Source organism: Pseudomonas sp. ICMP 3272, assembly GCF_001466905.1.
GTDB lineage: Bacteria > Pseudomonadota > Gammaproteobacteria > Pseudomonadales > Pseudomonadaceae > Aquipseudomonas > Aquipseudomonas amygdali.
This window is the reverse complement of the sequence record NZ_LKEK01000086.1, coordinates 57,672-115,342: the sequence shown is the minus strand read 5'-3', so window position 1 is coordinate 115,342 and position 57,671 is coordinate 57,672. Positions and strand designations below refer to the sequence as shown.

The 57,671-nt window shown below is 57.9% G+C and carries 53 protein-coding genes (1 of these 53 only partly in view); 19 read left to right on the top strand and 34 right to left on the bottom strand.

The window, feature by feature from the left end:
• Window positions 1-264 precede the first annotated feature (264 nt).
• Window positions 265-2,196 (top strand): LTA synthase family protein, encoded by a 1,932-nt coding sequence (locus AO068_RS22755; protein ID WP_058409523.1) that lies wholly within the window; start codon window positions 265-267, stop codon window positions 2,194-2,196.
• Window positions 2,197-2,313: 117 nt separating this feature from the next.
• Here the strand turns inward: AO068_RS22755 and AO068_RS22750 are convergent, their stop codons facing one another.
• Window positions 2,314-2,988 carry a histidine phosphatase family protein gene (locus AO068_RS22750; RefSeq protein ID WP_221034603.1) on the bottom strand — a complete coding sequence of 225 codons (675 nt, stop codon included), beginning with the start codon at window positions 2,986-2,988 and terminating at the stop codon, window positions 2,314-2,316.
• 259 nt (window positions 2,989-3,247) lie between these two features.
• Here AO068_RS22750 and AO068_RS22745 point away from each other — a divergent pair, with 259 nt between their 5' ends.
• Window positions 3,248-4,039, top strand: coding sequence for a phosphatase PAP2 family protein (locus tag AO068_RS22745; protein ID WP_058409522.1), 792 nt, complete (start codon window positions 3,248-3,250; stop codon window positions 4,037-4,039).
• A gap of 4 nt (window positions 4,040-4,043) precedes the next feature.
• On the opposite strand, the gene AO068_RS22740 is transcribed toward AO068_RS22745, so the two are convergent.
• A complete protein-coding gene (locus AO068_RS22740) occupies window positions 4,044-5,345 on the bottom strand; it encodes a sensor histidine kinase (RefSeq protein ID WP_058402903.1) in 1,302 nt (433 codons plus the stop codon).
• A gap of 292 nt (window positions 5,346-5,637) precedes the next feature.
• Here AO068_RS22740 and AO068_RS22735 point away from each other — a divergent pair, with 292 nt between their 5' ends.
• From AO068_RS22735 to AO068_RS22720, 4 genes are all read left to right on the top strand, one after another.
• Entirely contained in the window at window positions 5,638-6,177 is a 540-nt protein-coding gene (locus AO068_RS22735) for a sigma-70 family RNA polymerase sigma factor (protein ID WP_058409521.1), read from the top strand.
• Between the two features lie 2 nt (window positions 6,178-6,179).
• Window positions 6,180-7,160: a FecR domain-containing protein gene (locus AO068_RS22730; protein ID WP_058402902.1), complete on the top strand. Its 981-nt coding sequence runs from the start codon at window positions 6,180-6,182 to the stop codon at window positions 7,158-7,160.
• Between the two features lie 157 nt (window positions 7,161-7,317).
• On the top strand, window positions 7,318-9,690 hold the full coding sequence (locus tag AO068_RS22725; RefSeq protein ID WP_404944465.1) for a TonB-dependent siderophore receptor: 2,373 nt from the start codon (window positions 7,318-7,320) through the stop codon (window positions 9,688-9,690).
• A gap of 6 nt (window positions 9,691-9,696) precedes the next feature.
• Complete coding sequence (locus AO068_RS22720; protein WP_058409519.1) at window positions 9,697-10,773, top strand: YncE family protein; 1,077 nt, start codon at window positions 9,697-9,699, stop codon at window positions 10,771-10,773.
• Between the two features lie 273 nt (window positions 10,774-11,046).
• Here AO068_RS22720 and AO068_RS22715 read toward each other — a convergent pair whose 3' ends face one another.
• From AO068_RS22715 to AO068_RS22695, 5 genes are all read right to left on the bottom strand, one after another.
• Window positions 11,047-12,066, bottom strand: coding sequence for a hypothetical protein (locus AO068_RS22715; protein ID WP_058402899.1), 1,020 nt, complete (start codon window positions 12,064-12,066; stop codon window positions 11,047-11,049).
• A gap of 373 nt (window positions 12,067-12,439) precedes the next feature.
• On the bottom strand, window positions 12,440-14,044 hold the full coding sequence (locus tag AO068_RS22710; RefSeq protein WP_058409518.1) for a hybrid sensor histidine kinase/response regulator: 1,605 nt from the start codon (window positions 14,042-14,044) through the stop codon (window positions 12,440-12,442).
• A gap of 126 nt (window positions 14,045-14,170) precedes the next feature.
• Entirely contained in the window at window positions 14,171-15,328 is a 1,158-nt protein-coding gene (locus AO068_RS22705; protein WP_058409517.1) for a hypothetical protein, read from the bottom strand.
• Window positions 15,329-15,330: 2 nt separating this feature from the next.
• Complete coding sequence (gene glf, locus AO068_RS22700) at window positions 15,331-16,512, bottom strand: UDP-galactopyranose mutase (protein ID WP_058409516.1); 1,182 nt, start codon at window positions 16,510-16,512, stop codon at window positions 15,331-15,333.
• Complete coding sequence (locus AO068_RS22695) at window positions 16,500-17,684, bottom strand: glycosyltransferase family 1 protein (protein WP_058409560.1); 1,185 nt, start codon at window positions 17,682-17,684, stop codon at window positions 16,500-16,502. The genes glf and AO068_RS22695 overlap by 13 nt, the downstream gene beginning before the upstream one ends.
• 419 nt (window positions 17,685-18,103) lie before the next feature.
• Between AO068_RS22695 and galE the strand changes: the two genes are divergently transcribed.
• Window positions 18,104-19,132: a UDP-glucose 4-epimerase GalE gene (gene galE / locus AO068_RS22690; protein ID WP_058409515.1), complete on the top strand. Its 1,029-nt coding sequence runs from the start codon at window positions 18,104-18,106 to the stop codon at window positions 19,130-19,132.
• Between the two features lie 56 nt (window positions 19,133-19,188).
• Here galE and AO068_RS22685 read toward each other — a convergent pair whose 3' ends face one another.
• Complete coding sequence (locus AO068_RS22685; RefSeq protein ID WP_002553494.1) at window positions 19,189-19,737, bottom strand: cupin domain-containing protein; 549 nt, start codon at window positions 19,735-19,737, stop codon at window positions 19,189-19,191.
• Window positions 19,738-19,864: 127 nt separating this feature from the next.
• Window positions 19,865-20,620, bottom strand: coding sequence for a gamma-glutamyl-gamma-aminobutyrate hydrolase family protein (locus AO068_RS22680; protein WP_058409514.1), 756 nt, complete (start codon window positions 20,618-20,620; stop codon window positions 19,865-19,867).
• Between the two features lie 127 nt (window positions 20,621-20,747).
• On the opposite strand from AO068_RS22680, the gene AO068_RS22675 reads away from it, so the two are divergent.
• The 3 genes from AO068_RS22675 to AO068_RS22665 all read left to right on the top strand — a co-directional run bounded on the left by AO068_RS22675 (window position 20,748) and on the right by AO068_RS22665 (window position 23,871).
• On the top strand, window positions 20,748-21,635 hold the full coding sequence (locus AO068_RS22675; RefSeq protein ID WP_058409513.1) for a LysR family transcriptional regulator: 888 nt from the start codon (window positions 20,748-20,750) through the stop codon (window positions 21,633-21,635).
• A gap of 147 nt (window positions 21,636-21,782) precedes the next feature.
• On the top strand, window positions 21,783-22,847 hold the full coding sequence (locus tag AO068_RS22670) for an aromatic ring-hydroxylating dioxygenase subunit alpha (protein ID WP_058402893.1): 1,065 nt from the start codon (window positions 21,783-21,785) through the stop codon (window positions 22,845-22,847).
• Window positions 22,848-22,920: 73 nt separating this feature from the next.
• Window positions 22,921-23,871, top strand: coding sequence for a PDR/VanB family oxidoreductase (locus AO068_RS22665; RefSeq protein ID WP_058402892.1), 951 nt, complete (start codon window positions 22,921-22,923; stop codon window positions 23,869-23,871).
• Here AO068_RS22665 and AO068_RS22660 read toward each other — a convergent pair whose 3' ends face one another.
• Both AO068_RS22660 and AO068_RS22655 read right to left on the bottom strand, forming a co-directional pair.
• Window positions 23,872-24,582: a GntR family transcriptional regulator gene (locus tag AO068_RS22660; protein ID WP_058402891.1), complete on the bottom strand. Its 711-nt coding sequence runs from the start codon at window positions 24,580-24,582 to the stop codon at window positions 23,872-23,874.
• 73 nt (window positions 24,583-24,655) lie between these two features.
• Window positions 24,656-26,626 carry a putative bifunctional diguanylate cyclase/phosphodiesterase gene (locus AO068_RS22655; RefSeq protein WP_058409512.1) on the bottom strand — a complete coding sequence of 657 codons (1,971 nt, stop codon included), beginning with the start codon at window positions 26,624-26,626 and terminating at the stop codon, window positions 24,656-24,658.
• Between the two features lie 248 nt (window positions 26,627-26,874).
• Between AO068_RS22655 and AO068_RS22650 the strand changes: the two genes are divergently transcribed.
• Window positions 26,875-27,873 (top strand): nucleoside hydrolase, encoded by a 999-nt coding sequence (locus AO068_RS22650; protein WP_058409511.1) that lies wholly within the window; start codon window positions 26,875-26,877, stop codon window positions 27,871-27,873.
• Between the two features lie 18 nt (window positions 27,874-27,891).
• On the opposite strand, the gene AO068_RS22645 is transcribed toward AO068_RS22650, so the two are convergent.
• On the bottom strand, window positions 27,892-28,584 hold the full coding sequence (locus AO068_RS22645; RefSeq protein ID WP_002553487.1) for a hypothetical protein: 693 nt from the start codon (window positions 28,582-28,584) through the stop codon (window positions 27,892-27,894).
• A gap of 138 nt (window positions 28,585-28,722) precedes the next feature.
• Window positions 28,723-29,622, bottom strand: a complete 900-nt coding sequence (locus tag AO068_RS22640; protein WP_057402386.1) for a LysR substrate-binding domain-containing protein — start codon at window positions 29,620-29,622, stop codon at window positions 28,723-28,725.
• A gap of 139 nt (window positions 29,623-29,761) precedes the next feature.
• On the opposite strand from AO068_RS22640, the gene AO068_RS22635 reads away from it, so the two are divergent.
• Window positions 29,762-31,105 (top strand): MFS transporter, encoded by a 1,344-nt coding sequence (locus AO068_RS22635; RefSeq protein ID WP_177342398.1) that lies wholly within the window; start codon window positions 29,762-29,764, stop codon window positions 31,103-31,105.
• Between the two features lie 18 nt (window positions 31,106-31,123).
• The gene (locus AO068_RS22630; RefSeq protein WP_058409509.1) at window positions 31,124-32,398 is read left to right on the top strand and encodes a glucarate dehydratase family protein; all 1,275 of its coding nucleotides are present in this window, start codon (window positions 31,124-31,126) and stop codon (window positions 32,396-32,398) included.
• A gap of 16 nt (window positions 32,399-32,414) precedes the next feature.
• Here the strand turns inward: AO068_RS22630 and AO068_RS22625 are convergent, their stop codons facing one another.
• The 13 genes from AO068_RS22625 to nac form a co-directional block, all read right to left on the bottom strand.
• Window positions 32,415-34,079 (bottom strand): PqiB family protein, encoded by a 1,665-nt coding sequence (locus AO068_RS22625; protein WP_058409508.1) that lies wholly within the window; start codon window positions 34,077-34,079, stop codon window positions 32,415-32,417.
• Window positions 34,080-34,185: 106 nt separating this feature from the next.
• A complete protein-coding gene (locus AO068_RS22620; RefSeq protein WP_057420497.1) occupies window positions 34,186-35,019 on the bottom strand; it encodes an ABC transporter substrate-binding protein in 834 nt (277 codons plus the stop codon).
• 52 nt (window positions 35,020-35,071) lie between these two features.
• Window positions 35,072-35,800 carry an amino acid ABC transporter ATP-binding protein gene (locus AO068_RS22615; RefSeq protein WP_177342396.1) on the bottom strand — a complete coding sequence of 243 codons (729 nt, stop codon included), beginning with the start codon at window positions 35,798-35,800 and terminating at the stop codon, window positions 35,072-35,074.
• Between the two features lie 19 nt (window positions 35,801-35,819).
• Window positions 35,820-36,560: an amino acid ABC transporter permease gene (locus AO068_RS22610; protein WP_058409506.1), complete on the bottom strand. Its 741-nt coding sequence runs from the start codon at window positions 36,558-36,560 to the stop codon at window positions 35,820-35,822.
• A gap of 6 nt (window positions 36,561-36,566) precedes the next feature.
• Window positions 36,567-37,268 (bottom strand): amino acid ABC transporter permease, encoded by a 702-nt coding sequence (locus AO068_RS22605; protein WP_002553479.1) that lies wholly within the window; start codon window positions 37,266-37,268, stop codon window positions 36,567-36,569.
• 121 nt (window positions 37,269-37,389) lie between these two features.
• Complete coding sequence (locus tag AO068_RS22600; RefSeq protein ID WP_057420503.1) at window positions 37,390-38,142, bottom strand: SDR family oxidoreductase; 753 nt, start codon at window positions 38,140-38,142, stop codon at window positions 37,390-37,392.
• Between the two features lie 128 nt (window positions 38,143-38,270).
• Entirely contained in the window at window positions 38,271-39,041 is a 771-nt protein-coding gene (locus AO068_RS22595) for a LamB/YcsF family protein (protein WP_058409505.1), read from the bottom strand.
• Between the two features lie 4 nt (window positions 39,042-39,045).
• A complete protein-coding gene (locus tag AO068_RS22590) occupies window positions 39,046-39,453 on the bottom strand; it encodes a biotin/lipoyl-containing protein (RefSeq protein WP_058409504.1) in 408 nt (135 codons plus the stop codon).
• Window positions 39,453-40,424: a biotin-dependent carboxyltransferase family protein gene (locus tag AO068_RS22585; protein WP_058409503.1), complete on the bottom strand. Its 972-nt coding sequence runs from the start codon at window positions 40,422-40,424 to the stop codon at window positions 39,453-39,455. Before AO068_RS22585 ends, AO068_RS22590 begins: the two co-directional genes overlap by 1 nt.
• A complete protein-coding gene (pxpB, locus tag AO068_RS22580) occupies window positions 40,421-41,086 on the bottom strand; it encodes a 5-oxoprolinase subunit PxpB (RefSeq protein ID WP_058409502.1) in 666 nt (221 codons plus the stop codon). The genes AO068_RS22585 and pxpB overlap by 4 nt, the downstream gene beginning before the upstream one ends.
• Window positions 41,083-42,435 (bottom strand): acetyl-CoA carboxylase biotin carboxylase subunit, encoded by a 1,353-nt coding sequence (gene accC, locus AO068_RS22575; protein ID WP_058409501.1) that lies wholly within the window; start codon window positions 42,433-42,435, stop codon window positions 41,083-41,085. Before accC ends, pxpB begins: the two co-directional genes overlap by 4 nt.
• A gap of 54 nt (window positions 42,436-42,489) precedes the next feature.
• Window positions 42,490-42,936, bottom strand: a complete 447-nt coding sequence (locus tag AO068_RS22570) for an acetyl-CoA carboxylase biotin carboxyl carrier protein (RefSeq protein WP_058409500.1) — start codon at window positions 42,934-42,936, stop codon at window positions 42,490-42,492.
• A gap of 115 nt (window positions 42,937-43,051) precedes the next feature.
• A complete protein-coding gene (gene nac / locus AO068_RS22565) occupies window positions 43,052-43,963 on the bottom strand; it encodes a nitrogen assimilation transcriptional regulator NAC (protein WP_010207353.1) in 912 nt (303 codons plus the stop codon).
• Window positions 43,964-44,239: 276 nt separating this feature from the next.
• Here nac and AO068_RS22560 point away from each other — a divergent pair, with 276 nt between their 5' ends.
• The 4 genes from AO068_RS22560 (at window position 44,240) to AO068_RS22545 (ending at window position 49,022) form a co-directional block, all read left to right on the top strand.
• Window positions 44,240-45,448 carry an aspartate transaminase gene (locus tag AO068_RS22560; protein WP_058409499.1) on the top strand — a complete coding sequence of 403 codons (1,209 nt, stop codon included), beginning with the start codon at window positions 44,240-44,242 and terminating at the stop codon, window positions 45,446-45,448.
• Window positions 45,420-47,018 (top strand): MFS transporter, encoded by a 1,599-nt coding sequence (locus tag AO068_RS22555; protein WP_058409498.1) that lies wholly within the window; start codon window positions 45,420-45,422, stop codon window positions 47,016-47,018. The genes AO068_RS22560 and AO068_RS22555 overlap by 29 nt, the downstream gene beginning before the upstream one ends.
• 72 nt (window positions 47,019-47,090) lie before the next feature.
• Window positions 47,091-48,422: an OprD family porin gene (locus AO068_RS22550; RefSeq protein ID WP_058409497.1), complete on the top strand. Its 1,332-nt coding sequence runs from the start codon at window positions 47,091-47,093 to the stop codon at window positions 48,420-48,422.
• A 126-nt stretch (window positions 48,423-48,548) separates the two neighbouring features.
• On the top strand, window positions 48,549-49,022 hold the full coding sequence (locus tag AO068_RS22545) for a hypothetical protein (RefSeq protein WP_058409496.1): 474 nt from the start codon (window positions 48,549-48,551) through the stop codon (window positions 49,020-49,022).
• A 96-nt stretch (window positions 49,023-49,118) separates the two neighbouring features.
• On the opposite strand, the gene AO068_RS22540 is transcribed toward AO068_RS22545, so the two are convergent.
• The 3 genes from AO068_RS22540 to AO068_RS22530 form a co-directional block, all read right to left on the bottom strand.
• Entirely contained in the window at window positions 49,119-49,427 is a 309-nt protein-coding gene (locus tag AO068_RS22540; RefSeq protein ID WP_058409495.1) for a putative quinol monooxygenase, read from the bottom strand.
• Between the two features lie 26 nt (window positions 49,428-49,453).
• Window positions 49,454-50,638, bottom strand: coding sequence for an L-dopachrome tautomerase-related protein (locus tag AO068_RS22535; protein WP_058409494.1), 1,185 nt, complete (start codon window positions 50,636-50,638; stop codon window positions 49,454-49,456).
• Between the two features lie 313 nt (window positions 50,639-50,951).
• Window positions 50,952-51,959 (bottom strand): aldo/keto reductase, encoded by a 1,008-nt coding sequence (locus AO068_RS22530; protein ID WP_058409493.1) that lies wholly within the window; start codon window positions 51,957-51,959, stop codon window positions 50,952-50,954.
• 208 nt (window positions 51,960-52,167) lie between these two features.
• Here AO068_RS22530 and AO068_RS22525 point away from each other — a divergent pair, with 208 nt between their 5' ends.
• Window positions 52,168-52,740, top strand: a complete 573-nt coding sequence (locus AO068_RS22525; protein WP_058409492.1) for a TetR/AcrR family transcriptional regulator — start codon at window positions 52,168-52,170, stop codon at window positions 52,738-52,740.
• Between the two features lie 6 nt (window positions 52,741-52,746).
• On the opposite strand, the gene AO068_RS22520 is transcribed toward AO068_RS22525, so the two are convergent.
• The 3 genes from AO068_RS22520 to AO068_RS22510 all read right to left on the bottom strand — a co-directional run bounded on the left by AO068_RS22520 (window position 52,747) and on the right by AO068_RS22510 (window position 55,432).
• Window positions 52,747-53,721, bottom strand: a complete 975-nt coding sequence (locus AO068_RS22520) for a biotin-dependent carboxyltransferase family protein (RefSeq protein ID WP_044318781.1) — start codon at window positions 53,719-53,721, stop codon at window positions 52,747-52,749.
• Window positions 53,718-54,590 (bottom strand): 5-oxoprolinase subunit B family protein, encoded by an 873-nt coding sequence (locus tag AO068_RS22515; protein WP_058409491.1) that lies wholly within the window; start codon window positions 54,588-54,590, stop codon window positions 53,718-53,720. The genes AO068_RS22520 and AO068_RS22515 overlap by 4 nt, the downstream gene beginning before the upstream one ends.
• Before the next feature lie 86 nt (window positions 54,591-54,676).
• Window positions 54,677-55,432 (bottom strand): 5-oxoprolinase subunit PxpA, encoded by a 756-nt coding sequence (locus tag AO068_RS22510; RefSeq protein WP_057402540.1) that lies wholly within the window; start codon window positions 55,430-55,432, stop codon window positions 54,677-54,679.
• Window positions 55,433-55,589: 157 nt separating this feature from the next.
• Between AO068_RS22510 and AO068_RS22505 the strand changes: the two genes are divergently transcribed.
• Window positions 55,590-56,507 (top strand): LysR family transcriptional regulator, encoded by a 918-nt coding sequence (locus AO068_RS22505; RefSeq protein WP_005731822.1) that lies wholly within the window; start codon window positions 55,590-55,592, stop codon window positions 56,505-56,507.
• 70 nt (window positions 56,508-56,577) lie between these two features.
• Here the strand turns inward: AO068_RS22505 and AO068_RS22500 are convergent, their stop codons facing one another.
• On the bottom strand, window positions 56,578-56,922 hold the full coding sequence (locus AO068_RS22500; RefSeq protein WP_057402539.1) for a hypothetical protein: 345 nt from the start codon (window positions 56,920-56,922) through the stop codon (window positions 56,578-56,580).
• 139 nt (window positions 56,923-57,061) lie between these two features.
• Window positions 57,062-57,671, bottom strand: the 3' portion of a protein-coding gene (locus AO068_RS22495) for a thiolase family protein (protein ID WP_058409490.1). The gene runs 635 nt beyond the window's last position; only the last 610 of its 1,245 coding nucleotides appear in the window; its start codon lies beyond the right edge, outside the window; its stop codon occupies window positions 57,062-57,064.

Below are 57,671 nucleotides of genomic sequence, written 5' to 3'. Positions count from 1 at the left end.
ACAGTGAGTTGTTGAATAATTGTTGAACAGCTCTTAAACATTTTTTTCACGCCTGCGCAACCAAATACTCACCCTTGTGTATAAATAATTGGCTAACACTAATTAATAGAGCGTGCAGGATGCACTGTCTTTCCGCGTGTGTTTATGATTACAGAAATTTGACAACGCGAAAAACTCATCTAACTTTCATGCCGCAGCAGTAGACGCTGATGCTCAACATTTCACCCTGAAATTTCAGATTTTTCCCGTCCAAGGAATTGACAAATGCGGATTTATTCAACAGCCCCAGCCCGATTCTTGCTGCTGGCGACTGGTACATGGCTGATCATTTTCTTTCTGACACGCCTTTTTTTATTTTCGACTCATATGGATGAAGCAGGAACGCAGTTTTTCGCCACCTTCGCAACGGGACTTCTCTACGACCTTGCCTTCCTGAGCTACGCTGCCGTCCCCCTGGGCATTTACGTCTTCTTCTGCCCACCCGTGTTGTGGCGTGCCCGCGGGCACCGCTGGTTCCTTCAGGGAGTCATGACGTTAAGTATGTTCGTCATGCTGTTTGCATCAGTCGCCGAATGGCTGTTCTGGGATGAGTTCGGGGTGAGGTTCAACTTTATCGCGGTGGACTACCTGGTCTATTCCGATGAAGTACTCAATAACATTCTCGAATCCTACCCTGTGGGTAAACTGCTCGGCATTCTGGCGCTGGTTGCTATCGTCGTTAGTCTGCTGATCAGTCGAGCAGTAGCCGCAGCAGTGAAAGCGCCCCTGCCGTCCTATCGTGGTCGTCTTGCCGCCAGTGCATTATTGCTATTGTTCGCGGGTATCAGCCTGCAATGGGTCGATCAGGACACACCACGCGGTATGGGTGGCAATGCCTATCAGCGGGAACTCGCCAGTAACGGGCCTTATCAGTTTTTTGCCGCGTTCCGCAACAATGAACTGGACTATCAACAGTTCTACGCCACCCTCCCCGATGCTCAGGTCGCCGGTCAAATGCGCCAGGAGCTTGCCGAGCCCGCCAGCCAATTCACTGGCAACGACCCTCTGGATATTCGACGGTCGATCAACAACCCGGGAACGCCACGCACGCCTAACATCGTACTGGTCACCATCGAAAGTCTCAGTGCCAAATACCTGGGCAGCAATGGAGACACACGCAACCTGACGCCCAATCTCGATGCGCTACGCAAGCAGGGTCTTTACTTCAACAACTTCTACGCCACAGGTACACGCACCGACCGTGGTCTGGAGGCCATAACCCTTTCCATTCCGCCCACGCCAGGGCGCTCGGTGGTCAAGCGCGTGGGTCGCGAAAGTGGTTTTGCCAGCCTGGGTCAGCAATTGGCCCATGTGGGCTATGACAGCGTTTTCGTTTATGGCGGGCGTGGTTACTTCGACAACATGAATGCTTTTTTCAGCGGCAACGGTTATCGAGTCGTCGATCAGAGCAGCGTCAAGGAAGAGGACATTCACTTCAAGAATGCCTGGGGCATGGCTGACGAAGACCTTTATCGTCAGGCGCTGAACCTGGCGGATGCCGATTTTGCGGCAAAAAAACCGTTCCTGCTGCAACTCATGACGACGTCCAACCATCGCCCTTATACGTATCCCGAAGGACGTATCGACATCCGGTCGGGTAACGGCCGTGATGGCGCAGTGAAATATACCGATTACGCCATTGGCAAGTTCCTGGCGGACGCGAGCCAGAAACCATGGTTCGACAACACAATATTCGTCTTCGTCGCTGACCACACCGCGGGCAGCGCCGGAAAGGAAGACCTGCCTATCGATAACTATGCTATCCCGCTGTTCATCTACGCACCCAAGCTGATCCAGCCGGCAGAAATATCCCGTCTGGCCAGTCAGATCGACCTGGCGCCCACCTTGCTGGGTTTGTTGAACCTGGACTATCAATCGACGTTCTTCGGCCGCAACCTGTTTCTGGACAGCTCGTTGCCGCCTCGCGTGGTAGTCGGCAATTACCAGCACCTGGGCCTGTTTGACGGCAACAACCTTGCGATACTCAGCCCTCGCCAGGGTCTGCGTCGTCACGACAATGCGCTGGGAGAAAGTGTCGAAAGCAAGGCGACCAGCGATGATCCATTGATCGCTCGTGCCATCGCCTATTACCAGGTTGCCAGTTACGGGTTCAAACACAAGTTGCTCGGCTGGAAGCCTGAAAACGCAAAGCCATAGCCGCAACGCAACATCGCCACCTGCAGAGGGCAAGCCACGGTTTGCCCTCTATCCGAGCAGACCCTCTTCGATGCGCCGCCCTCAGTCACTGCCAAGTTTCACCAAGTACCTGGCAACTCAGCGGCTTTTCTGCTGCGCCAGTTGCGTCCAGTCCTCCGGATTTATAATTCCCCGGATAACGGGTTTACCCTGGCTGTCGAGCGAAATGAAAAGCGCACTGTCGTACTCGCTGGTGGCTGCATGAGGATACCCATGCAGGCTTTCCAACTGACCAATACAACCGCTGTGCGTCACCAGAATCAGATTTCGATTCAGAGACTTGTGCGCCATGACCTCATTCAGCATCTTCTCATCACAGTTGTACAACCATTCCTGGGCCTCCACCGGACGGCCAAACATGGCTTGTGCGGTCTGGGCGGTGCGGGTCAAAGGGCTGGTTATTACATCGGTGTGTGCAAGCCCGAGTTCGCTGAACGACCGGCCGACATCTGTCGAAACGGAACTGCCGTAGCGAGTGATGCCGTCGTTTGCACCAAGGCACTCGTTGCTGGAGCGGTCGCAGCGTTCGCCGTGGCGAACCAGTACCATCACATCACCTTTCTTCCAGCTGGCATACAAACCGGACATGGCCAGATTCTCGCCCTGAACAAGCCGAACTGGCGAGCGCGGCCAATAGGTGTAACCCGTCAACACGAGCAAAGAAATCACAATGGCGGCCGCCATCAGAACAACATTTACCCTGCCGCCCAGAAGCGAAGATGCCCTGAACGCGGATTTACCATAACTTTTCATCAAGTTGCCCCGTATGCCTGCCTGTTCAATGGAAAACCGAACACGCTGGCTCTGTCCTTTTAAGGCCGCCAGCTTGATCAAGGACACGTCATCGTCGGGTCAATGACATGTGAAAAAAATGCCAAAGCTGAATGAAACGGTTTTCATGAAAGTCCTGCTAGGAATTGAACAGGCTGCTACGTATATTCTGCCTCGCAGAAGACTTGGGCACATCGACCTGAACTCTCAAGCCACGCAAATGACTACGGAATAAAAAAGAGTGCAAAGCGAAAAATCAAGATTCTATGCTTGGAACTTCGGCGTGCCGATTGCAATAGCGCTGCTGACCTTTGTCGTTTTTGATCTTACTTCGCTCGACGAAGCGATCAGCAACTGGCTTTACTACCCGCTTCAGGTATTTCCGTTTGAGCATGACCGCCTATTTGAAAATCTGACCCACCGCTGGCCCAGGATCATTCCCGACTGGACGGGAGAAGCCGCAGTAATCGGGCTGTTGCTGTCCTTTATATGGCCACTGCTGAAACCCGGGCGCAATGACCGAATGATTGGCTTGCTGGAAACTGCTCGGGTAGCCCCATTGTTACGCTTCACTGCTCGTCACCGTCGCGACCTGCTGTTTATCGTGGTCTCTTTCGCGGTGATCACCGGCATGATCCACTTTTTCAAAAGTCACACGAGCATTTACTGCCCTGTGGAAACCACTCTGTATGGCGGCACAATGGAGAAAAAGCAGTGGTTCGAAAACTTCAGCCTGTTCCATGAAGCAGGTGCGGGTCGTTGCTGGCCAGGAGGTCATGCTTCGGGTGGATTTACCATGGTGGCACTGTATTTCGTTGCACGCCGTTACTGCTGGCGCCATGCCAAGGCAGTCCTCTACGCATCGACCGTACTGGGTGCAATCTACGGCACCACACGAGTTGTTCAGGGCTGGCATTTCATGTCCCACACGTTCTGGGCTGGTGTGATTGTCTGGCTCAGTGCGCTGCTTACCGCGCTCGCCTTTTATGGCTGGCGGCAGTTGGCGCAACCGCTTGAAACCAGAGCGGATTAACCACTCAGCTGACTCTGACGGGCTCGCTGTCCGCATCCTGCGGTTGCAGTTCCACTCGGAAGCTGCAACCGCCAGGCAGGTTGCTTGATGTCACCTGCCATCGCTGATAGGCACAGATCCGATTAACCAGTGACAGCCCGACTCCCAGCCCTTCACCACGTTGTTCCTCACCCCGTACGAAGGGTCGGGACAACGCATTCTGCGTGTTGTCGGAAATGCCCGAGCCGCTGTCCTCTACACAAAACCCGGTCTTGAACAGCGACAGCTTGATATACCCCGTATCGGTGTAATGCCAGGCATTACGCAGCAGATTCCCCATTACCGAATGCAACAGGGTCGCGTTGTAAGACGCACCTGCGTTCGCGCCAGGACTGAAAATCAACTCCAGCCCCTTTTTTTCTATCGGCTTTCGCCATACCTCAATCAGCTCGCACGCCACTTCATGTACGGTTGCCCGGGGACCATTGCGCGCATGGGCTCCATTGTCCCTGGCCAGCATGAGAAAGGTTTCAACGAGCTGGCGCATGTCGGACGTCGCCTGTGTGATACGCAAGACTTTCGCTCGCCCCAACTCATCCAGGCAGGGGCTCTCAAGCAGTAACTCACTGGACGAGGCAAGTACCATCAAAGGGGTACGCAACTCGTGACTGACATCACTGGTAAACAACTTCTCTCGGCCCAGTGCCGCTCGCAATTGCCCGAGCGTATGGTCAAAAGAAACAGCCAGCTCACCCACTTCATCATCGGCATAGTCTGGAGACAACGGCGGCGCAATAGACAACAGTTGATCACGGTGTCGAACCTGACGCGACAAACGCGCGACCGGAGCGATGACGCGTGTGGCGAGCACACGCCCAAGCAACACGGCAAGCAGCACGCTGAGCACAAAACCGACAAATACAATGGCCAGCAACATCCTTTCGCGCTTTTCGAAACCACTTTGATCTCGCAACAATACATAGCGACGGTCGGCGACGGTACTCACCAGCGCGTAATACTCCTTGCCCTGACGGGTGATTTCCTGAAACCCCGGATGCAGATATTCCAGATCCTGCGGAACAGCCAAATCGCCTGCGCCTTCTTCGACGTAGAACAATTCCTCGCGCTCAGGCCGATGACTCCACTCATTGGTACTTTGCGCATTCAAGAGACGGTGCAGATCGTTTTCAAGATCAATGGTAATGAGCCTGGATTCAACGAAGTGCTCGGTCATGTATATACCAATGCCAAACATGGCCGCCACAAATGCGCTCATCAGCGCAAACACCACCACAATACGACGTCTCAGGTTGGTTTTTATATTCATGGCTTACCAAAACGACACGTTTGTGCATCACGCACGGGCGGGATATCGCGACGCTGGACACTTTACGCAACAGGTTCAAATCGACGATAGCTTATCGGTATAGCACGCAGGATGAGAATCTGCGACAGCGCCAGCCCACGTGCGGCAAGCGTATTGAGCGGCAACGCCAGAACACGCCAGCAAGGCATACGTCAGTCAACAAGACAATTGGCACGCTTGTTCTGTGTTTTATCAATGAGATTGTTTATTGTATGCGTATGATTCTCTATAACTTCGGAACGACTGCTTTCTCATGACCTGCTCAAGCGCTCCTGATCAGACCCGCATCGACGACCTTTATGCACAGCACTCCGGCTGGCTACGTCAGTGGCTGACCCGGCGCTTTGGCAACTCGTTCAACACTGCCGACGTAGCGGACCTGACTCACGATACCTTCCTGCGTCTGTTGCTCAAGCCACGAGTATTCAGGCTGCCCGGTGAAGCGCGGTCGTTTCTATGTACCGTTGCACGCGGCCTTTGCATCGATCAATGGCGCCGGGGGCAGATCGAGCAGGCATGGCTGACGGAGCTGGCAAACAGGCCCGAGAACCTGCACCCCTCCCCCGAGTACGTTGCCATTCTTCTCGAGACACTGCATGAAATCGACGCCATGCTGCGTGACTTGCCGCACAAGGCGCGAACCGCCTTTTTGCTGGCGCAACTGTCAGGCAACACTTACCGCGAGATTGCCGAACAGATTGGCACCAGCGAGCGCATGGTAAAAAAGTACATGGCACAGGTCATGTATCAGTGCATGGTGCGTGAACTGTCCGCACGTGCCGATGAGTGTTGACCATGAACAGTCCTCGCAGTGATCATTATGATGTTCTCCAGCAAGCTGCGGCTTGGTATGCGCGTCTGGGTGCAGAGGATGCTGGCGATTCCGAGCGACGCAAGTGGCAGAATTGGCTGAGCCAGAACGAGGAACACCGCAAGGCCTGGGCACTGGTGGAGAAGATAGGTGGACGCTTCGCCCAGTTTCAGGATCCGCTAGAAAGAAATGGCGCTTACAAGGTTCTACAGTCCACCAGCTCTTCATCGATGAGCCGCCGTCAGACCCTTCTTTCAATGGGCGTTCTCGCACTGGGCGGGGCATTGGGCTGGCACCTGCTGAACAACGGTGAGAGCGGCTCGCTGTTTGCTTCGATTCGGGCCGATTTATCCACCTCAACGGGCGAAACACGAGAGTTCACGCTGGCTGACGGCACCCGAATCTGGCTCAACACCGCCAGCGCACTGAACGTTACGGCCGCCCCTGATGTTCAAGCGTTGCAACTGCTGAAAGGCGAAGTGTTGATCGACGCTACCCGCTCGCAGAACAAACGGACGCAGGTAAAAACCCTTCATGGGAAAGCGCAGGCATACAGCGCAGAATTCAGCGCACGGCTACTGAATGATGACGCCACCTGCATCACGGTCTATTCAGGCGAGGTGTCGGTCATGGCAGCCGATCAACGCTGCGATGTACATGCAGGACAGCAGATAACCCTTTATGGGGATCGACTCGACAGCCCGCAACCCGCTCCTGCCTCTGGCCGCGCGTGGACGTCCGGCATTCTGGTCGCTGAAGGTATGCCGCTCCTGCAGTTCGTCAATGAACTGTCCCGCTACCGGCATGGCTACCTTGCTTGTGACGAGAAGATTGCAGGGCTGCGAGTGGTCGGCACCTTTTCCATCAAGGATACAGACAGGGCACTGGCTGCCCTCGCATCGGTACTGCCCGTGGCGATCAAGCGCACGCTGCCCTGGTGGGTTACTGTCGAGGCGCGGGCATAATTGCGGTCCTGTTTTTTTTGCACGCGGTGGTTCCCCTTTTGCCCTGCTCGTCCGGTGTAGATGAAAGCCAATATTTTTTCCTTTCATCAGCGTGGACGCCAGCACTATGCATTTCCATAAACGACGCCCGTTTTATCTCAGCCTGACGCCGCTGGCCATGATCATTCCATTGACGGTGGGCGGTGTAAGTGCATCGTGGGTCTCAACCGCCTCTGCCACCGATGCAAGCGCATTGACTCACCGGTTCAGCATCGAGAAAGGCCCACTCACCGGGCAACTCGTCCGTTTTGCCCAGCAGGCAGGTATCGAGTTGGCCGGAAATGCGGCGTATACCGACGGCAAGGTCGGACCGGGCCTTGACGGCAACTACTCGGTCATTGAAGGACTGACCGCATTGCTCGCAGGCAGCGGCATCTTTGCCGCGCAGCAAAGCAACGGCAGCTACACGCTGGTTGCGTCAGAGGCGATGGAGTTGCGCGCGACACAGGTTGAAGCCAACTCCGATCGCAGTACCAGCTACCAGCCAACCGGTGCGAGTTCGATCCTGCACAGCGACAGGTCGACGCTGGAAGTGCCCCAGGTCGTGAACGTGGTTTCTGCGCAAGTTCTGCGCGATCAGAAGCCGCGCAATCTGGACGATGCGCTGGCCAATACCAGTGGCATCACCCAGGGCAACACCCTGGCGGCGACGCAAGACACCTTGATGAAGCGTGGCTTTGGCGGCAATCGCGACGGTTCGATCATGCACAACGGAATGCCCATCGTTCAGGGACGTGGTCTGAGCGCTACTGCTGACAGCGTGGAAGTGCTCAAAGGTCCGGCATCGCTGCTTTACGGCATCATGGACCCGGGTGGCGTAGTCAACGTCGTCAGTAAACGCCCGCAGCTGGAGAGCTACAACGCAATCAGTGGTCGCGCGTCCGCCTATGCGCATGGCCGCGACGGTAGCGGTGGCAGCTTTGACAGCACCGGCGGGCTGGGCGATAGCCGTTTGGCTTATCGCATGGTGGTGGATTATGAAGACGAGGATTACTGGCGTAACTTCGGCACCCATCGAGAATCGCTGGTCGCACCATCGCTTGCCTGGTACGGCGACACGACACAAGTGGTGCTTTCATATGAGCACAGGGAATTTCTTTACCCTTTCGACCGCGGCACGGCACTGGACCCGCGTACCAACCACCCGCTGGATATTCCCAGAACCCGGCGCCTGGACGAACCGTTCAATGAAATGGAAGGTCGCTCGGACCTCACGCAGCTAAGCGTCGACCATCAGTTCAACGACAACTGGAAATCTCATTTCGGCTACAGCTGGAACCGTGAAACCTACGATGCCAACCAACTGCGAATCAATGCCCTCAATGCTGCCACGGGCGCAGTGACGCGCAGTAACGATGCAACCCATGGTGCTGTGAGTACCGACAGTTTTGCAATTGCCGACCTGGAAGGCACCTTTCAGATCGCAGGCTTCCAGAATAACTTGCAGGTCGGCGTCGATGATGAGAAACGCAAAATCTTCCGCTCGGACCTGCTGCGTCAAACGGCGCGGTCCAGCTTCAATTATCTGAACCCTGTCTATGGCCGGGAATCGCCGTCCAGCACGGTATCGGCCAGCGACAGTGACCAGACCGATAAACTACGCGCCACCTCGTTATTTGCTCAGGACTCGTTCCACCTCAACGAGCAGTGGATTCTGGTGGCCGGTGCGCGCTACCAAACCTACGATCAAATAGCCGGACGCGGTCGCCCCTTTGTGGCAAACACCAATATCAATGGGCAGAAATGGCTGCCGCGCGGTGGCGTCGTCTACAAATACAACGATGTGCTGTCGTTCTACGGCAGCTACACGCAATCACTGAAACCCAGCTCAACCATTGCGCCGTTAAGCAGTGGCGTGGTCATTGACTCTGCCGTGCTGCCTGAGCAAGCCAGGTCCTACGAACTGGGTGCCAAACTGGACATTCCGGGACGCATTACGGCTACCGCAGCGGTCTTCGATATTCGCAAGAAAAACATTCTGGTCTCCCAGTTCAACGATGCGACCAAGCTCACCGACTGGCGGACATCCGGAGAAGCCCGCTCGCGAGGCATAGAACTGGACGTGGCTGGAGAATTGACCGATCGCTGGAGCGTGATCAGCAGCTTTGCACTACTGGATGCGAAGATCACCAAGGACCCGCTCTACAAGGGCAACGAGCTGTGGAACGTGGCCCGGCGCACAGCGGCAGTGTCTGCGGTATACGACTGGGGCAGCATTATCGGCGGCGGTGACCGCTTGCGCACCGGCGCTGGCGCACATTACGTCGGAGAGCGCCCGGGAGACTCTGCCAACTCATTCGAACTGCCCGCCTACACCGTGGCGGATGCCTTCGCGTCTTACGATACAAAAGTCGATGAGCACAAGCTCAACATTCAGTTCAATGTGAAGAACCTGTTTGACCGCACGTATTACACCTCCAGCGCCAACCGTTACTTCGTGTCCGTTGGTGATACGCGGCAGTTCATTCTTTCCACCACTCTGGAGTTTTAAGCCGATATGTCGTTGATCAGGTGGCTCAAGGTGACGGGATTACAGATTTTTGCCAGTGTGTTCACGCTGCTGGCACCTCTTTCGGTTCAGGCGGATGACTCGCTGCTGTACACCACCCGCGCAGCAACCGTGCTGCCAGGCGCTGGCTACAGTTGGGGGTTCGCGGCATTGCAGCCGGCGCAGCCTCATTTGTACATCGCACGCCGCGAGAACGGTTTATCCGTGTTCGACGTCGAACGGCAGGTTTTGATCAAGACCCTGGACAACTCGACCGGTGCCAATGCCGTTGCCTTTGCACCCGAGCACAATCGCGCCTATATCGCCAACATGGACGGGACATTAGGCATCGTCGCGCTGGACCGCATGACCGTGCAAAACCGGCTCAAACTGGACTCAGGCAACCTGAACAATGTCATCTACGATGCCGGGCATCAGCGAGTGATCGTTACCAGCGGCCGTCGCGGCGACCACTCCACACTGTATTTCATCGACGCACGTACCGACGCACTCGTTGGTTCCCGGCAGGTTCCGGCACAGAAACTCGACGCGCCGATCATCCTTGGCGACAGCACGCTGATAGTGCCGATGCGTGACGAGAATCAAGTGGCCGTTCTTTCAGGCCAACTGCTGGAGAAACATCAGTACTGGACGTTCGAGGGCTGCAACAAACCCAGCGCGGTCGCCGCCGATGAATCGCGACAACGTCTGTTCATTGCCTGTCGTGGCGCAAGCCCTCAGTTGATTATTGCCGACTTGATGACCGGCAAACGCCTCGCAGCATTGCCCACCCCCCGCGCTGTCAACAGCATGGCGTACGACCGCCAAAACGATCGCCTGTTGATACCCAGTGGTGCAGATGCCAGTCTGACCGTGGTTGAACGTGCCCCGGACGGGCAGTATCGGACCAAAGGAAGTGTCAGCACCCGTTTGTGGGCGCACAACATGACATTTGATTCTGCACGCTCACAAGCGTACTTGCTCAGTGCCGAATTCACCCAGCCTGAGCCCACTGCCGAACAGCCAAAGCCCGACCCGATATTCCACCCGGACACCTTCACAGTAACAACCCTTAAAACCCAGTGAATATAGACTTGGCAACATCAATGGCACAGGTGCCACCGTTGAGATCGAATATATATCCCGCAGCACGCTGTTAGAGTATTTGCTCTTTGAAAGTTGCCCTGTTACGCAAGCTGTAGAGCCGCACGATGATAAGGTAAAAAATTAAGGGATGGACTTTACCAACGTGTTGTCGAAGTCGGATCGGCACTGACACGATATCGAACCGCTGAAATAAAAACGGGGAGCGATCAACGCTCCCCGTCTGGTACTTCAGTTCAGTCTTGCTGCGTTGGTTCAGATCGCAGCGACAACTTTGGCTGGCGGCTGAGTACGACGACCCAGTACACCCGCACCCGCTGCGACCAGACCCGAGATCACCAGAGTGATCAACAGAATCCAGGCACCTTGCGAAACGCGCTTGGCAGTCACTTCAGCTGCTTCACGGGCTTTCTGTTCTGCCTGAGCTTTCAGTTCCTGATACTTGGCATAAGCCTGACGATAGCTGGCCTGAGCCTGATCGACGATCTGATTGGCTTCGGCATCAGTCTTGTTGCCACGCGCCTTGATCAGATTAACCAGCGCCTGACGGTCAGCAGCATCCCACGCCTGGTCGCCTTTGGCTTTGATGCGGTCCATCAGGCCACCCAATTGCTCATCAGCTTGCTGAGGATTCTGTGCGCTCTGCTTTGCAGTATTCTGCGCATCCTGCTGAGTCGCTTGAGCTTCCTGCTTGACGTTGTCCGGGTTCAGCTCGGGCTTGCCGGTCTGACGCATGGCCGTTTCGATTTCGCCCTGGATATCGTCCAGATTGAAATCAATGCCCTGAGCGCGCAATTGATCCTGAATCTTGCTGCCGACGGCCGGCGCTACCTGAGCAATACCGCTGCCCAGTGCCGACATACCGCTGCCTGCCAGATTAAGGCCACCGCGTACCACGCCTGTTACGGCACTGGACACCAGATAGACCGTGATCAGCGATACGCTCGCCCATACCAGAAGACCATGAAAAGCGCCTTCACGCTGAGCCAGACGGCCAGCCGCCCAACCACCGACAAACAGCGAGATTACCGAGCTGACAACAACCCAGATACCCGCACCTGTACCAATTCCGGACAACGGATTGGCTTCCTGCATTGGATCAATACTGGCACTTCCAATGGCCGTGCCCAACAGGTTCAACAACAGCGAAACAACCATGGCCAATACAACACCGGCCAGAATAGCGCTCCAGGAAATTCGTTTAAGCAGAGGAGCCATGGCATGCGTGTCTTGATACACAGGGGAGCCTGGAGCGATGCGGTCGTCGCGAATCATAATAAGAGTCCTTTGAGTCATTGGCAGTGAACGCTGAAATGTGTGGCGTACACTTTAATGACCCGGGCGACACTCAAGAAGTTTAAAACTTTTATAGACTTTTTTCGGGGCTGCAAAACCACATAAAAAGGCGACGAACAGTGATCTCTATCAATGGAACGGAAAGAGACGGTAACGCTCCAAGCGCTTTACAACTTCGCGGCCTCATTATCGCTTCTATGTTTATAAGTGAGGTTGTCTGATGTCTGTTAATACTCGACAGGCATTAATAAACAATGGCACCCCATAAGGCACAGTCAATAATGGGTATAACCACATACTCGTCAGCCTGACCGAGAACAGTCAGGCCTTCAGGTCTTCGGTAGCGGGACAATCAAGCGATGCCGTTAGGTCCGTCCAGCACCTGCCTGACCTTCCGGGCGAGGTCTTGAGGCATGCAGGGCTTGGATACCACATCGAACTCGGAACCGCCGATATCGGTTCGTTCGATCGAGCTTTCAGCGTAGCCGGTGGTCAGCAGCACCTTGATCTTCGGATACCTGCGCCTCACTTCCCGCGCGAGCATCACGCCGTTCATGCCGCCCGGCATGATCAGGTCAGTGAACAGCAGGTCATACCTGCTGCCGGATTCGAATTTCTTCAGCGCTTCGCGAGCGTTGAGTACGATTTCGCAGACATAGCCGTAGTCATCCAGCACCATCTTCGCCAGCTCGGCGACGTCAGGCCGGTCCTCGACAATCAGAATCCGCTCGCAGCTGCCAATGCGTCTGTCGACAGCTTTTGGTGGCTCCGAGTGGGTCAGCATTGCCTCGTCTACCGGAAAATACAGGCGCAGCGTTGTGCCAATACCTTCTTCGGTATAGATCCGCGCCGCGCCGCCCGACTGTTTGGCAAAGCCATAGACCATCGAAAGACCGAGCCCTGAACCCTTGCCCTCTTCCTTGGTGGTAAAAAACGGGTCCATCACACGGTCACGAATACTCGATGGCATGCCAATGCCATTGTCCGTTATGGCAATACTGACGTAGCGACCAGGCAGCAAGCCGTCATGAGACATGTTGGCCAACTCATCGACGACCAGATTGCGGGTTTCAATGGATATTTTCGGGTCAGGCCTGCCAATCAACGCATCCCTGGCGTTGATGAAGATATTCAGCAAGGCAACTTCTGCCTGGGTCGGGTCGATACGGCAGTTCTTCAATGCCGGATCCAGATCGGTTTCGATCGTCACGTGCGGCCCGAACGTACGCTCGATCAAGGGCTCTGTGCTGGAAACCAGGCCATTGAGGTTGAGCACCCGTCCCTGCAGTTTTTGTTTACGGGCAAATGCCAGTAATTGCTTGGTCAGCGTACTCGCGCGTTCGACAGCAGACTTGGCGTGATGAACGCTGCGCTGGACACGCTGCACATCAATAGTGGGCTTCTCTGCAGCGCTACCGATCAAATCAATATAGCCCCCCATGACTTGAAGCAGGTTATTGAAGTCATGGGCGATGCCTCCGGTAAGCTGCCCCAGGGCTTCCATTTTCTGCGCCTGACGCAAGGCATCCTCAGCATCCCGACGTCGACTGATATCCAGTTGCGACGCAAAGAAATAGATCAGGTCTCCGGCATCGTTATAAACCGGAGAAATAAACAAGGCATTCCAGAACGTAGAACCGTCCTTGCGGTAATTGAGAATTTCAGTGGAGATATCGACACGCTCGTCAATCGCCTCACGAATGGACTGCACCACGGCCCGATCCGTTTCCGGCCCCTGAAGAAACCGGCAGTTGGTACCGATGATTTCTTCTGACGAATAGCCCGTCATTTCCAGAAACGCGCGATTGGAAAAAATGATCGGGTTGTCCGCACGGTTGGGGTCCGTCACGATCATTGGCATCCGTGTCGTTTCCACCGCCGCAAAAAAGATATCTTTTCCCTGATGCTGGATATCTCCCGTTGCAGCATTGTCGACACGGGCTTTTTCTTCCGACACTCCAGAAACTCCACACATATTGGTTGGGTGTAATTCACGTTCTCAAAGCTAGGACTGGCGGAGCCTTGAAAGGGTTCTCAGATTTTGGACAAAAAACGAATTATATTCATATGAGGGGCTAAACACTCAAAAAGCGTTCACGCCGAGAGCCGATTTTTCGTCCTTTTGTCGAATGAGAGCCGCAAATTCACTCGCACTCTCGCGTAACGCCACCTGCAAAGGGTGAAAGGAGGCCCGTTTGCCCTGCCCGTCTGCATACCCCAACAGGCCTGTCGGGCAGTATCGGGCGTCGTCCCAGCCCGGATAATCGAGAATGGGGTACCAGCAGATACCTTCTACAGGTAGGCCCGCCCTGACAGCCTTACTGACCTCGGCACAGATGTAATTGAACCAGGGCAGACGCTGTACGTCTTCGGCACCGGTTTCAGAAATCAATAGCGGTCTTGCGTACCGCGTATGCAGCTCGCTCAACATGCCCTGAAATGGCCTGTATTGCGGGTCGTCCTGAGTGAGCTTTCGACCCTTGAATTGCCATTGGTTATGGGGGTAGAAGTTGACGCCCAACACATCCAGATACTCGGATCGGCCGCCCAGCCCAGGCAATTGCCGCCCGGATAAAAGATCCCAGGCTTCAAACTGCGCTTGCCTATAGCACTCTGCTGCCGCTATTTGCGCACTACCGCGCGTAGCCGGTACGACATGAATCAATGGTTCGGCCTGAATAAAACGCGCGCCTGGCTCTATTGCACGTATCGCCTCTATGGCCGCAATGCTGGCCCGGACCAGTTGCTGTTTGAGTTCCATGCCGCGCTGCCGACTACCGGGGTTGAAATAAGCAACTTCACCTCCCGCCCAGCTCCAGAACGAAATTTCATTGATTGGCGAATAAAAAGGGGCGGTCTCCCCTTCGTCTTTGACTACCTGAGCCACTGCAGCGGCAAAACGCGCAAAGCGCTCGACAAACTCCGGCCGCCAGATATCCAGATCATCAGGATAACCGTAATGGCATAAGTCCCAGATAACCTGAGTGCCCTGACGCCGCGCGGCTCGTAACATGGGCAGAAAACTGCTCCAGTCGTAACAGTTCGGGCTGGTTTCAATCAGGTGCCAGCGCATACCGTCACGCACGGTACGTATTCCGTGCTCCGCCATTGCGGCAAAATCTTCCGGTGCCCAACGGTCGTGCCCAGTGGAGCCAAGCAGATCGAGTCGCACGCCATCGCGTCGTCGATGGCTGGCACACTCGAATCCGCCTATGAAGAAGCTGTCAAACAGACCGCCCATACTCAACCTCGCGCAGGTTGTTCAATCGGTTCGGCAATCTGCTCCGGCAACTCATGAGCCAGCCGCTGGTACAGCGCCAATGCCTGACCGACAACCTGGTCCATGTTGTAATACTTGTAAGTACCAAGCCGCCCAAGGAAAGTCACCTCATCCGACTGATCGGCCAACGCCTTGTAACGCTTGTACAACTCAGTGTTTTCCGGTCGCGGAATGGGGTAGTAAGGGTCGCCCTCGGCACTCGGGAATTCATAGCTGATACTGGTCTGGGCATGCCGTTGACCGGTGAGGTGCTTGTATTCTGTGATTCGCGTATGAGCAATGGCCTCATCCGGGTAGTTGACCACGGCCACGGATTGAAACTGTGCCTGATCAACGGTCTTGTGCTCGAAACGCAACGACCGATATGGAAGGCGGCCATAGCAATAATCGAAGTATTCATCGATTGGCCCGCAGTAGATCAGGTGCCGATACTGCACGGCCCCGCGTACATCGGCAAAGTTGACCCCCAGTGCCACGTCGATAAGCGGGTGATCGAGCATCCGTTCAAACAGGTGCGTATAGCCATGCAGCGGCATTTTCTGGAAGGTATCCGTGAAGTAGCGATTGTCCGAAGTGGTACGGGTAGGCACTCGAGAGGTGACCGACCTGTCCAGTTGCGACGGGTCCAGCCCCCATTGCTTGCGGGTGTAGCCACGAAAAAACTTCTCGTACAACTCCCGGCCCACCTGATTGATCACAACGTCTTCGGAGGTTCTTATCATCTCTACCGGCTCGGCCCGGCTGGCGAGAAAGGCTTCGGCTTGTTGCTCATTCATCTGCAAACCGTACAAGCTGTTGAGCGTATCGAGGTTGATCGGAATAGGCAGCAATTGGCCGTCCACACTGGCGAGCACACGGTGTTGGTAGTCGCGCCATTCGGTAAATCGCGATAGGTATTCCACAATGCGCTCGGCATTGGTGTGGAAGATATGCGGCCCGTATTGGTGAACCAACACCCCGGCGCTGTCCAGGTGATCGTAAGCGTTACCCGCAATGTGTGGACGTCGGTCGATCAGCAAAACACGTTTACCCAATCCGGCTGCCAGCCGTTCCGCCACTACACTTCCCGCAAAACCTGCACCGACGATCAGGAAATCATAGTGCGTCTCTGCAAACGCGGCTGATTGAGGATTTATCCGAGGCATTGGGTTTGCTCCCCAGTCGTTACCAGGCCGATTTGCACCTTCATGGCAGCGCACGTGTTGTCCCAGGACTCTCCGACCAGCACTGCGTCAACCTTACGCAGAAAATCAGCAGGATCCTTATGCGCCAGAGCTTCGCGAATCGCGCGCACAAACGCGTCGGCATCATCGGCAATTGCGACGACTCCAGACTCACCGTAAGTTCTGACAACGTCGGCAATCCGGGTTGATACCACTGGACGACCGCCAGCCAGGTACTCCGGCGTCTTGGTCGGGCTGATAAAGCGTGTGGAATCGTTCAGGGCAAACGGCATCAATGCGACATCCCAGCCAGACAGATAGGCAGGTAAATCGTCATAAGGCTTGCTGCCCAGATAATGAACGTTGGCCATGCGCGGCAGGGTTGCCGGATCGATTTTCACCACAGGACCGATCAAAATGATTTGCCATGTGGGCTGTGATTCCGCCACTTCTCGAATCAGTTCAATATCGAAACGCTCATCAATGACGCCAAAATAGCCTAGCCTTGGGTGGGGGATGCAGTGTTGATCCTTCGGGGCGGCAAGCATGTTGCGAGCGGCTGCAAAATGCCCGATATCGACGCTGCTGGGCATGGCGTGTGCATTTGTATGCTGCAGGCGCTTGGCCTCCCAGAGGCTGAAGCCGCCGGTAAAGACAACATCTGCGCGCTTCATCAGCGCTTGCTCCTGCTCGACGAGCTCTGGCGGCGCACCTTTGAACGCAGACAGCTCGTCCATGCAATCGAAGATCGTCACTTGCGCGCGCAGGTGGTCGGTAAACGCCAGGGCCATCGGGGTGAAATACCACAACAGCAGCTCCCCAAATTGTTGCGCATCCATAAAACCATCCAGCAACGTGCGCTGTGCAGTGATCACCTGGTCAGGCTGCATCTGCGAAGGCAGGTGCGGCACCAATACGGTGACACCGCATGCTTGCGGCAGTGACTCAAGCCAGATGCGAGGCGAGTCTGAAAAAACAGGCTCCTCTAGAAACAACACCTGATAATCCTGCGCCATACGCGACATGATGTGCTGCGGACGCTGGTACACAAACCCCCACCTGAGGTGGGACAGGCACAGCAGCAGCGGTCTGACGGCTGCCTCGACGCTGGCTGAAGCCGACCTTGCGGATTGGATTTTCTGGACACCGTTCATGAAGTCTCCCTTTTTTTCTAAAAAGTCCTGGATGAAACTGAAGGGCTCTGAAAAGGGCTGAACTTCGACGGCATTCATGATGAGGATGTGCGTTGGCGGCTGTTGCATGCATGGAACAATCGCGTGCATGGAATAACTATAGATATTCTCATCAGTTTCGAGCATGCGCCCGGGCCGCTGTTCGCTGATTCCGATAAAGGGTATGTGCCGTCGGGAATGAACCGTTGAACTCGGCGGAACAAATACGCCCCTAGTCTTGAGCGAATGTTTTTTGGCACCTGCGGTACGTTTTCCCCACGCGGTGGTCTGGTCCTGATTTTCGCAAGCAAGGCTCCTCTGTCGTCCTGTTGATAAAGGTCACGACGCCGAGCCCTCAGCACGCCTCTTGCCGAGGCGGCGAACATCCAGGAAGGATAATCATGATTCTGGTTACCGGTGGTGCGGGATACATTGGCGCTCACGTTGCGCTTGAATTGCTTGAAGAGGGCCACGATGTCGTGGTGCTTGATAACTTGTGCAACAGCTCACGAGAGACATTGAGCCGGGTGGAGACACTCAGTGAGCGACAGGTGGAGTTCATCCACGGCGATGTACGCAGCAAAGCGACGTTGAACCGGCTATTCGCTCGCCACCCAGTGAAAGCTGTGGTGCATTGCGCCGGGCTCAAAGCAGTGGGCGAAAGCGTCAGAGAGCCGTTGCGCTATTTCGAGACCAACGTGAGTGGCAGCGTGAACCTTTGTCAGGCGATGGCGCAGGCAGGCGTGTTCAACCTGTTGTTCAGCTCATCAGCGACTGTATACGGCGACCGTGAGCAAATGCCGCTGGACGAGAACTGCCCACTGGGTTTGCCGACCAATCCTTACGGGCATTCCAAACTGATGGCCGAGCATGTGATGAAGAGCGTCGCCCGCTCGGATCCACGCTGGTCCATCGGGCTGCTGCGCTACTTCAATCCCATTGGCGCCCATCCGTCCGGCCTGCTGGGCGAGTCGCCCTGCAACACGCCAAATAATCTGCTGCCTTTCCTGCTGCAGGTCGCGAATCGAAGACGCCCTGCCCTGCATGTTTTTGGCACCGACTACCCGACGCCGGACGGTACAGGTGTGCGTGATTACCTTCACGTAATGGATCTGGCCGAGGGCCACTTGAAGGCGCTGGACAGAATACGCGGCCAAAAAGGCGTATCCGTCTGGAATCTGGGGACTGGGCAGGGTTATTCAGTCCTCGAGGTAGTGCACGCTTTCGAACGTATCTCCGGCAAAACCGTGCCGTTGATCTTTCAGCCGCGCCGGAGCGGAGACATTGCGGTGTGCTGGTCGGATCCGGGAAAAGCATTGCGTGAGCTGGATTGGCGCGCCAGGTTCAACCTTGATTCGATGCTCACTGACGCATGGCGCTGGCAGTGCATGAACCCCCAGGGTTATATGCCGACAGCCCTGGTCAGTTGAGGTGCAGCCAGAGGTGCCAGGCGGCCGGAAATTATCGTCGTTGCAGGCGCTGTGCGCTAAAAATTGGCCGGCGTGTTGGAACTGATGATCTCGGCCTCGTCCTGGCCGATGTTGCGGAAGCGGTGCGGTAAGGTGGTCGGGAAGTAATAACCGTCCCCGGGACCGAGAATATTGACCTGCCCATCGATGGTCAGCTCCACGGTGCCGCGCGTCACCAGCCCGCACTCCTCGCCTTCGCTGTGGACGATGGGCTCTTCACCCGAGTCTGCGCCAGGCGCGTACTGCTCGCGCAGAAAACGCATCTGGCGGCTCGGCAGGGTTGCGCCGACCAGCAGCAAGCGGACACCGTTACGCCCCAGGTCAGGCTGGTCACCGGCGCGGAATACATACTGATCCTGCCCCGGTGGCTGGTCGAAGGTGAAGAAATCCGCAAGCGTCATGGGGATGCCTTCAAGCAGCTTCTTCAACGAGCTGATGGAGGGGCTGACACGATTTTGCTCAATCAGGGAAATCGTGGCATTGGTCACACCACTGCGTCTGGCGAGTTCACGTTGTGACAGCTTGTAGCTTTCACGCACCAGTTTGAGTCGTGCTCCCGTATCCATAATGGCCTTGTGCGAAAGATATCCGATGAGTGAAGCAAAGCCCAGGTGGAATGGATTGTCCATCGCCCAAGGCCGCAAAGCCGGATATTAAATCACGTTTGCCAGCAACACTCAGCAGCTCATCGCACTAGCTGCCCTGACGGTTCCGGGCATACGCCAGGCAGGCTTCACGGAATGCCGTGAACAGGCTCAGCGACACAGGGTTGTTCATGAACTCCCACTCCGGGTGCCACTGCACGCCCAGCACAAAGCCTGGCGCACCGGGCAGGGAAACCGCTTCCACCAGACCGTCGGGTGCCAGTGCTTCCGCGCGCAGATCCGATGCCAGACGATCGATTCCCTGACTGTGCAGGCTATTGACCTCGAACCCCGGCGCAAGCCCGAGCGCCTCCAGCAACCCGCCAGATTGCACCTGCACCGGGTGTTGCGGCGCGTACTGCACGACCAGCACATCGCTTTGCGGCTCACGGTGATCCAGATAACCGGGCGATTCCTGGACCCGCTGATGCAGGCTGCCGCCCAGTGCAACATTCAGCTCCTGAAAACCACGGCAGATGCATAACACCGGCACACCCTGGGCGATGGCGGCCCTGAGCAGCGGTAATGTCGTGCGATCCCGAAACACGTCGTGGGCAGTGCCTTCCACGCTCGCCGGGCCGTTGTAATGATGCGGCTCGACATTGGACGGCGAGCCGGTAAACAGCAAACCGTCCAGTGAGGCCAGCAACTGCGCAGGCTCGGTGGGCACGTCGAGCGCGGGCAGAATGACCGGGACACCCGCAAACGCCGCCGCTTCGACATATTTATCGCCTGCGGTATGGGAGGAATACTTGCCCAACTGCTGACGGCAGGCAGTAACGCCGATCAAGGGAGGTCGTGACATACGTTGAGTCCTTGTGAATCTGGTGAGCCAGCACGTCGATATGACGCTATCCAGCCGGGATAAAACCAGTCTAGGATAGTCATCTACGCAACAAACATAGGCATTCAGGCAAAGGAACAATGCAGCGATGCAATATGAAATCACCCATGCCGATCTTTCTCTGGTATTGGCGCTGGTACGCGGCCGGACCCTGGCGCGTGCTGCAGATCTGCTGCACGTTGATATTTCGACAGTGTTCCGCTCGATCCGACGTCTGGAGTCAGCCCTCGGAGCTGCGCTGTTTGAAAAGAACCGACGCGGCTACATTCCGACGGATACTGCCCAGGCCATGGCCGAGCAGGCGGAACACGCCGAACAGGCACTCGCCGCTGCCCGCATCGCCTTGCAGCAAGGCGAACAGGTGGTCAGCGGTACGGTACGCCTGACGTGCACTGACGCGGTCTTGCACAGCCTGCTGTTACCAACGCTCGCGGACTTCATGCCGCAGTACCCTGCCCTCACGCTGGAACTGGCCACCTCCAACGCGTTTGCCAACCTCAGCCGTCGTGATGCCGACATCGCGCTGCGCCTGACCAATACCCCGCCCGAACACCTGATCGGACGATGCCTGGGCAGCGCGGACTACTTCATTTGTGGTCGCCCAGATTACCGCGATGCGCTGACACACAGCCCTGCCTCCATTCCCTGGATCAGCCCGGACGACTCAATGCCCGACCACCCTTCGGTGATCTGGCGTAAACAGGCATTCCCGGCGGTGAGCCCACGCTATCGCTGCAGCAACATGTCGGCGGTATCTCAGTTGGTCGCTGCCGGTCTGGGCGTGGCGGCCTTGACCGACTTCACGATTCAGGGCCTTGGCTCAGTGGAAAGGTTGAGTGAACCACTGCAGGGGTGCAGCACCGATCTGTGGCTACTGACGCGTCCCGACTGCCGGGCATTGCGCTCTGTGCAGACCCTTCTGGAAGCACTCGCCCCCCGTCTGCGAGCAGCACTGCTGGCGTCCAGATCCGCCTGATGGCCAGTCTGTGGATCCATTAAATAATAGTTAATTAAATTAATCATTGGATTAATCTTGATCCTGTGGCATTAATAATCACGAGGAAAACAACATGATTCATTCTGTGGATCCATAAGACCAATAATCGAACCGTGGAGAACTGTCATGCACCCGAAGAATGCGTGGTACGTCGCCTGTACAGCAGATGAAGTCGCCGACAAGCCTCTGGGTCGGCAAATCTGCAACGAAAAGATGGTCTTCTATCGCGACCAGAACCAGCAGGTTGTCGCCGTAGAAGATTTCTGCCCGCACCGCGGTGCCCCGCTGTCGCTGGGTTATGTCGAGAACGGCCAACTGGTATGCGGTTATCACGGGCTGGTGATGGGCGGCGATGGCAAGACCGCCGCGATGCCCGGCCAGCGTGTTCGAGGCTTCCCCTGCAACAAGACCTTCGCCGCGGTCGAGCGCTACGGCTTCATATGGGTCTGGCCTGGCGACCGGGAAAAGGCCGATCCGGCGCTCATCCATCATCTGGAGTGGGCGGTCAGCGACGAATGGGCCTACGGTGGCGGCCTGTTTCATATTCAGTGCGACTATCGCCTGATGATCGACAACCTGATGGACCTCACCCACGAAACCTACGTGCATGCGTCGAGCATCGGTCAGAAGGAAATCGACGAAGCGGCACCTGTCACGACGGTCGAGGGCGAGGAAGTCATTACCGCACGCCACATGGAAAACATCATGCCGCCGCCGTTCTGGCAGATGGCGCTGCGTGGCAACAACCTGGCCGATGACGTGCCAGTCGATCGCTGGCAGATCTGCCGCTTCACCCCGCCCAGCCATGTACTGATCGAGGTAGGCGTAGCCCACGCGGGCAAAGGTGGCTATCACGCGCCTCACGAGTTCAAGGCCTCGAGCATCGTTGTCGACTTCATCACGCCAGAGACCGACACCTCGATCTGGTACTTCTGGGGCATGGCGCGCAACTTCAACCCGGCTGACGAGCAACTGACGGCCACCATCCGCGAGGGGCAGCGCAAGATCTTCAGCGAAGACCTGGAGATGCTTGAACGCCAGCAACAGAACCTGCTTCAGCACCCGCAGCGCAACCTGCTCAAGCTCAATATCGACGCCGGCGGTGTGCAGTCGCGTAAAATTCTGGAACGCTTGATCGCTGCCGAACGAGCCAGCACAGCTGAACAGATTCCAGTAATGGCCACTAAATGACCGCCTGCTGCCAGCCCGAATGCGTTGAAAACAATCAGAAGTGACCCGTGCTGCGGTCACCCGAGGACATACCATGATCGACGTGACCGTGTTATCACGTAACGATGAAGCGCTGGATATCTGCAGTTTCGAGCTGGTGCGAGCCGATGGCGAGCTGCTGCCGCCCTTCACGGCAGGCGCACACATTGACGTGCACTTGCCTGACGGGCTGATCCGCCAGTATTCGCTGTGCAACGCACCGAACGAGCGTCATCGCTATCTGATCGGCGTCCTCAACGATCCGGCTTCACGCGGCGGGTCGCGCAGCCTGCATGAGCAGATTCAGTCAGGTGCGCAATTGCGCATCAGCGAGCCACGCAACCTGTTTCCCCTGGCCGGGAACAGCCGTCGCACGCTTCTGTTTGGCGGCGGCATCGGCATCACACCCATTCTGTGCATGGCTGAACAGCTTGCGCTGGACGGTGCCGATTTCGAGCTGCACTACTGTGTTCGTTCCGTCGAGCGTGGCGCGTTTATCGAGCGCCTGAAGCACTCGCCGTTTGCCGACCGGGTCACACTGCACCTTGATGAACAGCCCGCTACCGCGCTGGATGCCGCCAATGTGCTCGCCCAGCCACATCCCGATACCCATTTGTATGTGTGCGGACCGGGTGGCTTCATGCAACACATCCTCGACAGCGCCCGTGCTGCCGGCTGGCCTGAAGACAATCTGCACCGGGAGTACTTTTCCGCAGCGCCGGTGGACACCAGCAACGACGGCAGCTTTTCTATCGAGATCGCCAGCACCGGTCAGGTGATTGCCGTTCCTGCCAACAAGACGGTCGCTCAGGTGCTCGAAAGCCACGGCATCGATATTCCGCTGTCGTGCGAACAAGGTGTGTGTGGCACATGCCTGACGCGCGTCCTCAAGGGCATTCCGGATCATCGGGATCTGTTTCTGACTGAAGACGAGCAGGCGCTCAACGATCAGTTCACGCCATGCTGCTCACGCTCGAAAACTCCATTGCTGGTGCTCGACATCTGATCAGTCCGAGCGCTGAATGACCTTCATGCGCTCGTTCACGCCGGCACCGAAAATCTCCGCATAGCGCAGGGTCGCATTGGCATGCTCACGCATGATCGCCTCGGCACGAGCGCCCTGCCCGCTCACTAACGCATCCACCACCGCGTGATGCTGCATGTGGGCGAAATTGAAGCGCCGGTATTCGCGAATCAGGTTATCGCGATCCACTGCCAACGCCGTCACCGAGGCAAAAGGCAGATGGTCGTTGCGCGCCAGCGCATCGGCAATTGCGCGGTTCCCGCTGCCTGCCACGATCACTTGATGCAGGCGCATGTTCATGTCGTGATAGACCTCAAGATCATCTTCAGTGACATAACCCTTTTCGAACAAGGCATCGCCCTGCACCAGGCAGGCTTCAAGCTCGTCCCGCGCCTCCTGCGTCAAGCCACGTTCGGCCATCTGCCGCGCCGCCAGCCCTTCCAGAACACCGCGCACGTCGACCGCACCGGCGATTTCCATCGGCGTGATCGAGCGCACCTGAAAACCGCGCCCGCCAAAGGGCACCAGCAGGCCTTCCTGTTCCAGGGTACGAAACGCCATACGCACCGGCATGCGCGACACGCCGAACAGCTCGGCGGTCGGCACTTCCATCAAGCGCTCGCCGGCCGCCAGCTCGCCTGACGCAATCATCTTGCGCAACGCAACAAGAATGGTCTGCCCGGGTTTGCTCATTGACAGGATTCCGTGGAGATCGAAAAACGCATCTTACTCCACGTACACAGGGGAATGGTTCAAGCGCAGTCGATCAGATCCGGCACGAGGCTGCATAACCGAAGGTGCGCTCTTCATCCGGCGTTTCGATCCACACCAGGGTTTGTTCAAAACTGATCGGTGGACTGTAGAAATAACCCTGCACCATCGTGCACCCAAGGCTGGTCAGTGCATTCAGCTCATCCTGCGTCTCGACGCCTTCAATCACGCAGCCAAGAGACATGTCCAGACTCAAGGCAACCAGCGATTTCACGATCTTGTAGCTCGCCGGATTGTCATGCACACCGGTTACAAAACTGCGGTCAATCTTCAGCTTGGTCAGCGCCAGCGCGTGCAACTGACTGAGGCTGGAGTACCCGGTGCCGAAATCATCCAGCGAGATACCGCAACCCAGTTGCCGGAACTGCGCAATGGCCTGCTGAACCTGGGTGATATCCTGCATGACCGCCGTTTCGGTGATTTCCAGATCGAGCCGTGAGGCATCAAAGCCGCTGTTTTCGATGATCTCGACAATGGTACTGACACTTTCCCAGGTCGCGCAGTCGTGCGCCGACAGGTTGAACGACAGTCTGATGGGCGCCGGCCATGACAAGGCCCTCTTCAATGCATGAGTCAGCAAGGGTGCGGTAAGTTTGTTGATCATGCCGATTCGCTCGGCAATCGGAATGAAATGCGCAGGCGATACCGAACCCAGTTCCGGACTGTTCCAGCGGGCCAAAGCCTCGAAAGCCACCGTTTCGCGTGTGCAGCTTTCAATGATCGGCTGAAACAGCACGTAGAACTCGGTCTCCAGATTGGCGCGGCGCAATGCCTGCTCGGTTACGCCATCGGCGTGCAACTGCTCGCGGTGGCTGGCGGAGAACAGGCAGGTAGTTCCGGGATTATGGTTTTTGCCCTGATAAAGCGCGTAGTCGGCAAACTCGAACAGTTGGGTGGCATTGTCTGCGGTGGCCGGGAACGTAGCGAACCCCAGAGTTGCGCCAATCTGGATGGGCATGTCCGACAGCTCGAAGCTTTCATGCATGAGTTCACACAGGTGTTTACCAAACGCCAGCAATGCGTCGTTGCTGATATTACCCTTGATAACCAGAGCGAACTCGTCACCGCCCAGTCGCGACACATGCACTGTATCGCTGGAGGCACTGGTCAGGCGTTCGGCTACCAGCATCAGCAGGCGGTCGCCGGTACGATGCCCATACAGGTCATTGACTGGCTTGAACCCGTCCAGATCCAGCACACCGACCGCCAGCCCGGTTTGCTGCGCCAGCGCCTCCTGCATGGCCGCGTCCAGTGTCTGAAAGAACTGTCGGCGGTTGGGCAACCCCGTCAAACTGTCCTGATTGGCCAGCAGCAGGTTCTCATTGCTCAATTGCTCGGTTCTTACCTGTACGTTCACCAGGCTGGTGAAATCGCGGTATTGATACTGAAGAATGATCAGCATACCAATCGACACCAGCACGATGTTCGCGGCTGTGGCGATGAAAGTAACGTTGTGCGTCGACGCGAAGAAAATAACGAACGCGGTGTTGACCACTACAGCAGTGGTCAACGCCGCAGGCCGCAGGTGCATCATGCAGAAGATGCAGACAATCACGGTGATGCCCATGAAAAACGCCACGTGCGCCTGGGCATAGGCATTGCCATAGGGGTAAAGCGACAGTGACCACGCGGCAAAACCGGCAGCTATCACGCCTGCCAGTCCGTTGGTCCCACGCAGCGTCGCCAGAATGGTGGTTGGCGCGGGTGGCGGCCGGTTTACCGTGAGCAGCCACTTGCGCGCACGAATGGCGCAAACAACCGTGAGCAGCGCCGGAACCAGCAGCGTCAGCCACATCGGAGCAGTTGCCCAATGGGTGAATGCCAACGCCCAGGTGTTGACCAGCAGCACGAAATACATCAACGGCAGTTGGCGGGACAACGCAACGTATTGAGCCTGCAACAGCCTGGGATTATCAGCGGGTACAGACATCACGGTGCGCAAGGCACTCACTAGTTTTTTCAGCATCGCAAGGCTTCTCTGTCACTACAGTCAAAGCGCACGTGGCTTGCTGCTCATCATGTGAGCCAATTAATGATCGGCCCACTTGTCATGCTCTCGGCAGGTGTGATTAATTCTTTACGGTAAAACCGATCCATGCGTCGGTTTAATGGAAATAAACAGGCGATACCCTTTTCGAGCAGGTGCTCGGGTATATCTAAAACGCTTGCAACCCCCCTCTTTTCAATCGTCCCCTATGGGCAGGGAGCATTACCATGAACAGGAAAGTCATTATCGATACGGACATGGGCTGGGACGACGTACTGTCCATCGCCTACCTGATGAAAAGGCCGGACATCGACATAGTCGGTATCACGGTCACTGGATGTGGCGAAACGGATCTCGGCTGGGGCGTCATCATCGCGCAGCATTTACTGGGCATTGGCAACCGTCTCAGTACTGTTGTGGCAAAAGGCACCGATACACCACTTGAGTACGACAACCGGTTTCCTCAACCATTCAAAAACGATATGAATGACATCATGGGCCTTCTGGGAACGCTCAATCCGGCTGCCTTGCCGGCGTTATCAAACCTTCCCGCGTGGGAGTTCATGTATCAGACCGTGAAGAACAGCCAGGATAAAATCACTGTTCTTTCACTGGGTGGCTTTACCAATATTGCGAAGATGCTTTCACTGAGTAATCAGCCCGCAGACTTCCAGATGATCGAGCAGATTGTCGCCATGGCGGGCGCTGTCTATGTTGACGGCAACGTCGCCGCCTTGAACGGCGCTCAAAAGGAGTGGGATCAGGGTGAGGCCTACAGCAGTAACCACTATGCAGAATGGAATGTGTTCGTCGATCCTGTCGCGGCCAATACCGTTTTTCAGTCGAGCCTGCCGTTGACCCTGGTTCCGCTGGACGTCTGCAACCAGGTCATTCTCGACGCCAGCTACTCGCAAAAGATTACGGCGAGCGACCCTGTCGCCACGCTGGTCAGGCAAGTGCTTGAAACCAAATCAGGCACGCACGCCGAAGGTTACCCGGTACCGATATTCGATCCGCTGGCAACCATGCTGATGGCAGGCGGCATTGAAGCGACGAAAGTTGATGAGCAGTTTCTGTCCGTAAATACGAACATCACGCCGCAGGACAATCACTGCGGACAGATACAAATACAAGGCAGCGGTTCACGAACCATCACCTCCGTGCTGGGTGTGTCGCAGTTCGCGTTCAGCGCGAATTTTGCTCAGGTCATCAACAACCGGACATGAACTAGGCGCGACCTAGACTCAGTTCGCCGCCACCTGAGCCCTATCGGCTTGCATGACCAGCGCTTTGAGCGATGCATCGAATTGTTTCAGCGCATTGACCTGCAGCTCGCGCTGCTGGTCAATCTGTGCGGCAATTTCTGGAGCAGCTTTGCCCTGCACCCAGACCGAGGTCATCTCCTTGACCACCTCACCTTCTGCCTTGCCGATGTATTGCAGATTGGTGTCATAAAACCGGGCCATGAACCGCGCTTCGACCTGACTATTGCGCTTGCTTACCAGGCGGTTATAGGTGTCAAGCATCACCACCACGTCGGGGCGCGCTTTCATCAGCGCGTCGAGGTTGTCGTAAACGGTCACCGAAGCGAACTCTTTCTGCAATGAGCCCACCAGCCAGTCGGTTGCGAGTTTCGGGTCCGAACTGCTGATGAATGCATTGCGGATGCGCGAATCGAGCGCGCCGTTCTGTCCGCTCCTGAGTGCTACCGAGTGATAGTTGTTCAGGTACTGGAGGTTACTGACGGTGTTTTCGCTATACAACACGCCCACTGACTGAGTGTGTTGCAGACTGGAGGCGCTGTCGGCCACCGGCATGAAATGGCAAGACTGTTCGGAGACCGTAGAGACTGACGAGACGGCAGCATTGGCTGGCGCAGTGAGCATCATGCTGGTGCTTAGCACAGCAGCAAACGTCAACAGGTTAAACATTCTCATCGCGTCGTCTCCCTTTGGAGCAGGTGGCTATGGCGCCATCCTCCTCCTTTGCCGGAAAAACAGAACTTGCCTTGCTTGATGATGACTATCGACTGAATGAATGATAGTTGATGCCAACGCACTGCAAGGTTTTTCGCGTCAATTTTCATCCGCCCTGACAGCCGCGCGAATGGCCTTGAGCAGCATCCGGGACGCCGGATTGTCATTATCGGCACGCCAGACCAGATGCAACTCGCTCTGCACGCCCTCGCCCAGATCAATGTCACGAAAAACGACGTCCTTGAACACCACATTGGTCGCACAGCGCGGTACCAGTGCCAGGCCCATACCGGCGTTGACCAGCGCCAGAATAGTCAGTGACGACCCAAGCCATTGGACATATTCCGGGGCCACTCGTGCGGAACGAAACATACCAGTCAGCAGTTCGTTGAACGGTGGGTACGCCGAATGCGAATACATCAGAAATGGCGCGCCCTCCAGATCAGCCACCGTAACTGAATCAGCGTGAGCCAGCCGATGATTGCCCGGCACCGCCAGCACGAATGGCTCTCGCACCAGGCATTCGCTCTCGTAGCCCGGCTGAAACAGCGGCGCTCGCACGATACCCAGGTCAATGCGTCGCGCCCTGAGTGCTTCGTGCTGCTGATAGGTGTTCATTTCAGTCAGGGAAATCTTCACCTGTGGCTGCTTGAGCCGCGCCTCGGCGATCACTCGGGGCAGAAATTCGTACACCGCGCTGCCGACAAAACTGATGGTCACCGAACCAATATCGCCTTCGGCAAAGCGCCGCGCGGAGATGGCTGCCTGCTGCGCACGCTCCAGCAAGGTCTGCGCTTCAATGAAGAACGCCCTGCCCGCTGCGGTCAGGGCCACACTGCGGGTGCTGCGCGTGAACAGCTCGACACCGAGATTGTGCTCGAGTATCTGGATTTGCCGGCTCAGCGGCGGCTGGGTCATGTTGAGCCGTTCGGCGGCGCGCCGGAAATTGAGTTCCGTGGCCACCGTGGTGAAGCAGCGCAGCTGAGAAAGCTCGAACATTGATCCACTCCCGGTATCAATCAAGTCACTAACTGGATTGGACGGGAATAATACACCCCCTCATGATCGACTCATCCCCAAAAAAACAATGAATGGGAGTCGCCTCTTGAATACCGTCCCTGGCACTACGGACCGCACGGTGCTTGCCCGTGCGGCCTCCAAGGTGAAACGCCACGTATTGCCGCTGTTTGTGGTGATGTTCATCGTCAATTACATAGACCGGGTCAATATCGGTTTTGTACGCAGCCATCTGGAAACCGATCTGGGCATCGGTGCGGCGGCCTACGGGCTGGGCGCCGGATTGTTTTTTGTCGGCTACGCACTGTTCGAAGTACCTTCCAACATGCTGTTGCAGCGCTACGGCGCGCGCGCCTGGCTGACCCGCATCATGTTTACCTGGGGCGCGGCCGCGATGGCCATGGCGTTCGTTCAGGGTGAAACCAGTTTCTACGTGCTGCGTTTCATTCTGGGTGCCGCCGAAGCTGGCTTCTTTCCCGGCATCATCTATTACTTCACCCAATGGTTGCCTTCCAGCGATCGCGGCAAGGCCATGGCGCTGTTTCTCAGTGGCTCGGCAATCGCTTCGGTAATTTCCGGCCCGGTATCCGGCGCGCTGCTGGGCATCGAGGGCCTGAGTCTGCACGGCTGGCAGTGGATGTTCCTGATCGAAGGCTTCGCTTCCATAGTGCTGTGCGGATTCGTCTGGTTCTGGCTGCAATCACACCCGCATGAAGCCACTTGGCTGAGCGACGAAGAAAAAGCCGCACTCAGCACCGCCATAGCCGAAGAGCAACGTCTGCGCGAAGCAACTCAGACCGTCAGGCCGTCGGTATTCCGCTTGCTGGCGGACCGGCAGATTCTGCTGTTCTGCTTCATCTACTTTTCGGTGGCGCTGACCATTTACGGCGCTACCTTCTGGCTGCCAAGCATGATCCGCAAGATGGGCAGTTTCAGCGACTTTGAGGTCGGCCTGTTCAACTCGGTGCCGTGGATCATCTCCATTGTGGCCATGTACGGCTTTGCCGCACTGGCGGCACGCTTCAAGCACCAACAGGCCTGGGTCGCTGTGACGCTGGTGATCGCCGCCGTCGGCATGTTCATGTCCACCATTGGTGGTCCGGTGTTTGCTTTTGTCGCCATCTGTTTCGCAGCAATCGGTTTCAAGGCCGCATCGGCATTGTTCTGGCCGATCCCTCAGGGCTATCTGGACGCGCGCATTGCCGCAGCGGTCATTGCGCTGATCAACTCCATCGGCAACCTCGGCGGCTTCGTCGCGCCCACTACGTTCGGTTTTCTGGAGCAGACCACCGGTTCGATTCAGGGTGGTCTTTATGGGCTGGCTGCCACCTCGTTACTGGCTGCCGTCGTGATTTTCTTTGCTCGCACCACCCCGCGTGGGGATCTGCGCCGCCCGTCCAGAGATGAGCCAGCCACACCGCACCGCGCCGTCGTGCCTGGCACCCCTTCCAGCCTCAAACCCTGATCACCGGGAGACCGCCCTTTGAAAATCATACGTGTGACCGTAACCCCAATCGCCTTTCGCGATCCGCCGCTGCTCAACGCCAGCGGTATCCATGAACCTTTCGCCCTGCGCTCAATCATCGAAGTGGAAAGCGACAACGGTTACATCGGCCTCGGCGAAAGCTATGGCGACGCCCCGGCGCTGGCCATTCAGCAACAGGTGCAGAACCAGTTGATCGGGCTCGACCCGTTCAACCTCAATCAACTGCGCAGCATCGTTCAGGCGACGGTTGCGGCACACAAACCTGCCAGCCTCGCCGGTGCTGAACTGGCACCGGGTTCGCACGCCAGCAAAGCGGTAAGCAACGCTTATTCAGCATTCGAGGTGGCGTTTCTGGACCTGCAGGCACGTTCCATGAACCTGCCGTTGGTGGACCTGCTCGGCGGTGCCATTCGTGACCAGATACCCTTCAGCGCCTACCTGTTCTTCAAGTACGCGCAGCATGCCGATGCGCCTTACGCGCCCGACAGCTGGGGTGAAGCGCTCAGCGAAGAACAGATTGTCGCCCAGGCACGGCGCATGATCGAAGCCTATGGCTTCAAAAGCATCAAGCTCAAGGCCGGTGCGCTGGAGCCGGAACATGAGGTGTCCTGCATCAAGGCATTGAAAAAAGCCTTCCCCGGCTACCCGCTGCGTATCGACCCCAACGGCAACTGGTCGCTGGAAACCTCGTTTCGCATGGCAGAGCTGCTGGGCGATGACCTGCAGTACTACGAAGACCCAACCCCTGGCCTGGAGGGCATGTCCGAATTGCACAAGCGCACCGGCCTGCCGCTGGCGACCAACATGGTCGTGACCGATTTCGATGAATTTCGACGCAGCGTGGCCCTCGACAGCGTGCAGATCGTACTCGCCGACCACCATTACTGGGGCGGCCTGCGCGACACCCAGGCGCTGGCGAAGATGTGCGACACCTTCGGCCTCGGTGTGTCGATGCACTCCAACTCGCATCTCGGGATCAGCCTCATGGCCATGGCCCACGTCGCTGCGTCCGTGCCCAATCTGGACTACGCCTGCGATACGCACTACCCGTGGCAGGAACCGGATGAGGAAGTCATCAAGGGCGGCAAGCTGCCGATTGTCGACGGCTGCGTCAGCATCACCCGCGCGCCGGGCCTGGGCCTTGAGCTGGATTACGACCAGCTTGGCAAGCTCAACGATCAGTACCACAGCTGTGGCATTCGTCAGCGCGATGACGTGAAGCAGATGCAGAAGTACCAACCGCAATGGAAGGCCGTAAAACCAAGGTATTGAGCACGTTTTGGCAGCGTCAGTCAGACCGTGGCGCAGAACTGGCCGGCGGGTAGATACTCGGCGCATCCTGCCGGGTGCGACCACGGATCAAGGCTTCGGGGTTGCGGCTTATATAATCGGTCAGGACCCTCACCGAACGAGCCGTACGCTGAACTTCGTCCATCGTCCGGTTGACTTGCTGACGTACCGGCGAGTCTTCTGCAAGGGCCGCCCCGGCTATCTCCATCGTGTTTCGGGACTGCCCCAGAACAGTGTGAAGTTCGGGCATCACGTCCGCGTTGAACAGCTTGAACGTCTTGTGCGCTTCGTCAAGGCTGCCATTCAGATTACCGGCGATCTCCTGCACCGGCAATTTGCTGACCTTTTCAACGATCAGTTGTACCTGCTCCTGCATCTTCTCCAGTTCTCCCGGTACCGTGGGGATTATCAGCGGCCGTGCGTTGACATCGAATTGAACCGGCGCAGCGTTGGCAAAGAAACCCAGAGAAACATAAAGCTGCCCGGTCAGCAGGCTCGCACTGCGAGGCTGTGCGCGCAGCCCCTGTTTGACGAAGTCGGCGATCAACTGCGTGGTACGCGAATCGTCGGGTGTGCCCAATGTCTCTACGATCTTTTCGTTGGCCTGCCCAAGGCGGTCCGGGTAGATAACCGCCCCTACAATGCTGGAAAAAGATTTGCTGGCCGCATCGTAGTCAAGATCGACGGAGACCACTCGCCCCAGATTTATGCCCATGAACTCGACGGGCGAATTGACTTCAAGGCCACGCAAGGACTGCTTGAACATCATGCGGATATAACCAGGCTCGCCATCGGGCGGTGACAGCGCCTTTTGCTGATCTTCGAACAGCTTGAAACGTGCATGCTCTGCAGCCCTTGGCGCGCTCGAACCGTATCCCGGCTCAACGAAGGCCACACCTCCGGCCAGTAACGTCGAAACCGATTCAGTCTTTATCTTCAGCCCATCAGCATCAACCGTCAGGCCAATACCGCTGGCGTTCCAGAACCGTGTGTCGGTGGTCACAAACCTGTCGTTGGGGGCATTGATGAAAATTTCCGCATCCACACCTTTGCCATCCTCGGACAAATGACAGGCAACCACTTGACCGACTTGAATGCGCCGATAATAGACAGGAGAACCGACATCGAGTGAGCCCATGTCCTCGGCGTGCAGGGTAAAACGTGTGCCTTTTGCGCCAAACGTGAGGGGTGGTGGGCTTTCCTGACCAATAAAGTGTTTTTTCGGGTGCTCGGACGTCCCGCTGTCTGCTGCGATAAACGGCCCGGAAAGCAGGGTATCCACGCCGGAAACGCCCTTGGCCCCGATACGCGGGCGCACCACCCAGAACATGGAGTCCTCGGCAGTGAAGGCACTGGCGTCGGCATTCAGATCCACTGTCGCCACAACACCCGTACGGTCTTTGCTGAGGGCGACGGCCGACACCTCGCCGATCACGACATTTTTGACCTTGACCCTGGTCTTATGCGCTTCAAGCCCTTCGGCGCTTTGAAAACTGATGAAGATTCTCGGCCCTTTCGACAGTGAACTGCTGATCAACAGCGATACGCATACCAGAGCAGCAATCACCGGAATCAGCCATACCGGCGAGGCACCGAATCGCCTTTTTCCAGTGATTGAAGCGCCAATTGTCGATGCAGAAACGGAACCTGAGCGATCAGACATTTTTTCCTCTGAGGCGCCCACACGGGGTCATGCCGACGGTTAATACTGTCGGCAGAACTCTGAACGTCGACTATCAATAAACCCTCAAGGAAATATCAAGATTTGATCAAGGCAGCGGGTCGAACTTCAATTCGCTGAGGCTTTGCACCTTGTCTTCACGAACCATTTTGTATTCGGTATTCGGGCCGATCCACTGCGCCCAGATCGCGTCGATTTCACCTGCCGCTTCCATCGCGCGTAGCGATTCGTTGACCTTGGCCAAAAATGCCGGCTCGCCCTGACGCATGCCGGCACCGATAGGCTCCAGCGCCATCGGTTCCTTGGCAATTGCCAGCTCCACACCACTGGCCTTGGCCTGCCCGACCAGCTTGATCGCGGTCATGGTGTTGGTCACCAGGCCCACCACTTTGTTCTGTTGCAGCGCCATGTAGGCAGAACCGGTGTCCTGGAAGGTCACAGGCGTAGCATCAGCCAACCGAATCGACTGTTCGGACGTAGAGCCTTTGGTCGAGCTGATGCGTTTGCCTTTGAAAAAGGATTTCGGTTGATCGGCATTGGCGGCGCGCACTACCAGCGTTTCCTTGGCGATGTAGTACGGATCGCTGAACTGGATCTGGTCGGCGCGGCTCTTGGTATAGGCCAGGTTGGCGAAAATCACGTCAACGCGGCCCATTTTGACTTCCGGAATACGCGCTTCGACAGACAGCGGCTTGAGCTCCAGCTCGACGCCCATGTGTTTCGCCAGCGCCTTGCAGAGGTCGACGTCCATGCCTACCAGTTCACGGGTTTTCGGGTCCGGTGCCGAGAACGGCGGCACATCGGCATAGACGCCGCAACTCAGGCTTTTCTTGCTCATCACATCACTGAGCTGATCAGCGTGGGCAACCGCAACAGCCAGTGGCGACAACGCCAGTGCAGCCAGCAAAGACTTCATACGCATGGTGAGACTCCTGGAAATGAATTGAGGGATTCGCTTAAACAAGGGCCTGCGCTCAATGGCTGCGCAGGTCGGAAATGAAGCGTTGGGCACGCGGGTGTTCAGGCTGCTGAAAGAATGCCTCCGGGCTGGATTTTTCGAGGATCTGCCCCGCATCCATGAACCAGATGGTGTCGGCCACTTCACGGGCAAAATTCATCTCGTGAGTGACGCACATCATGGTCATGCCCTCTTTAGCCAGGCCTTTCATGACACTGAGCACCTCGCCGACCATTTCCGGGTCGAGTGCGCTGGTGGGCTCGTCAAAGAGCATCACGGGCGGTTCCATGGCCAGCGCCCGGGCAATCGCCACGCGCTGCTGCTGGCCGCCGGACAACTGCGCCGGGTAAGCGCCGGCCTTGTGTGCCAGCCCGACTCGCTCCAGCAGTTCCATGGCCCTGGCGCGCGCTTCACTGCTCTTCAAGCCACGGACCTTGGTCGGGGTCAGGATGATGTTGTCGAGCACCGACAAGTGCGGAAACAGATTGAAGCTCTGGAACACGAAACCCACGCGGCTGCGCAGCCGATTGACGTTGGCGTCGGTACCGTTCACGTCACGGCCGTCAAACAGAATCTGGCCTTCTTGCACGTCCTCAAGACGATTGACGGTGCGGATCAGTGTCGACTTGCCCGAGCCTGAGGGCCCGCACAGCACTACCACTTCGCCGCGCTGCACCTCGGCGGTGATATCGGTCAGGGCCTGGTACTCGCCATACCATTTATTGATCCTGGAAAACATGATCATCGGATGCATTGGGCAACCCTCAATTATCGGTAGTCAAAGGCCGGGGAACAGGTGCAGGCGACACGCTGCCCTCCCGTTTGCGGGCAATCCGCCGTTCCACCACTGCGGCCAGCCGGGTCAGGCCGTAGCACAGCACGTAGTAGGTGATCGCCAGAATGAAGAACACCTGAAACGGCTTGGTCAGCAGCTGGTTGTTGATCTGATTGGCGGCGAAGGTCACTTCCTGGACGTTGATCACGTAGCCCAGCGACGTTTCCTTGATGATCGAAATGAACTGGCTGATCAGGCTTGGCAATGCGTTGTACAGCGCTTGCGGCAGAATCACCCAGACCGTGGTGCGCATGTAGCCCATGCCCAGCGCGCGTGACGCTTCGTACTGACCAGCCGGCAGCGCCTGAATGGCACCGCGGATGATTTCGCACAGGTAGGCGCTCTGATAGACCACCAGCGTGCAGAGCATGGTGGTGAAGCCGGTGATGTTATGACCGATCAGCAGCGGGACCAGAAAGTAAGTCCAGAAAATCACCATCAGCAGCGGAATGCCGCGCATCACATAGACCCAGACCGTGGCCGGGTAACGCAGCCAGCGCCACGGCGAAACCCGCGCCAGCGACAACAGCAGCCCCAGCGGAAAGGCCAGCAACAGCGCCAGCGCCGCCAGCATCAGTGTTGAAACCAGCCCGCCCATCGGGCCGTGAGGATATTGGCCGACCAGCAGCAAGGTCCAGTTATCGCGAACAATCGTGAACACATCGAACATCGCCGCCTACCTCGCCATGGCTTTGCTGAAATGCCGGGCCAGCAACGCACCCAGGCCCATCAGCATCAGTGAAATGGCCAGGTAGACCACAGTTGCGACCAGATACGCCTCGAAGGTGCGAAAGGTGTAGTTCTCGACCTCGCGAGTGGCATAGGTCAGCTCGACGACGCCGATGGCCATGACCAGGCTGGTGTTCTTGAACAGCAGCACCGTGTGATTGATCAATGACGGCAGGCAGTTGCGAACGCCTTGCGGCAGGATCACGTAACGCATCGAACGCACATAACCCAGGCCCAATGCGCGCGATGCTTCGACTTGCCCGGCCGGAATGGCGCGCAAGCCGCTGCGGATGTCCTCACTGAAGTAAGCCGCCTGGCACAGCCCCAGCGCGATCACCGAAAAAAGGTACTCAGTGCTGTAGTTGGCCAGCCAGAGCTGCGTGCTTTCGGTGAGCAACGTCGGAATACCGAAATACCAGAGCATCAGTTGCACCAGTGTCGGCACGTTGCGGTGGTAGGACACATAGCCCGCCACCAGACGCTCGGCGTATTTGTTGCCGGTCAGGCGAATCGACACCAGCAGCAAGGCCACCGCCATTGCCATGCACCAGGCAACGAACGCCAGTTGCAGGGTTGTCTCTATGCCCTTGACGATCAGCTCGGCATATTCGCCCTGCAGGATCGCCGAAAGATCGAATTTACTCGTCATGGTTGTTCCCATAGACATTCAGCCAGGGCAGAAGCAAGGCACCAGGGGTACTGGTGCGGGTGTCGCGTGGCGGCTGGTGCCGCTCTCGTGATGGGTACAGCGCTTGCAGCGAGGCGCAGTCTCAGCCTTCATAGTCCTGCGGACGCGCGGTCGACAGCCCGCCGGGTACCTGTAACGTCGGGGTGATTTCCATATGGCCGATGTTGACCGCGATGGGCGCAGCGATCACGTAGGCGATTGCATCGGCAATGTCCTTGGCCACAGGCAGCTCATAGCCCTCGATAAAGCGTTTGCGCACTTCCTCGGAATCGCCATGCACATGGGCGAAAATATCCGTAGCCACACGCCCGGGGCAGATTTCGGTCACCCGCACGCGCTTGCCGAACGCATCGATACGTAACTGACGAGAAAGCATGCTCACGGCAGCCTTGGTGGCGTGGTACGTCGAGTTGCCGCCGAAGTTGTAGGCGGCGGCAATCGAGCTGATGTTGATGATGTGCCCGTTGTCACGCTCGACCATCCCCGGCAACGAAAGCCTGGCGATCTGCAATACCGCGCGCAGGTTCACATCGACCAGCAGATCAATTCCTTCGGCGTCGGCCTTGAGCAGCGAACCGGGCCGGTCGACCCCGGCGTTGTTGACCACAACATCGAACTGATGGGCCTGGAACAATGCGGTCAGACCGGCCAGATCAGTCACGTCAATAGCATGCGCAATGCAGCCGGTGCGCTGCGCCAGGGCCGCCAGCTTGTCTGCACTGCGCGCCAGCGCATGAACCTGCAGACCTTCGGCACACAGCCGTTCGACGACGGCTTCGCCAATGCCGGAAGAAGCGCCGGTGACCAGCGCGGTTTTGTAATCGGAAAAAGGCATGTCGGGGTTTCCTTGAATAAGCGTCGATCAGTCGTGCCGCTATTTAATGCTGATCGTCTTGTACCGGACTTTAACGAGCGTCATGGGCAGCGACCAAGACACAATGGTTGTGTGGCAATAAGCTGCGCTTATGACCCGAGCAGCTGTGAAACCGGGGTGATGACACCGCCCTGCTCTTCGATACTTTGGCGAATGCTGCGCGCCAGCTCCACCGCCCCCGGCGTGTCGCCATGCAACAGGATTGATTGGGCATTGACCGCCACGCGCTTGCCGCTCAGGGTCGTAACCGTGCCGTCCTGCAACAGTTGCGCAACCCTGGCGCGAACCTGCTGCGGGTCCTTGACCACCGCCCCGGCAATGCCACGCGGCACCAGCAGGCAGTTTTCGTCGTAGGCACGGTCGGCCAGAAACGTGGTCGCGACTCTCAGGCCGCACGCTTCGGCGGCCTGTTCGATCGCCGCGCTGCTGGATGAACTGATGATCATCCGCGCATCGAAACCGGCGACCGCCTTGACCAGCGGCCTGGCCAGTTCGGCATTGGCCGCGGCCATATTACCCAGCGCGCCGTGGAAGCTCATGTGCGTCACGCGGTATCCGGCAGCGGCTGCAATGCCTGCCAGAGCGCCCAACTGATACACCACGATGCTGCACAACTCGTCGAGTTCGATGTTCATTCTGCGCCGCCCGAACCCCTGCAGATCAGGAAAACCGACATGTGCGCCGAGATCGATGCCCAGCGCTTTGGCGCGGTGCACGGTGTTATTCATGATTAATGGATCACCGGCATGAAAACCACAGGCCACGTTGGCCGAGGAGATCAGTTGCATCAGTGCCTCATCCTCACCCATGGTCCAGGGGCCGAAGCCCTCACCCAGATCAGCGTTCAGATCGATGCGCATCGTGTCACTCCTCCAGTTCAATCAGCGGCTGGCCGTAACCGACCCGTTCATGCTCGGCAGCCAGAAAACGCGTCACACGCCCTGCCTGCTGGCTGCGCACCGGCAGATATAGCAGGCCGATGCGCAACAGGCCCAGCAACTGCCCGACTGCAACGGTATCGCCGGGTTTTACGTAGCTGTTTTTTTCGTCGGGGTGTCTCAATACAAAAACGCCGGGGTTATCCGCAGCTATTACAAGCGCAGTGGCTGGCGGCTGTTCGACTGCGACGTCCACGTCAGCTCGCGATGCAGGGTTATCCGCACGTACACCGCGTCGGATCAACAACTCGAACCCTGGTCGTTTCAGTTCAAGAACCGTGAGCCCGGCATCACGAATCCAGCCTGCCAGTTGGCGAATTTCATTGATGTTCATCAGCGATGTCCTTGCAGGCCGCGCAGCGCAAGCAAGCGCCGGGCGTCTTCGATGAAGGCGTGATTGGTGTCCAGTGCCTCGACGGCCTCCTCGTAGCTGCATTGCACGAAGCGCACCTTGCTGCCGATGGGGGCCTGACCGAGACGCCACAGGTCGGCTTCGATAACCGTCGCAAACTTTGGATAGCCGCCGCTGGGCTGGGCATCGCGCATTTGCACAATCGGCTGGCCGCCGTGGGGCACCTGAATCACCCCGGGCACAATGCCGTGAGAGCGAATTTCCAGCGCCTCCCTTGGCAATAGGGGCGTACCTTCCATGCGATAACCATAGCGATTGCTTTGCGTGGTGATTTTCCACTCGCCGGCAAAAAATGTTTGTTGGGCTTCAACGCTGAAGCAGTCGAACTCGGCGGCAGGCAGTACGCGTATGGCCGGTAGCTCGTCGATAATCAACGGCAAGGCCGCCGCAGCAGATTGCAGACCAAAATCACCAGCGCGCGGTTGATTAGCCGCACCGGCGGGAATCAGATCGCCCTGCTGCAAGGCGCGGCCCTGCCAGCCACCAAATGCACCGCGCAATTGCGTGCTGCGCGAGCCCAGAACCTGCGGCACATCCACACCGCCCGCCAGGCATAAATAGGCGCGACTGCCCGTCGTTGGGTAACTCAGCTTCAACACCTGATTCTTGCGCGCCTGAGCGACCCAGTTACCCGGCAGTCGCTCGCCATCCAGCCGTGCAGAACAGGCAGCACCGGTGATAGCAAAAGTGCAGTCCTCGACAAAACGCACTTCGAACGGGAACAGTGGAATTTCGATGCCTGCCGCGTCCTCATCGTTGCCCAACAACAAATTGCCGAGCCGCAACGACAGCGTGTCCATTGCGCCGGAGGTGCCGACGCCGTAGCCTAGGCTGCCATGCCGGCCCAGATCCTGGATCGTCGCCAGTGCGGTGGCGCTGATAACTTCGATCATCGAATGATCCTCTCGATACGCAAGCGCAGTTGATCGCCGGGCTGCAACAGCGCCGGAGGGTTCTGATCAGCGTCGAAAAACACCATTTCCGTGCGCCCTATCGTGTTCCAGCCACTGGGACCAGCCGAAGCGGAGATACCCGTCTGCACGCCGCCGATGGAAACCGAGCCGGCACCGATATCGAGTACCGGCACTTTGCGCCGAGGCGTCGCAAGACGCTGATCCATGCCGCCCAGATAGCAATAACCGGGGTGGCTGCCCAAGGCGTACACCGGGTAAAGCGGTTCGCAGTGCAGATTGGCGATGGTCTCGATATCCAGTCCGGTATGGGCGATGACATCGGCCATGTGCGGTCCGCCGTCACCGCCATACACCACCGGCAGCTCGATGATCCGGCCTTGCAACGGCAGCGGCTGGCATTGCTCCCAGGCCTCCAGCAAGCGGGTTTTCAAGCCGGTCAGGTCGCGTGGCGGCGCTGCGAAGGTCAGCATCAGGTTGTTCATGCCCGGCACCGCTTCGCGCACCTGCGGCCAGTCCTTGCTCAGGCTGGCCAGCGCCCATATGCGTTGCTGCGCTGCCAGCTCAAGCTCGCCGGGTGCTTCGAACAGCAAGGCGGTGGTTCCCAGCAAAGTGATTCGTGGCGGCAACTGCTGGAGGGTCATGGCTGGCTCCTTGTCTGTAACCAGCGCTCCAGGTGGTGAATGTCCATGCCACCCTTGCAGAACACCGGGTCCTGCAAAATGTCGCGATGCAGCGCGATGTTGGTAGAGATTCCCTCAACGCGCATTTCGCTCAGCGCCAGGCGCATACGTGCCAAAGCCTCATCGCGACTGGCACCGTGGGTGATGACCTTCGCCACCATCGAATCGTAATAAGGCGGAACGCGATAACCGTGGCTCACATGCGAGTCGACCCGTACGCCAAAACCACCAGGAATCTCCCAGCGGGTGACTAGCCCCGGCGTAGGCATGAAGCTGCGCGGGTCCTCGGCGTTGATCCGGCATTCCAGCGAGTGGCCCGACACGCTGACGTCGGCCTGGCTGAAACTCAGGCGCTCGCCCATCGCCATGCGAATCTGCTGCTGAACGATGTCGATTCCGGAAGTCATTTCCGTGACCGGGTGCTCGACCTGTAGGCGAGTATTCATTTCGATGAAATAGAACTCGTCGTTTTCAAACAGGAATTCGAACGTGCCTACGCCCTGGTAACCGATCTGCCGGCAGGCCAGTGCGCAACGTTCGCCCACTCTGGCCATGAGTGCCGGGTCGATGCCCGGTGCAGGCGCCTCTTCAAGCACCTTCTGATGTCGCCGCTGCATCGAGCAATCCCGCGAGCCAAGCCAGACGGCATTGCCATAGGCATCGCACAGCACCTGAATCTCGACATGGCGCGGCTGGCCCAGAAACTTCTCGATATACAACTCGGGATTGCCGAAGGCCCGGCGGGCTTCTTCGCTGGTCAGCGCAATTGCATCGAGCAATTGCTGCTCTTCCTGAACCACGCGCATGCCCCGCCCGCCGCCACCGCCAGCGGCCTTGACGATGACCGGGTAACCAATGTCACGGGCAATTTTCAGGATACCTTGCGGATCGGCAGGCATGCTGGTGTCCGGGCCTGGCACGCACGGCACGCCAGCCTCACGCATTGCCCGCTTGGCCGCGACCTTGTCGCCCATCACCCGAATGCAGGCGGCACTGGGGCCGATGAACGTCAGGCCAGCCTGTTCGATGCGCTCGGCGAACGCGGCGTTTTCAGACAGAAACCCGTAACCGGGATGGATCGCCTGAGCACCGGTCAACTGCGCAGCGTAAAGCACGGCAGCCTGATTCAAATAACTCTGCCCCGGCGCGGCCGGGCCTATGCACAGTGACTCATCGGCCTGCCGTACATAGCTGGCATCGCGATCCGCTTCGGAATAGACCGCAACCGTACTCAGGCCCAGCCCTTTGCAGGCGCGCTGGATACGCAGGGCAATTTCGCCGCGGTTGGCGATCAACACTTTATCGAACATCAAAAACCCCTGATCTGTGAACCCGGAAGGCAGCCGCACGGCCACCCAAGACCTTCAACCGATGCTGAAAAGCGCTTGTCCGGCCTGAACCTCTTCGCCGTTGGCAACCAGAATGGCGGTCACGACCCCTGCCTTTTCAGCCGTCACCGGATGAAACATCTTCATGGCTTCAACCACTGCCAGGGTCTGTCCCACTTCGACTAACGTGCCGACTTCAACGAAGGGCGGCTGGTAGGGCGCCGGGGTCAGGTGCAAGACCCCATACAGCGAGGCGCACGCCTGAGCCTCTTGCGCATTGGCAGTTGCACTTGCCTGAGAGGAAGCAGCAGCGTCGGTTGCAGGCGCTTTCAGCGACGTTGATGCAGATGGACTGACGCCGCTGGCGGCCTCGACCGACTCACGCAGCAAGCGCAACTGCGTATCGCCTTCAGACAGGCTGAGTTCACTCAGGTCCGATTCGGCCATCAGGTCGATAAGTGCTTTGATACGTTCCGGTTTCATGCAAGAGCCCTTGCCTGGCAAAAGAAATGTGGCTGAGGGCAATGTAACGAGAGCGATTTTTGACCGCCAAGACGGTTTGACTGTGGGGTGATAAGCGCCCCTTATGACGCCGGGGTTACTCTGTACGGCGATTGCCGCGCATCTCTGCGACCAGTTCCAGTAGGATGGCCTTGACCGCCTGGGCCGGAACCGAAAGCGGCAAGTGGCCTGACAGGCACAGGGCCAGCGGCGCTTCGATCTCGGGTTCGACGATCCGGCTCAGGTTGACCGCATGCGTATCGGCGAGCACCCGCGCAGCCGACTCGGGAAGAATGGTCGAGCCGAATCGATCCGCCACTGCGGCGGCCAGAGTCGTCGATGATTCGACTTCTGCCACCACCCGGGCACTGCGCTCGATGCGCACAAATGCCTCGTCCACCAGACGGCGGATGGTGTTGTAGGTGCGCGGTAACAGCAGGTCGATATCGGCCAGCTCGGCGAGCGCTATTTCCTCGCAGCCCTGAAGCGTGTCCTGGGCGCTGACCAGATATAGTTGCTCGCGAATCAACGGCACAAAACTCAGGCCATGCACCTCGCGCCCGCCATAAAGAACGGCCATGTCCATGCGCCCGTTCATGATCAGTTCGCTCAGCGTGGTGCCAAAGTTCTCGTTGAGGTACAGCAGTATACCCGGATGACGCTCGCGCACCCTTTTGAGCAACGGCAGCGACAAGGTTGACGCAGCAGTGCCCGGGGCCAGCCCTACCGACACCGGCCCCGACAACGCCAGGCCGCTGGCGTTGACATCACTTTGCGCCTGCTCGCACTGACGCAGGATGACCTGAGCATGGCCATACAAAACCTTGCCCGCCTCGGTCGGGGTAACGCCGCGCTTGGTGCGGATCAGCAACTGCTGCTGCAACTCGGCTTCCAGCGTCACCAGTTGCTGGCTTAACGCAGGTTGCGCGATGTGCAGTACATCGGCGGCTTGGGTGAGGCTGCCGATGTCGACAATTTTCACAAAGTATTTCAAGCGGCGAAGGTTCAAGGTGCTGCACTCCAGAGTCACGACCCCGATGCTTCAGCAAGACACAGGCCAGCTCTGAAAAAACCAGACATAAGCAATTGCTATGTCAGCAACTGCCGAGCGTGTTCGCAACGCATGGATGCCCCCGCAGGCATTGCTCGCCCGCTTTTGGTGCAGCACTGGTTCATCTGCGGTCATAAGCGCTGCCTATCAACCCAGAACAAACTCGTCTTATGGCCTGCACTCTGCAGGCTCGTAACGTATTCCCCGTCAAGGCCATCAACGAGGAATGCCAACGTGACCGCATCTCGCATCGCTGCCCGCGTGCTCCGCATCAAACCATCGCCCAGCAGCGCTGCTGCCGATCGGGCCAATGAACTGCGGCGCGCAGGCAAGTCGATCATCAATCTGGTGGTTGGCGAACCCGACTTCGATACGCCTGCCCACATTCGTCAGGCCGCCTCTGCCGCCATCGAAAACGGTGAAACCCGCTACACGCTGAACGCCGGTACGGCCGCCCTGCGCGAGGCCATTGTTGCCAAACTCCAGCGTGAAAACGGCCTGAGCTACGCCCCCGGCCAGATCGTAGTCACCAGCGGTGCCAAAGCTGCGATCTTCAATGCCTTCGCAGCGACCCTGGGCATTGACGACGAAGTGCTGATCCCCGCGCCGTATTGGGTGTCATACCCAGACATGGTGCTGGCCTGCGATGGTCGCCCGGTGACCTTACCGTGCCCCGAAGACAATCAGTTCAAGCTCACCGCCGAGCAACTGCGCCACGCAATCACGCCGCGTACCCGCTGGCTGCTGCTCAACTCGCCGAGCAACCCGACCGGCGCGACCTACAGCGCAACTGAATGGCGGGCACTGGCCGACGTGCTGCTCGACTACCCGGACGTGCTGGTCATGACCGATGATATTTACGAACACATTCGCTATGACGACACCCCGCTCAGCCATCTGCTGACTGTCGAACCCGCCCTGCGCGAGCGTGTGCTGATCATCAATGGTGTATCAAAAACCTACGCCATGACCGGTTGGCGCATCGGTTACGCTGCAGGCCCCAGCGATATCATCAACGCAATGGCCACCCTGCAATCGCAATCCACCAGCAACGCCTGCTCGGTGAGCCAGGCCGCCGCAGTGGCAGCTCTTGATGGCGACCAGTCGTTTGTCGGCGAGAGCGTCAAGGTCTACAAACAACGCCGCGACCGCTGCCTGGAGTTGATCAACGCGATTGACGGCCTGAGCTGCATCAAGCCCGAAGGCGCGTTCTATCTCTACGTCAATTGCGGCGCACTGATCGGCAAAACCACACCGTCAGGCTCGGTACTGGAAGCCGACACCGATGTGGTCCTGTACCTGCTGGAGAGCCAAGGCGTGGCGGTTGTCGCAGGCACTGCATATGGCCTGGCACCGTTCTTCCGGATGTCTACGGCGACTGCCCTGGAAACCCTTGAAACCGGTTGCACACGCATTGCGACTGCCGTCGCTGCGTTGCGCTGAGCGCCTCGCCATGACCACCCCGAGCCACCCGGCCCTGACCTTCAGACAGGCCCTGCTGGCCATGCTCGGCATTTCACTGGTGCTGATGCTGTCCGCACTCGACCAGACGGTGATCGGCAACGCATTGCCAAGCATCGTCGCGGAGCTCAATGGTTTCGAGCTGTATGCCTGGGTGGCCACTGGTTACCTGCTGGCGTCCATCGTGACCATTCCGATCTTTGGCCGACTGGGCGATTTCTACGGGCGCAAACCATTCGTGCTGGCCGCCACGGTCATTTTCACCCTCGCTTCGCTGGTCTGCGCGCTGGCCGACAGCATGTTGGTGCTGGTCATTGGCCGGGCCTTGCAAGGCGTGGGGGGCGGGATGCTGATCGGTACGGCATTTGCCTGTGTGCCGGAGCTGTTTCCCGAAACCCGCCAGCGGCTGCGCTGGCAGGTGCTGCTGAGTGCCATGTTCAGCGTGGTCAATGCCATCGGCCCAGGGCTGGGCGGTTACCTGTCCGGCGAGTTCGGCTGGCGTTCCGTGTTCTGGCTGAACCTGCCGCTGGGCGTGATCGCGTTGTTTTTTGCCTGGCGCTTTTTACCTTGGTATCGCCCGCAAACAGCCACTGCGATCAGGCTCGACTGGATCGGCGCGGTGTTGATTGTCCTGAGCCTGGGCAGCCTGCAATTGTTCGTTGAATGGCTCGGTCAGCGCTCTTTGGCGATCAGCCTGCTGTGCGGCGCTGTCACCGTTATTGCCATGACCGGACTTTGGTTCAGGGAGCGCCGTTGCGCATTTGCCTTGCTGCCCGCCGGGCTGTTTGCCAATCGCAGCATCCGCCTGCTGTTCATCATGTCGTTGCTGGCCGGTGCGATCATGTTCACCCTGCTGTTCTACCTGCCGCTGCTGTTGCAGGGCAGCTACGGCTACTCGCCGCAGGACGCCGGGCTGCTGCTGACACCACTGGCCCTGAGTATCACTCTGGGCGCAATCGTCAACAGTCGCATCGTCACGCGCCTGGCAAACCCCAACTGGTTACCGATTGGCGGATTCATTGCCTTGTCGATTGCCTGCATCGCCTTGGCACTGGTCGGACTGCACGCCGGCTTCGCGACCTTGCTGGGTCTGATTCTGCTGGCGGGGCTGGGTCTGGGGTTCATTCTGCTCAACCTCACTGTATTCACCCAGACGCTTGCCGAGCGGCAGTTTCTCGGTATCGCCACAGCACTCACTCAATCGTTGCGACTGGTTGGCGGCTTGCTGGGCACTGCCGCAATGGGTGTGCTGGTCAAGTTGCTGTACGTCGCCAATCTGCAACATGCACTGGCCTCGGCAGGCCAGATGCAGGCAATAGCGCGTCTGGCCGACCCTCAGGTCCTGCTGCAGCACACGCCCACAGATATCGACACCACGTTGCAGCTGGCTCGCACTGCCCTCGCCCATGCAGTCGGTACAGGGCTGTTGATCTGCGCCGCACTGGGCGTACTTGCACTGGTGGTTCTTTCCCGTTTACCTCGCGTCGCGCTGTATCAAGCGCCTCGCACAACGACACCTGAAACGGATTCAGCTGCAAAACACGCCTCTTAAAACAACAAGAAACCTGACTGCCGCCCGACCCTGCCTCTCACAACACTTAATGACAGCATGAGGATGAACCCGATGGAGCGTATCAATCGCGCCACCCCTTTCGTTGCGGGCTTTTGTGGCCTGCTGATCGCGCAGCAGAGCTTCGGCGAAGGTTTTCTGGAAGACAGCAAGGCCAGCATTCTGGCGCGCAACTTCTTCAGCAACGCAGACAACCGCAGCGGTGCTGCCGCCCCGAACTACACACAGGAGTGGGGCCAGGGCTTCATGCTCAACTACCAGTCCGGCTACACGCCCGGCACCGTCGGCTTTGGTGTCGATGCGCTGGGCCAGTTGGGCATTCGTCTGGACTCGGGCAAGGGCCGCCACTACAACCCGCAAAGTACCGCATTCAATGGCAACATATTCCCGACTGGCAGCGACGGCCGCGCGGTCGATGAGTTCAGCAGCCTGGGCGCAACGCTCAAGGCACGCGTTTCAAAAACCGAGTTGAAGTACGGCACGCTGGTGCCGATGCTTCCGGTGGTCATGTCCACTGATCGCATGCTGCAACAGACTTTTCGCGGAGGGCAGATTCAGTCGAAAGACCTGAGTGATTTCACCTTCACTGCCGGGCAACTGGAACATGTGATGGGCCGCGGTTCGACCAACCAGATGGGCATGTCGATTCCGGGTGCCAATAACCCGCTGACCGGCGAATTCGTCAACAAGTTCTACTACGCAGGCGTCGATTACAAACCGACCAAAGACCTGACCGTGCAGTATTACTACGGCAACCTGGAAAACTTCTACAAACAGAACTTTCTCGGACTGAAATACGACATGCAACTCGGTCCGGGCACCCTGCGCACCGACCTGCGCCACTTCGACAACCGCTCGGACGGCGCCAACGGTCACGATCCATCGTTCTACACGGTGGGTTATTACGGTAACGGCGTTACCAAGGGTGAAGTCGACAGCCGCCTGTCCAGCGCTCAGTTCACCTACCTCATCGACGGTCATACCTTGGCTGCCGGTTATCAGGCAGTGACCGGTAACAGCGACGCGGTATGGTTGAATCAGGGCGATGGATCAACCGCTTACTTCATGACCGAATCCATGATCGGCAAGTTCCAGCGCGCCGGAGAACGCACCTGGCAGGTCCGTTACGGCTATGACTTCGCCAGGCTTGGCGTTCCCGGGCTGAACTTCCTGGCCATGTATGAAAGCGGTTCGAACATCCAGACATCCGACGGCGACAAGAAGGAATGGGAACGCAACGTGACCCTGAGTTACGTGGTGCAGTCCGGCCCGGCGAAAAACCTCAGCGTTGCACTGCGCCATGCGCAACTTCGTACCGAGTTTGCCAGCCAGCGTGATGCCGATGAGCACCGGATCATTGTCAGCTATCCGATCAATATCTTTTAAAACCCGAGTGGGTGGCAGATACGGGGTGTATCTGCTGCCTGAGGGTTGGTTGACGGCGTGCACAAGCGCTCGTGCTGGTCACAACATTCGTTATAACCTTTGCACCTTGCAGAGGAAGCGAAAACAATGGATAAAAAGATCCCGAAAGCCCCCACCGACCACGACCGCCCCACTGTCTTACTGGTTGTTGAAACCGATCCTGGCAAGCCTGAAGTCATCGGTGGCCCCGCTACGCCGTTAAAAGCAACTCATCCGAACTTCAATGACACACCAGCAGACCTTTACCCCGTAATGGAAAACCAGACGGGCATGCCTTTCAGCTCGTTCTATCGAAGCAGATACATCGGTTTTGCGTCCATCGCAGTTGTTGTGATCGGCATCGGTTTCGCCCTCTTTTTCCTAAGCCTGCAAAGTGACTGGTTTCAGGTGAAGAAAGTGCTGGCGATTACTGTGCTGTGGTTCGCCAACCTGATCTCGACAGTGCTCAATGCAGCCTACTGGTTTATTCGCAGAGGCCCGAAGTGGCTGACAGTATTGCTAGGCATTCAACTGATAATAGTGATGTCCGGGGTATTGTCTGCCTTGATCAATGACGGATGATGATACCTGTCTCTTGAGAGAGGGTGCCCATCATGGGTTAGAGCGTGTTTGGGGTAGCCGTACAGGGGCTCGAACGTGCCGAGCCCCTTATCCAGATCAGCCAGACACCTGATCCAGAAATATCAGCTGCGGTGGCTCTGCCAGCCACTTGCCGCTTGCAGCTGCAAACTGTTGGTAATGCGGCGTGGCAACGTGCGCATCCAGTGCTGCCTGATCCTTGAAGCATTCACGCATGTAAAACGTGCCGTGCTCATCGCGCGCCTCGAACAGTGTGTACTCGATATTGCCCGGCTCTGATCGGGACGGTTCCACCAGTGCTGATAATGCTTCTTTCAATGCGGACTCTTTGCCCGTAACGGCTTTCAGAACGGCGATCAAGGCCAACGGCTTTGCAGGTGTATTCATTATCAATGCTCCGGTATTCAATTCGATCAATGAGTGGGTGCAGGCGCAGCGTCGACTTTCACGCGTAGCAGGCTATAAGGTTTTGCACGCTTGTCGTGGCCCGAATTGAAACCGGCCTGACGGTGCAATTGGTTGACGATGAAATACAGGTAGCCATCCGGACCGATAGACAACGTATCAGGCCACAGCATGCGAGGATCGTGCGCCACGGTTTGCCATACACCGCTCGGCAGGCGTTTGCGAATTGCATTGTGCTCGTAGTCACCTGCATACACAGCACCGTCTGCATCAGCCTCAAGACCATCGGAGGCGCCCTTTTCACCGAGGTCCTCAACAGCCGCGGCCAGTTGCTGCTCACTTACACCGCTGTCGTTCAACAGCTCGGTAGCGACGGAGTACAGGTGGCGGCTGGACAGTGGCGAGAAATAAAGCGTTTTGCCATCGGCCGACAGCGCAATGCCGTCTGCGGCTACGTGAACCGGTTTGCGCGATCCGTCCGGGCCATCACCCAGCACCGGCACGCCCTCGACCACGGGCACGAAAGCCGGGTCGGCAGACGTCGACTTCGCGCCGCTCAGGCGCCGTACGGCATGCCCACTGGCAATGTCCATGACAATGATTGCACCCGGACCGCTTACCGAAGAGTCAGTCACATAGACAGTCCCCTGCGATCCTTTGCGGAAGTCGAAGCGCATATCGTTGACATAAGTGCTGGGCAATATGACGTTATCGGGAAACACCAGCCGCTTGACGATTCGGTTGGTGGCCAGGTCTACCGCAACCAGCTTGGCACCACCCGGACGCGGAGCAGCAAACTGCGGTGCGGCAGTGTCCAGAAGCCAGACGCGTCCTTTACCGTCGGCCACCACACTCTGCACGCTGATCAGCCCGTCGCCGGGGTCCTTCGGGTTCTCGCGGTTGACCGCCAGATCCGGGTAGGCAACCACTTTGCCATCACGAATCTCGCCCACCGTAAAAGGCACCTTGTCGCCCCAGCGAGGGAAGTTGACGAAAATTCGCCCGGCTTCAGTAACTGTCACACCGGTAGGCATCGCATCGTAAAAGGCATGCACCTGTTCAAGCTTGCCTACCGGTCTGTCGGCAGGGGCGCTTGCAGGGAGCCCGGTGATGGTCGCGCCGTAGGCCAGGGAGGTGGTGAGTGTGGCAGCGGACAGGATGGCCAGTGCTGCGCAAATTGATTTTCGATGCATGGTGCTCTCCTGATGGGACAGCCAGGGCTGCTCATCGGCATTCAGTAATACGGGTTGTGCGCACGGAAGGTGATCGCGTTCATCACCCTACGAGGCTCAAGGACGATGAATAGACAAGACTGCGAGTATTTTGGTCTTTCTCATTACAAAGAAAAACGCGGGGAATACGCTAACACTTTCAACGCTGAGGCGAAGATCACCACTTTCGCCAAGGCACGCAAGCACCGCATTCATGCGGCGAAGCTGCGCCTGGAAGGGCTCCAGCCGCTCATTTGGCGGCTGGCAACCAACTTATACGAGCCAGGCCAACAACTCAGGCAACTCCCCTTGCGCGAGTCTCATCCGACCAATCAGCCGCCGACCTTGGTCCAGCGGAGGGGTCCAGACTGCTGACCGCATCGAGCCGTTGAATCTGTTCGTCAGCCAGCGTCAGCGACAAGGCGCCCAGATTATCGGCAATCTGCTCGTGCGAACGGGGCCCGATGATAGGAACAGCGCCGTGCGAACCTGCCCAGGCAATGGCAACCTGACCCGCGCTGACGCCAAGCTCACCGGCAACCTCCAGAACAGTATCGAGAATCCGTGTGCGCTGCGCCGAGTTCTCAGGCTGGAATACCTTGCCGCCAAACCCCTCAGCGCGCCCGCTCTCCCCTTTGCGGTATTTGCCGGTCAGCATGCCACCCCCCAGAGGTGACCAGGTGACGACGCCAAGGCCAAGCGCGTAAGACGCCTGAAAAAGATCGGCCTCCGGCTCGCGATGCACCAGGCTGTATTCGAACTGAGCGGCTGCAATCGGTAATGCGCGGCTGATTTCGGCCAGCGTAACCGCGCGAGCAAGCCGCCATGCAGGGAAATTGGACAAGCCTGCATAGAGGATCTTCCCTGCACGCGCCAGATCTTCAAACCCTCTGACAATTTCCTCGATGGGTGTAACAGCGTCTGGGTGGTGCGCCCAATAGATGTCGATGCGGTCCGTCTTCAAGCGCTTGAGACTTGCCTCCACAGAGCTGACCATTGCCTTGCGGTTGTTGCCGATCGCCAGTCGGCCGGGATTGGCCGAGGCGCCGTTGGTGAATTTGGTCGCCAGCACGAAATCATCGCGTCGGCCTTCCAGCAGCGTACCGAGTAACTCTTCGGACTGACCGAACTGATAAATGTCTGCAGTATCGATGAAGTTGCCACCCGCCTCTGCATAGGCGTTGAAAATTGCCTTGCTGGCAACCGGGTCGGCACCGTAGCCCCAGCCCGTGCCGAAGTTTCCTGTGCCCAGCGCCAATTGCGAAACATTGAGCCCGGTTTTGCCAAACGTTCTGTATTTCATGGTTTTCTCCTGCCGATTGAGGATCGCCCGTGGTGCGATCCTATTGCTGAGAAACAAGGTGGACAGCTATCAGTCAGCTTTGAGCGGTTATGATTACGATCAGCATCTTAACTGTCAACGTTTTTGATGACGGTCAGCATCAATGCTATATTCACACCCTGCCGAACCCGGACGGGAAAAAACCAAGCAGGCAAGAGAGGCAAACCACATGAGAGTCACCAAGGCGCAGGCCCAGGCCAACCGGGCACACATTGTCGAGACGGCATCCGTTCAGTTTCGCGAGCACGGCTTTGACGGTGTCGGGGTTGCAGACCTGATGGCCGCAGCGGGCTTTACCCACGGCGGGTTCTACAAGCACTTCGGCTCCAAGTCCGACCTGATGGCCGAATCGGCAGCCTGCGCCATCTCGCGCACCGTGGAGCAATCGAAAGACGTCGATCCTGCGCAGTTCATCGAGTACTACCTGTCCAGAGAGCACCGGGATAACCCAGGCACCGGCTGCACGATGGCCGCACTCAGCGCTGATGCCGCACGTCAGTCAGACGACGTCAAGGCAACCTTCGCCGAGGGTATCGAGAGCATACTTGCCGCCCTGGCTCCCGCAGGCACGTCTCCTGGCGACAACGAATGGAAACAGGCGCGGGCAAACACCATCGATATGTTTGCCCATGCGCTGGGCGCGCTACTGCTATCGCGCAGTTGCCCGAACGACTCGCCACTGGCAGACGAAATACTCGATGTGTGCCGTACGAAAATGTTTGAGCAACTGCAGGCTCTTTGACCGCTTCTATGAAGGAAACAGTTTGCTCAGGCACGCCAGCTTCTTCTTGTACGACTTTCGCGCCTCCAGCGCTTCCTCCAGCGTTACCGCCACAAATCGGGCCTTCTGGTTGGGTTGCATCTGACCAATCAGGTCGAGGTCGGCGCTGATTACCGTGCCGATCATCGCGTAGCCTCCGCCAGACACCGCATCACGGTGCAGGACAATCGGCTCCAGCCCGGCAGGCACCTGAATCGAACCGATCGGGTAGCAGCTGTCGACGATATTCGATGGATCCGAGCCTGCCCCGAAAGGCTGCTCCCTGGGCTGGAATGTCAACGCCCTGCCCCCCTTGAAGCGATAACCGATGCGGTCGGCTTCCGAGCCTACGCTCCAGGACTCTGAGAAAAAGCTGGTGGCTGCGAATTCGGTCAGACGTTCGTAATACAGGCCCGGCACCACACGCAAATACACTTCCCCACCCAAAGACTGGCGCAAAGCCATCGGCAAGCTCGCCCCAGCCCGCCCCTTGCCGCCGGGAATGCCTATTGGCAACTGGTCATCAGCCATCAGTCGGCGACCCTGAAAACCGCCAAGCGCACCCAGCGTGTAAGTCGACCGACTGCCCAGCACCAGCGGCACATCAATCCCCCCGGCAACCGCCAGATAGGTGCGCGCGCCGTCCTTGGGGAAGTCGAAACGCAGCACCTGTCCGGCTTTTACCGCAAAGGCGGTGTCGTGGTGCATTTCCACCCCGTCGAGGCGCGCCGCCATGTGTGCACCACAGACCGCCGCCAATGTATCGCACTGGAACTCCAGCTCCGGCCCCAGCAATGTGCATTCAAGCCCGGCGGCACCGGGTGGGTTGCCAACCAGTTGATTGGCAGCGCTGAGCGCGTACTGGTCAAGCGCACCGGAGGGCGGAATGCCCAGGTGGTAATAGCCTTCGCGGCCAAGATCCTGCACCGAGGTCGCCAGACCGGGTTTGAGCACCTTGATCATGCCAGCACCTCCTGCAACGACTTGGGATAACCAGCGGGATCAGCCAGAAAGGCATCCAGGGAAAACTCGACCGGACGAATCCGCAAATCGAAGCGCCCGGCTTCGACCTCTGCAACGGCCGCGTCATAGGTGTCCCGATCAACCGGTTTGAACTGGACGATGTCGCCCGGCCGGAAAAACACCATGTGCTCTTTCAGATAAGCCAGACCCTGCTGCGGATCGTAGATCGGCGCGGGCGTGACGCCGAACATCTGGTAGCCACCCGCTCCGCGCACCGAGTAGATGCAGCCGAAGCAGCCGCCATGACCCAGCGTAAGCTTGGGTGTATCGGTACGTGGCCGCAGGTATTTGGGCACTTGCAGTTGGCGCTCGCGTTCGACCATCTGAAACATGAATGGCAGACCAGCCACAAAACCGACCATCGAGACGAACCACGGCGCGCCGCTATGAGCAGCAATGAAAGCATCGACATCCGCCAGGTTATTGATGCGCGCAGCGTATTCCAGGTCCGTCGAACCCGGATCCTGGTGGCGGTCACGAAAACGCATCAGGGTTTCATGGGTCCACGGATCGTTGTAAAGCACCGGAATCTCGATGATGCGGGTTTGCAGCGTACGTTCGGCCACTGCATCGGCCTCGGCCGCTCTCACTGCCTCAAGCAAGGCATGCGGTGCAATACGGTCCGGGTCGAAGCGAATCTGGAAGGACGCGTTGGCCAGGCATACGTCCAGTACACCGTCCAGCTCCAGACGCTCGACCGCACGGGTCACCGCCAGCCCTTTGAAAAAGGCCTCCAGCGACATACTCTCGCTGACCTCCGCGAACAGGTGTTCATCAGCGCCAAAGCTGTAGCGAATCGGATCAGCCATGTCTGTTCCTTGTTGAATTTGTTGTAGAACGGCAGGCGAATATCAGTAACGTGGCTCCTGTGTCTGTGCACACGATGCCATTTGACTCAGCGCGGCTTGCGCACCGTGATCCCGGCAGCGTCCAGCGCCTTGCGGGTCGCTTCGGCAAGGGCCAGAGCGCCCGGCGTGTCGCTGTGCAGGCAGATCGAATCGAATTCAATGCTCAGGTCCTCGCCCTCGACGGTGCGCACCAGACCTTGCTGGCACGCGCGAACCACGCGTGCCGCGACCTCGGCCGGGTCATGCGCACGCACATTACGGGTGAAGACGATGGAGCCGCTCAAGTCGTAGTCGCGATCAGCGTAGAACTCGCGAATGACCGGCTGACCGAGTTCCTGAGCGATCTTGCAGATAACCGAACCGGGCATGCAGTAAAGCAGCAATTCAGGCTCCAGGCGCTGAAGGTTTTCCACCAGCAGACGGGCAGCGGCTTCATCCCGGGCAAGGTGCATATACAGCGCCCCATGGGGTTTGAAATGCTGCAATGTCACGCCCTGGACCCGCGCCAGCTCACGCAATGCACCCAGCTGGTAGAGCATGTCATCGACCAGCTCCTGCGGCGCTGCGTTGATGTGCCTCCGTCCGAAGCCGACCAGATCGCGGAACCCTGGGTGCGCGCCAATGGCAACGCCCAGCTGTTTCGCCTGTTCTATGGTACGGCGCATCGTGCCGGGGTCACCCGCGTGAAAACCGGTAGCGACGTTGGCGGAACTGATGAAGGCCATCAATTCGTTATCGACGCCGTCACCAATGGTCCACGCGCCGAAGCTTTCACCCATGTCCGAGTTGAAATCCACCTGCATGGCTTTTGCTCCTGGGGCTATCGAGTCAAGGGTCAATCCGGAAAAGAAGCTATCCGGCTTCCTGCAAAGCACGTTAGATTCGCTCGCACCCCTTGGGTAGATCTATTTACAGATACATCATCTTCTGAAAAACAGATACCCGCCAATTGGAGTGCTTATGTCCCTGACGTTGCGCCAGGTTCGTTATTTCGTGGCAACGGCCGAGATCGGGCAAATCTCGCAGGCGGCCATTCACCTGAACATTTCCCAGTCTGCGGTGACCACGGCAATCAAGGAACTGGAAAGCATGCTCGGCACGCTGTTGTTCCAGCGCTCGGCTCAGGGCATGAGCCTGACCGAAGCGGGTCGACATTTTCTGAACCGGGCCTACGTGATCCTGCGCAGCGTCGATGATGCGCTGAACAGCCCGCTACCCGATATTCGCGCCAGCGGCGTATTGCGCCTGGCCGCCAGCTACACCGTGATTGGCTACTTTCTGCCTCACCACCTGCAACGTCTGGAACATTGGCACCCTGATGTAGCCATCGAGGTTCATGAGCGCGAAAGGCAAGCCATCGAACAGGGTCTGTTGGAGGGGCGCTTCGATATGGCAGTGGTGCTGACAGCCAACATCACTCACCCGGATATCGTCTCGGAGACGCTGTTCAACTCCGAACGCCGTCTATGGCTGTCCAGCCATCACCCGCTGTGCCAGCGCGCCGCCGTGAGCCTTGCCGATGTGGCACAAGAGCCCTATATCCTGTTGACCGTCGATGAGGCGGAGCAAAGTGCAATGCGTTACTGGGAACTGGCCGGCCAACGACCCAATGTCAGAGTGCGCACCAGCTCCGTGGAAGCAGTGCGCAGCATGGTCGCCAACGGCAGCGGCGTGGCGATTCTCTCCGACCTGGTACATCGCCCCTGGTCGCTGGAAGGCAAACGTATTGAAACGTTGACTGTCACCGACTCGGTAACGCCAATGAGCGTCGGCCTGGCCTGGCACCGCGAGCGAGAACTGAGCCCGGCGATGCAGGCGTTTCGTAACTATTTTCACGATGCGTTTCTGGCACCGCAGCAGCTGTCGGCGCGGCGTTGAGCCGGGCAGGAATTATTTAAATCAAGGTGATTGCCAGATTGCCGGAAACTGCACGCAACTAGCCGGTAGCTCAGCTGCTGCGGATCGGTACCACGCGGTCGCTGGCATAAACAGCCGCGGGCTCTTCAAACTGCTGGAAGAACTGTCCGGACACTACATGATCAAGAAACTGCGCCTGGTCTTCAGTGGCGTGCAGCATTGGCGAGTAGCCATCGGCATCGGGCACTGCAAAAAGGCGGGCCTTGCGTTCATGCGCCACAGCGATGAACGCTCTTTTCTCTTCGTCGGACATCGCCGAAAAGTAGTCAGACAGATTTTCCAGCGAGCGTACCGCCAGATCCTGGTCGAGCTGATCGTCATCCGTGAACATCAAATGCCAGACGAAATCGAAAGAAAGCTCAGCGAGGGCACGCATAGACGGGTTCCGTAGTGTTGAGAGACGCGAGAGTCACTGTTCACTTCAATTCGGTCAAGCGCTAAAGGATGACCTGCGTCAAGTGCAGCGCTTTAAATGGCTGAGTGTCGTTTTCGAGTCATGGATAAGGGGGGCAGGCTCAGCGGGCAATAAATGCCGGATTCTCGATCAGCAGCGCCATGCCCTGCCCGCCGCCTACGCAGGCTGCGGCAATCCCGTAGCGCAGGTTTTTTTCGCGCAATTGCCGGGCCAGGGTCATGACCAGACGTAACCCGGTGGCTGCCAACGGATGACCCAGGCCCAGTGAACCGCCCAGACAGTTGAGTCGTTCGCTGTCCAGTTCCAGCGTTTGTGTCACCGCCAGCATCTGGGCCGCCTGCGCTTCGTTTATTTCCAGCCGGCCAATGTCGCTCAGCGCCAGCCCGCTGCGCTGCAATAACAGCTGGATGGCAGGCGTCGGGCCAATGCCCATGAACTCCGGAGCGACGCCAATCACAGCACTGGCCAGCAGGTGCGCCAGTACCGGCCTTTGTGACTGCGAAGCGCTGCCCACCAACGCCGCTGCCGCACCATCGACCACCGCACAGCTGTTGCCTGCGGTCTGCACACCATCAGCATGAATAGCGCGCAAACGAGATAACGCCGCCAGGGTGGTCGCTCGCGGATGGCTGTCCTGTGTGACCGTTTCAACCCCCCGCGGCAACTCGATGCCGCGCGGCTGATAACCCTCCAGCTCAAAGCGCTGGCTG

What these genes read in the sequence shown, in the direction of transcription:
- accC (WP_058409501.1), bottom strand. Translation starts at nt 42,435, where the DNA reads ATGTTCGATAAAGTGTTGATCGCCAACCGCGGCGAAATTGCCCTGCGT.
- AO068_RS22615 (WP_177342396.1), bottom strand. Translation starts at nt 35,800, where the DNA reads ATGATCATGTTTTCCAGGATCAATAAATGGTATGGCGAGTACCAGGCC.
- AO068_RS22750 (WP_221034603.1), bottom strand. Translation starts at nt 2,988, where the DNA reads ATGAAAAGTTATGGTAAATCCGCGTTCAGGGCATCTTCGCTTCTGGGC.
- AO068_RS22530 (WP_058409493.1), bottom strand. Translation starts at nt 51,959, where the DNA reads ATGAAATACAGAACGTTTGGCAAAACCGGGCTCAATGTTTCGCAATTG.
- AO068_RS22620 (WP_057420497.1), bottom strand. Translation starts at nt 35,019, where the DNA reads ATGCGTATGAAGTCTTTGCTGGCTGCACTGGCGTTGTCGCCACTGGCT.
- AO068_RS22550 (WP_058409497.1), top strand. Translation starts at nt 47,091, where the DNA reads ATGGAGCGTATCAATCGCGCCACCCCTTTCGTTGCGGGCTTTTGTGGC.
- AO068_RS22685 (WP_002553494.1), bottom strand. Translation starts at nt 19,737, where the DNA reads ATGGATACGGGAGCACGACTCAAACTGGTGCGTGAAAGCTACAAGCTG.
- AO068_RS22740 (WP_058402903.1), bottom strand. Translation starts at nt 5,345, where the DNA reads ATGAATATAAAAACCAACCTGAGACGTCGTATTGTGGTGGTGTTTGCG.
- AO068_RS22705 (WP_058409517.1), bottom strand. Translation starts at nt 15,328, where the DNA reads ATGGGCGGTCTGTTTGACAGCTTCTTCATAGGCGGATTCGAGTGTGCC.
- AO068_RS22715 (WP_058402899.1), bottom strand. Translation starts at nt 12,066, where the DNA reads ATGATTCGCGACGACCGCATCGCTCCAGGCTCCCCTGTGTATCAAGAC.
- AO068_RS22500 (WP_057402539.1), bottom strand. Translation starts at nt 56,922, where the DNA reads ATGCGTGCCCTCGCTGAGCTTTCTTTCGATTTCGTCTGGCATTTGATG.
- AO068_RS22735 (WP_058409521.1), top strand. Translation starts at nt 5,638, where the DNA reads ATGACCTGCTCAAGCGCTCCTGATCAGACCCGCATCGACGACCTTTAT.
- AO068_RS22650 (WP_058409511.1), top strand. Translation starts at nt 26,875, where the DNA reads ATGAACAGGAAAGTCATTATCGATACGGACATGGGCTGGGACGACGTA.
- AO068_RS22540 (WP_058409495.1), bottom strand. Translation starts at nt 49,427, where the DNA reads ATGAATACACCTGCAAAGCCGTTGGCCTTGATCGCCGTTCTGAAAGCC.
- AO068_RS22595 (WP_058409505.1), bottom strand. Translation starts at nt 39,041, where the DNA reads ATGCGCATCGATCTGAACGCTGATCTGGGTGAGGGCTTCGGCCCCTGG.
- AO068_RS22680 (WP_058409514.1), bottom strand. Translation starts at nt 20,620, where the DNA reads ATGTCACGACCTCCCTTGATCGGCGTTACTGCCTGCCGTCAGCAGTTG.
- AO068_RS22730 (WP_058402902.1), top strand. Translation starts at nt 6,180, where the DNA reads ATGAACAGTCCTCGCAGTGATCATTATGATGTTCTCCAGCAAGCTGCG.
- AO068_RS22655 (WP_058409512.1), bottom strand. Translation starts at nt 26,626, where the DNA reads ATGCTGAAAAAACTAGTGAGTGCCTTGCGCACCGTGATGTCTGTACCC.
- AO068_RS22590 (WP_058409504.1), bottom strand. Translation starts at nt 39,453, where the DNA reads ATGAACATCAATGAAATTCGCCAACTGGCAGGCTGGATTCGTGATGCC.
- AO068_RS22515 (WP_058409491.1), bottom strand. Translation starts at nt 54,590, where the DNA reads ATGGCTGATCCGATTCGCTACAGCTTTGGCGCTGATGAACACCTGTTC.
- AO068_RS22720 (WP_058409519.1), top strand. Translation starts at nt 9,697, where the DNA reads ATGTCGTTGATCAGGTGGCTCAAGGTGACGGGATTACAGATTTTTGCC.
- AO068_RS22695 (WP_058409560.1), bottom strand. Translation starts at nt 17,684, where the DNA reads ATGAACGGTGTCCAGAAAATCCAATCCGCAAGGTCGGCTTCAGCCAGC.
- galE (WP_058409515.1), top strand. Translation starts at nt 18,104, where the DNA reads ATGATTCTGGTTACCGGTGGTGCGGGATACATTGGCGCTCACGTTGCG.
- AO068_RS22725 (WP_404944465.1), top strand. Translation starts at nt 7,318, where the DNA reads ATGATCATTCCATTGACGGTGGGCGGTGTAAGTGCATCGTGGGTCTCA.
- AO068_RS22545 (WP_058409496.1), top strand. Translation starts at nt 48,549, where the DNA reads ATGGATAAAAAGATCCCGAAAGCCCCCACCGACCACGACCGCCCCACT.
- AO068_RS22535 (WP_058409494.1), bottom strand. Translation starts at nt 50,638, where the DNA reads ATGCATCGAAAATCAATTTGCGCAGCACTGGCCATCCTGTCCGCTGCC.
- AO068_RS22660 (WP_058402891.1), bottom strand. Translation starts at nt 24,582, where the DNA reads ATGAGCAAACCCGGGCAGACCATTCTTGTTGCGTTGCGCAAGATGATT.
- AO068_RS22610 (WP_058409506.1), bottom strand. Translation starts at nt 36,560, where the DNA reads ATGTTCGATGTGTTCACGATTGTTCGCGATAACTGGACCTTGCTGCTG.
- glf (WP_058409516.1), bottom strand. Translation starts at nt 16,512, where the DNA reads ATGCCTCGGATAAATCCTCAATCAGCCGCGTTTGCAGAGACGCACTAT.
- AO068_RS22525 (WP_058409492.1), top strand. Translation starts at nt 52,168, where the DNA reads ATGAGAGTCACCAAGGCGCAGGCCCAGGCCAACCGGGCACACATTGTC.
- AO068_RS22600 (WP_057420503.1), bottom strand. Translation starts at nt 38,142, where the DNA reads ATGCCTTTTTCCGATTACAAAACCGCGCTGGTCACCGGCGCTTCTTCC.
- AO068_RS22670 (WP_058402893.1), top strand. Translation starts at nt 21,783, where the DNA reads ATGCACCCGAAGAATGCGTGGTACGTCGCCTGTACAGCAGATGAAGTC.
- AO068_RS22605 (WP_002553479.1), bottom strand. Translation starts at nt 37,268, where the DNA reads ATGACGAGTAAATTCGATCTTTCGGCGATCCTGCAGGGCGAATATGCC.
- AO068_RS22640 (WP_057402386.1), bottom strand. Translation starts at nt 29,622, where the DNA reads ATGTTCGAGCTTTCTCAGCTGCGCTGCTTCACCACGGTGGCCACGGAA.
- AO068_RS22675 (WP_058409513.1), top strand. Translation starts at nt 20,748, where the DNA reads ATGCAATATGAAATCACCCATGCCGATCTTTCTCTGGTATTGGCGCTG.
- AO068_RS22645 (WP_002553487.1), bottom strand. Translation starts at nt 28,584, where the DNA reads ATGAGAATGTTTAACCTGTTGACGTTTGCTGCTGTGCTAAGCACCAGC.
- AO068_RS22665 (WP_058402892.1), top strand. Translation starts at nt 22,921, where the DNA reads ATGATCGACGTGACCGTGTTATCACGTAACGATGAAGCGCTGGATATC.
- AO068_RS22625 (WP_058409508.1), bottom strand. Translation starts at nt 34,079, where the DNA reads ATGTCTGATCGCTCAGGTTCCGTTTCTGCATCGACAATTGGCGCTTCA.
- AO068_RS22505 (WP_005731822.1), top strand. Translation starts at nt 55,590, where the DNA reads ATGTCCCTGACGTTGCGCCAGGTTCGTTATTTCGTGGCAACGGCCGAG.
- AO068_RS22510 (WP_057402540.1), bottom strand. Translation starts at nt 55,432, where the DNA reads ATGCAGGTGGATTTCAACTCGGACATGGGTGAAAGCTTCGGCGCGTGG.
- AO068_RS22755 (WP_058409523.1), top strand. Translation starts at nt 265, where the DNA reads ATGCGGATTTATTCAACAGCCCCAGCCCGATTCTTGCTGCTGGCGACT.
- pxpB (WP_058409502.1), bottom strand. Translation starts at nt 41,086, where the DNA reads ATGACCCTCCAGCAGTTGCCGCCACGAATCACTTTGCTGGGAACCACC.
- AO068_RS22585 (WP_058409503.1), bottom strand. Translation starts at nt 40,424, where the DNA reads ATGATCGAAGTTATCAGCGCCACCGCACTGGCGACGATCCAGGATCTG.
- AO068_RS22570 (WP_058409500.1), bottom strand. Translation starts at nt 42,936, where the DNA reads ATGAAACCGGAACGTATCAAAGCACTTATCGACCTGATGGCCGAATCG.
- AO068_RS22520 (WP_044318781.1), bottom strand. Translation starts at nt 53,721, where the DNA reads ATGATCAAGGTGCTCAAACCCGGTCTGGCGACCTCGGTGCAGGATCTT.